The sequence below is a fragment of the Cryptosporangium phraense genome, assembly GCF_006912135.1.
Lineage (GTDB): Bacteria > Actinomycetota > Actinomycetes > Mycobacteriales > Cryptosporangiaceae > Cryptosporangium > Cryptosporangium phraense.
In genome coordinates this window covers 287191-342149 of the sequence record NZ_VIRS01000002.1, presented here as the reverse complement: position 1 = coordinate 342149, position 54959 = coordinate 287191, and the positions used below count along the sequence as shown (strand labels likewise).

60 protein-coding genes and 1 pseudogene (1 of these 61 running past the window's edge) are annotated in these 54959 nt (G+C 70.7%); 34 read left to right on the top strand and 27 right to left on the bottom strand.

Features of this window, described 5'->3' with window-relative positions:
• Positions 1 to 276, bottom strand: partial view of a hypothetical protein gene (locus FL583_RS03945; RefSeq protein ID WP_142703061.1) — the 5' portion only. 132 nt of this gene lie to the left of the window's left edge; 276 of the gene's 408 nt are visible here — the first part of the coding sequence; the start codon lies at positions 274 to 276; the stop codon falls past the left edge of the window.
• 107 nt (positions 277 to 383) lie between these two features.
• Here FL583_RS03945 and FL583_RS03940 point away from each other — a divergent pair, with 107 nt between their 5' ends.
• Positions 384 to 1019, top strand: coding sequence for a phosphatase PAP2 family protein (locus FL583_RS03940; protein ID WP_142703060.1), 636 nt, complete (start codon positions 384 to 386; stop codon positions 1017 to 1019).
• A gap of 29 nt (positions 1020 to 1048) precedes the next feature.
• On the top strand, positions 1049 to 1303 hold the full coding sequence (locus FL583_RS03935; protein ID WP_142703059.1) for a hypothetical protein: 255 nt from the start codon (positions 1049 to 1051) through the stop codon (positions 1301 to 1303).
• Positions 1304 to 1312: 9 nt separating this feature from the next.
• Here FL583_RS03935 and FL583_RS03930 read toward each other — a convergent pair whose 3' ends face one another.
• On the bottom strand, positions 1313 to 2497 hold the full coding sequence (locus FL583_RS03930) for a 4-hydroxybenzoate 3-monooxygenase (protein WP_142703058.1): 1185 nt from the start codon (positions 2495 to 2497) through the stop codon (positions 1313 to 1315).
• A 107-nt stretch (positions 2498 to 2604) separates the two neighbouring features.
• Here FL583_RS03930 and FL583_RS03925 point away from each other — a divergent pair, with 107 nt between their 5' ends.
• Genes FL583_RS03925 through pcaC form a run of 6 tightly spaced genes read left to right on the top strand, consistent with a single transcriptional unit; the run spans position 2605 to position 7476 of the window.
• Entirely contained in the window at positions 2605 to 3780 is a 1176-nt protein-coding gene (locus FL583_RS03925; protein WP_142703209.1) for a thiolase family protein, read from the top strand.
• Positions 3777 to 4481 carry a protocatechuate 3,4-dioxygenase subunit beta gene (gene pcaH, locus FL583_RS03920; protein WP_142703057.1) on the top strand — a complete coding sequence of 235 codons (705 nt, stop codon included), beginning with the start codon at positions 3777 to 3779 and terminating at the stop codon, positions 4479 to 4481. Before FL583_RS03925 ends, pcaH begins: the two co-directional genes overlap by 4 nt.
• Positions 4478 to 5032: a protocatechuate 3,4-dioxygenase subunit alpha gene (pcaG, locus tag FL583_RS03915; protein WP_142703056.1), complete on the top strand. Its 555-nt coding sequence runs from the start codon at positions 4478 to 4480 to the stop codon at positions 5030 to 5032. The genes pcaH and pcaG overlap by 4 nt, the downstream gene beginning before the upstream one ends.
• The gene (gene pcaB / locus FL583_RS03910) at positions 5022 to 6335 is read left to right on the top strand and encodes a 3-carboxy-cis,cis-muconate cycloisomerase (RefSeq protein WP_205751817.1); all 1314 of its coding nucleotides are present in this window, start codon (positions 5022 to 5024) and stop codon (positions 6333 to 6335) included. Before pcaG ends, pcaB begins: the two co-directional genes overlap by 11 nt.
• Positions 6332 to 7114, top strand: a complete 783-nt coding sequence (gene pcaD / locus FL583_RS03905) for a 3-oxoadipate enol-lactonase (protein WP_205751816.1) — start codon at positions 6332 to 6334, stop codon at positions 7112 to 7114. The genes pcaB and pcaD overlap by 4 nt, the downstream gene beginning before the upstream one ends.
• Complete coding sequence (gene pcaC / locus FL583_RS03900; RefSeq protein WP_142703055.1) at positions 7111 to 7476, top strand: 4-carboxymuconolactone decarboxylase; 366 nt, start codon at positions 7111 to 7113, stop codon at positions 7474 to 7476. The genes pcaD and pcaC overlap by 4 nt, the downstream gene beginning before the upstream one ends.
• Here pcaC and FL583_RS03895 read toward each other — a convergent pair.
• Positions 7460 to 8254: an IclR family transcriptional regulator gene (locus tag FL583_RS03895; protein ID WP_142703054.1), complete on the bottom strand. Its 795-nt coding sequence runs from the start codon at positions 8252 to 8254 to the stop codon at positions 7460 to 7462. The genes pcaC and FL583_RS03895 overlap by 17 nt on opposite strands.
• Before the next feature lie 231 nt (positions 8255 to 8485).
• Between FL583_RS03895 and FL583_RS03890 the strand changes: the two genes are divergently transcribed.
• The gene (locus tag FL583_RS03890) at positions 8486 to 9052 is read left to right on the top strand and encodes an NADPH-dependent FMN reductase (RefSeq protein ID WP_142703053.1); all 567 of its coding nucleotides are present in this window, start codon (positions 8486 to 8488) and stop codon (positions 9050 to 9052) included.
• 59 nt (positions 9053 to 9111) lie between these two features.
• Positions 9112 to 10893 carry an MDR family MFS transporter gene (locus FL583_RS03885; RefSeq protein ID WP_240746567.1) on the top strand — a complete coding sequence of 594 codons (1782 nt, stop codon included), beginning with the start codon at positions 9112 to 9114 and terminating at the stop codon, positions 10891 to 10893.
• Here the strand turns inward: FL583_RS03885 and FL583_RS03880 are convergent.
• From FL583_RS03880 to mca, 4 genes are all read right to left on the bottom strand, one after another.
• Entirely contained in the window at positions 10883 to 12136 is a 1254-nt protein-coding gene (locus FL583_RS03880; protein WP_142703052.1) for a L,D-transpeptidase, read from the bottom strand. The genes FL583_RS03885 and FL583_RS03880 overlap by 11 nt on opposite strands.
• Before the next feature lie 223 nt (positions 12137 to 12359).
• The gene (locus FL583_RS03875) at positions 12360 to 14708 is read right to left on the bottom strand and encodes a putative bifunctional diguanylate cyclase/phosphodiesterase (RefSeq protein WP_170323469.1); all 2349 of its coding nucleotides are present in this window, start codon (positions 14706 to 14708) and stop codon (positions 12360 to 12362) included.
• Positions 14709 to 16133: 1425 nt separating this feature from the next.
• The gene (locus FL583_RS03870) at positions 16134 to 16430 is read right to left on the bottom strand and encodes a hypothetical protein (RefSeq protein ID WP_142703050.1); all 297 of its coding nucleotides are present in this window, start codon (positions 16428 to 16430) and stop codon (positions 16134 to 16136) included.
• On the bottom strand, positions 16427 to 17311 hold the full coding sequence (gene mca, locus FL583_RS03865; protein ID WP_142703049.1) for a mycothiol conjugate amidase Mca: 885 nt from the start codon (positions 17309 to 17311) through the stop codon (positions 16427 to 16429). Before mca ends, FL583_RS03870 begins: the two co-directional genes overlap by 4 nt.
• A 101-nt stretch (positions 17312 to 17412) precedes the next feature.
• On the opposite strand from mca, the gene FL583_RS03860 reads away from it, so the two are divergent.
• The 3 genes from FL583_RS03860 (at position 17413) to greA (ending at position 19947) form a co-directional block, all read left to right on the top strand.
• A complete protein-coding gene (locus tag FL583_RS03860; protein WP_142703048.1) occupies positions 17413 to 17814 on the top strand; it encodes a DUF4307 domain-containing protein in 402 nt (133 codons plus the stop codon).
• Positions 17815 to 18020: 206 nt separating this feature from the next.
• Positions 18021 to 19088: a hypothetical protein gene (locus tag FL583_RS03855; RefSeq protein WP_142703047.1), complete on the top strand. Its 1068-nt coding sequence runs from the start codon at positions 18021 to 18023 to the stop codon at positions 19086 to 19088.
• A gap of 358 nt (positions 19089 to 19446) precedes the next feature.
• On the top strand, positions 19447 to 19947 hold the full coding sequence (gene greA / locus FL583_RS03850) for a transcription elongation factor GreA (RefSeq protein ID WP_142703046.1): 501 nt from the start codon (positions 19447 to 19449) through the stop codon (positions 19945 to 19947).
• A gap of 3 nt (positions 19948 to 19950) precedes the next feature.
• Here the strand turns inward: greA and ilvA are convergent, their stop codons facing one another.
• Entirely contained in the window at positions 19951 to 21153 is a 1203-nt protein-coding gene (ilvA, locus tag FL583_RS03845; protein WP_142703045.1) for a threonine ammonia-lyase, read from the bottom strand.
• Positions 21154 to 21402: 249 nt separating this feature from the next.
• On the opposite strand from ilvA, the gene FL583_RS03840 reads away from it, so the two are divergent.
• From FL583_RS03840 to FL583_RS03830, 3 genes are read left to right on the top strand one after another with little or no spacing between them, the layout of a single operon-like run.
• Positions 21403 to 22317, top strand: a complete 915-nt coding sequence (locus FL583_RS03840; RefSeq protein WP_142703044.1) for an anti-sigma factor RsbA family regulatory protein — start codon at positions 21403 to 21405, stop codon at positions 22315 to 22317.
• 40 nt (positions 22318 to 22357) lie between these two features.
• Positions 22358 to 23812, top strand: coding sequence for a sigma 54-interacting transcriptional regulator (locus tag FL583_RS03835; RefSeq protein WP_142703043.1), 1455 nt, complete (start codon positions 22358 to 22360; stop codon positions 23810 to 23812).
• A 12-nt stretch (positions 23813 to 23824) separates the two neighbouring features.
• Positions 23825 to 25828 (top strand): vWA domain-containing protein, encoded by a 2004-nt coding sequence (locus FL583_RS03830; protein WP_142703042.1) that lies wholly within the window; start codon positions 23825 to 23827, stop codon positions 25826 to 25828.
• A 3-nt stretch (positions 25829 to 25831) separates the two neighbouring features.
• On the opposite strand, the gene FL583_RS03825 is transcribed toward FL583_RS03830, so the two are convergent.
• A complete protein-coding gene (locus tag FL583_RS03825) occupies positions 25832 to 26407 on the bottom strand; it encodes a hypothetical protein (protein ID WP_142703041.1) in 576 nt (191 codons plus the stop codon).
• 132 nt (positions 26408 to 26539) lie between these two features.
• Here FL583_RS03825 and FL583_RS03820 point away from each other — a divergent pair, with 132 nt between their 5' ends.
• Positions 26540 to 28453 (top strand): sensor histidine kinase, encoded by a 1914-nt coding sequence (locus FL583_RS03820; protein ID WP_142703040.1) that lies wholly within the window; start codon positions 26540 to 26542, stop codon positions 28451 to 28453.
• Between the two features lie 16 nt (positions 28454 to 28469).
• Positions 28470 to 29117: a response regulator gene (locus tag FL583_RS03815; RefSeq protein ID WP_142703039.1), complete on the top strand. Its 648-nt coding sequence runs from the start codon at positions 28470 to 28472 to the stop codon at positions 29115 to 29117.
• Here the strand turns inward: FL583_RS03815 and FL583_RS03810 are convergent.
• From FL583_RS03810 to FL583_RS41400, 3 genes are read right to left on the bottom strand one after another with little or no spacing between them, the layout of a single operon-like run.
• Entirely contained in the window at positions 29094 to 29975 is an 882-nt protein-coding gene (locus FL583_RS03810; RefSeq protein WP_142703038.1) for a hypothetical protein, read from the bottom strand. The two genes, FL583_RS03815 and FL583_RS03810, sit on opposite strands and share 24 nt — an antisense overlap.
• Entirely contained in the window at positions 29972 to 30241 is a 270-nt protein-coding gene (locus tag FL583_RS41405; RefSeq protein WP_142703037.1) for a PadR family transcriptional regulator, read from the bottom strand. The genes FL583_RS03810 and FL583_RS41405 overlap by 4 nt, the downstream gene beginning before the upstream one ends.
• Positions 30205 to 30729, bottom strand: a complete 525-nt coding sequence (locus FL583_RS41400; RefSeq protein WP_142703036.1) for a hypothetical protein — start codon at positions 30727 to 30729, stop codon at positions 30205 to 30207. The genes FL583_RS41405 and FL583_RS41400 overlap by 37 nt, the downstream gene beginning before the upstream one ends.
• A 126-nt stretch (positions 30730 to 30855) precedes the next feature.
• Here FL583_RS41400 and FL583_RS03795 point away from each other — a divergent pair, with 126 nt between their 5' ends.
• Positions 30856 to 31419 carry a DUF2269 family protein gene (locus FL583_RS03795; RefSeq protein ID WP_142703035.1) on the top strand — a complete coding sequence of 188 codons (564 nt, stop codon included), beginning with the start codon at positions 30856 to 30858 and terminating at the stop codon, positions 31417 to 31419.
• Here the strand turns inward: FL583_RS03795 and FL583_RS03790 are convergent.
• From FL583_RS03790 to yczE, 3 genes are read right to left on the bottom strand one after another with little or no spacing between them, the layout of a single operon-like run.
• On the bottom strand, positions 31412 to 32770 hold the full coding sequence (locus FL583_RS03790) for an amidase (protein WP_142703034.1): 1359 nt from the start codon (positions 32768 to 32770) through the stop codon (positions 31412 to 31414). The genes FL583_RS03795 and FL583_RS03790 overlap by 8 nt on opposite strands.
• Positions 32767 to 33903 carry a cystathionine gamma-synthase gene (locus FL583_RS03785; RefSeq protein ID WP_142703033.1) on the bottom strand — a complete coding sequence of 379 codons (1137 nt, stop codon included), beginning with the start codon at positions 33901 to 33903 and terminating at the stop codon, positions 32767 to 32769. The genes FL583_RS03790 and FL583_RS03785 overlap by 4 nt, the downstream gene beginning before the upstream one ends.
• 11 nt (positions 33904 to 33914) lie before the next feature.
• Positions 33915 to 34559 (bottom strand): membrane protein YczE, encoded by a 645-nt coding sequence (yczE, locus tag FL583_RS03780; protein WP_142703032.1) that lies wholly within the window; start codon positions 34557 to 34559, stop codon positions 33915 to 33917.
• Positions 34560 to 34619: 60 nt separating this feature from the next.
• Here yczE and yczR point away from each other — a divergent pair, with 60 nt between their 5' ends.
• From yczR to FL583_RS03745, 6 genes are all read left to right on the top strand, one after another.
• Positions 34620 to 36029 (top strand): MocR-like transcription factor YczR, encoded by a 1410-nt coding sequence (yczR, locus tag FL583_RS03775; RefSeq protein ID WP_205751814.1) that lies wholly within the window; start codon positions 34620 to 34622, stop codon positions 36027 to 36029.
• Positions 36030 to 36127: 98 nt separating this feature from the next.
• Entirely contained in the window at positions 36128 to 36823 is a 696-nt protein-coding gene (gene msrA, locus FL583_RS03770) for a peptide-methionine (S)-S-oxide reductase MsrA (RefSeq protein ID WP_142703031.1), read from the top strand.
• Between the two features lie 169 nt (positions 36824 to 36992).
• Entirely contained in the window at positions 36993 to 37202 is a 210-nt protein-coding gene (locus tag FL583_RS03765) for a hypothetical protein (RefSeq protein ID WP_142703030.1), read from the top strand.
• Complete coding sequence (locus tag FL583_RS03760; RefSeq protein WP_205751813.1) at positions 37199 to 37537, top strand: type II toxin-antitoxin system VapC family toxin; 339 nt, start codon at positions 37199 to 37201, stop codon at positions 37535 to 37537. The genes FL583_RS03765 and FL583_RS03760 overlap by 4 nt, the downstream gene beginning before the upstream one ends.
• Positions 37538 to 37864: 327 nt before the next feature.
• On the top strand, positions 37865 to 38389 hold the full coding sequence (locus FL583_RS03750; protein ID WP_142703029.1) for a hypothetical protein: 525 nt from the start codon (positions 37865 to 37867) through the stop codon (positions 38387 to 38389).
• 5 nt (positions 38390 to 38394) lie between these two features.
• The gene (locus FL583_RS03745) at positions 38395 to 38940 is read left to right on the top strand and encodes a hypothetical protein (RefSeq protein ID WP_142703028.1); all 546 of its coding nucleotides are present in this window, start codon (positions 38395 to 38397) and stop codon (positions 38938 to 38940) included.
• A gap of 479 nt (positions 38941 to 39419) precedes the next feature.
• Here the strand turns inward: FL583_RS03745 and FL583_RS03740 are convergent, their stop codons facing one another.
• The 4 genes from FL583_RS03740 to FL583_RS03725 all read right to left on the bottom strand — a co-directional run bounded on the left by FL583_RS03740 (position 39420) and on the right by FL583_RS03725 (position 41710).
• Positions 39420 to 39728 carry a hypothetical protein gene (locus FL583_RS03740; protein WP_142703027.1) on the bottom strand — a complete coding sequence of 103 codons (309 nt, stop codon included), beginning with the start codon at positions 39726 to 39728 and terminating at the stop codon, positions 39420 to 39422.
• Between the two features lie 551 nt (positions 39729 to 40279).
• Positions 40280 to 40657, bottom strand: a complete 378-nt coding sequence (locus FL583_RS03735; RefSeq protein ID WP_142703026.1) for a type II toxin-antitoxin system death-on-curing family toxin — start codon at positions 40655 to 40657, stop codon at positions 40280 to 40282.
• Entirely contained in the window at positions 40654 to 40851 is a 198-nt protein-coding gene (locus FL583_RS03730) for a ribbon-helix-helix protein, CopG family (RefSeq protein ID WP_142703025.1), read from the bottom strand. Before FL583_RS03730 ends, FL583_RS03735 begins: the two co-directional genes overlap by 4 nt.
• 481 nt (positions 40852 to 41332) lie before the next feature.
• Entirely contained in the window at positions 41333 to 41710 is a 378-nt protein-coding gene (locus FL583_RS03725; protein WP_142703024.1) for a DUF6188 family protein, read from the bottom strand.
• 221 nt (positions 41711 to 41931) lie between these two features.
• Between FL583_RS03725 and FL583_RS03720 the strand changes: the two genes are divergently transcribed.
• A complete protein-coding gene (locus FL583_RS03720) occupies positions 41932 to 43356 on the top strand; it encodes an ATP-binding protein (protein ID WP_142703023.1) in 1425 nt (474 codons plus the stop codon).
• A gap of 464 nt (positions 43357 to 43820) precedes the next feature.
• Here FL583_RS03720 and FL583_RS03715 read toward each other — a convergent pair whose 3' ends face one another.
• From FL583_RS03715 to FL583_RS03705, 3 genes are all read right to left on the bottom strand, one after another.
• Positions 43821 to 44639, bottom strand: a complete 819-nt coding sequence (locus FL583_RS03715; protein WP_142703022.1) for an SDR family oxidoreductase — start codon at positions 44637 to 44639, stop codon at positions 43821 to 43823.
• A 69-nt stretch (positions 44640 to 44708) separates the two neighbouring features.
• Positions 44709 to 45224: a hypothetical protein gene (locus FL583_RS03710; protein ID WP_142703021.1), complete on the bottom strand. Its 516-nt coding sequence runs from the start codon at positions 45222 to 45224 to the stop codon at positions 44709 to 44711.
• A 34-nt stretch (positions 45225 to 45258) separates the two neighbouring features.
• On the bottom strand, positions 45259 to 45633 hold the full coding sequence (locus FL583_RS03705; RefSeq protein WP_142703020.1) for a MerR family transcriptional regulator: 375 nt from the start codon (positions 45631 to 45633) through the stop codon (positions 45259 to 45261).
• A gap of 79 nt (positions 45634 to 45712) precedes the next feature.
• On the opposite strand from FL583_RS03705, the gene FL583_RS03700 reads away from it, so the two are divergent.
• From FL583_RS03700 to FL583_RS03690, 3 genes are read left to right on the top strand one after another with little or no spacing between them, the layout of a single operon-like run.
• Complete coding sequence (locus FL583_RS03700) at positions 45713 to 46702, top strand: aldo/keto reductase (protein WP_142703019.1); 990 nt, start codon at positions 45713 to 45715, stop codon at positions 46700 to 46702.
• Between the two features lie 44 nt (positions 46703 to 46746).
• Complete coding sequence (locus FL583_RS03695) at positions 46747 to 47076, top strand: ArsR/SmtB family transcription factor (protein ID WP_142703018.1); 330 nt, start codon at positions 46747 to 46749, stop codon at positions 47074 to 47076.
• Positions 47069 to 47503 (top strand): SRPBCC family protein, encoded by a 435-nt coding sequence (locus FL583_RS03690; RefSeq protein ID WP_142703017.1) that lies wholly within the window; start codon positions 47069 to 47071, stop codon positions 47501 to 47503. Before FL583_RS03695 ends, FL583_RS03690 begins: the two co-directional genes overlap by 8 nt.
• Here the strand turns inward: FL583_RS03690 and FL583_RS03685 are convergent.
• Together FL583_RS03685 and FL583_RS03680 are read right to left on the bottom strand one after the other, a co-directional pair.
• Complete coding sequence (locus FL583_RS03685; protein ID WP_142703016.1) at positions 47490 to 48167, bottom strand: hypothetical protein; 678 nt, start codon at positions 48165 to 48167, stop codon at positions 47490 to 47492. The genes FL583_RS03690 and FL583_RS03685 overlap by 14 nt on opposite strands.
• A 1-nt stretch (position 48168) precedes the next feature.
• Positions 48169 to 48648 (bottom strand): SigE family RNA polymerase sigma factor, encoded by a 480-nt coding sequence (locus FL583_RS03680; RefSeq protein WP_142703015.1) that lies wholly within the window; start codon positions 48646 to 48648, stop codon positions 48169 to 48171.
• A gap of 90 nt (positions 48649 to 48738) precedes the next feature.
• Between FL583_RS03680 and sepF the strand changes: the two genes are divergently transcribed.
• The 3 genes and pseudogenes from sepF (at position 48739) to FL583_RS03665 (ending at position 50541) form a co-directional block, all read left to right on the top strand.
• Positions 48739 to 48996 (top strand): cell division protein SepF, encoded by a 258-nt coding sequence (sepF, locus tag FL583_RS03675; RefSeq protein ID WP_170323468.1) that lies wholly within the window; start codon positions 48739 to 48741, stop codon positions 48994 to 48996.
• A gap of 25 nt (positions 48997 to 49021) precedes the next feature.
• Positions 49022 to 49930: pseudogene (locus tag FL583_RS03670) on the top strand (cation diffusion facilitator family transporter); the annotation flags it as partial.
• A 38-nt stretch (positions 49931 to 49968) separates the two neighbouring features.
• Complete coding sequence (locus FL583_RS03665) at positions 49969 to 50541, top strand: cadmium resistance transporter (protein WP_142703012.1); 573 nt, start codon at positions 49969 to 49971, stop codon at positions 50539 to 50541.
• A gap of 6 nt (positions 50542 to 50547) precedes the next feature.
• On the opposite strand, the gene FL583_RS03660 is transcribed toward FL583_RS03665, so the two are convergent.
• Together FL583_RS03660 and FL583_RS03655 are read right to left on the bottom strand one after the other, a co-directional pair.
• On the bottom strand, positions 50548 to 51669 hold the full coding sequence (locus FL583_RS03660) for an FAD-dependent oxidoreductase (protein WP_240746566.1): 1122 nt from the start codon (positions 51667 to 51669) through the stop codon (positions 50548 to 50550).
• Positions 51670 to 51694: 25 nt separating this feature from the next.
• Positions 51695 to 52288 carry a TetR/AcrR family transcriptional regulator gene (locus FL583_RS03655; RefSeq protein WP_142703010.1) on the bottom strand — a complete coding sequence of 198 codons (594 nt, stop codon included), beginning with the start codon at positions 52286 to 52288 and terminating at the stop codon, positions 51695 to 51697.
• A 71-nt stretch (positions 52289 to 52359) separates the two neighbouring features.
• Here FL583_RS03655 and FL583_RS03650 point away from each other — a divergent pair, with 71 nt between their 5' ends.
• Positions 52360 to 53217, top strand: coding sequence for an SDR family NAD(P)-dependent oxidoreductase (locus tag FL583_RS03650; protein ID WP_142703009.1), 858 nt, complete (start codon positions 52360 to 52362; stop codon positions 53215 to 53217).
• Between the two features lie 360 nt (positions 53218 to 53577).
• On the opposite strand, the gene FL583_RS03645 is transcribed toward FL583_RS03650, so the two are convergent.
• Positions 53578 to 54066, bottom strand: coding sequence for a MarR family winged helix-turn-helix transcriptional regulator (locus tag FL583_RS03645; RefSeq protein WP_142703008.1), 489 nt, complete (start codon positions 54064 to 54066; stop codon positions 53578 to 53580).
• Between the two features lie 89 nt (positions 54067 to 54155).
• On the opposite strand from FL583_RS03645, the gene FL583_RS03640 reads away from it, so the two are divergent.
• Positions 54156 to 54527, top strand: coding sequence for a DoxX family protein (locus tag FL583_RS03640; protein ID WP_142703007.1), 372 nt, complete (start codon positions 54156 to 54158; stop codon positions 54525 to 54527).
• The last annotated feature ends 432 nt before the right edge of the window (positions 54528 to 54959 follow it).

Below are 54959 nucleotides of genomic sequence, written 5' to 3'. Positions count from 1 at the left end.
CGGCCGCGGCCGCAACCTGTTCCACAGCAGCGCCACCCCGACCGCGATACCGACGATCTCGAAGTGAAAGACGTGCGGCCCCTCGGTCACATGGAGAAGCAGGTAGTAGCCACCACACACCAGTGCGACCAACCCGACGATCCAGCCGTACGGCGCGGCCGCGCGCGAGGCCAGCCCGAGGTCCGAGCCGACCCGCGGTAGCCGCTCGAGCAGCACCGAGGCCAGCAGCAGCCCGCCGGCGATGTTCGCAAAGTCCAGGAGAAGCGCCAGAATCATGATCCGGTCCTTCCGGTGCACCCGGTCCGTCCCCACTGGAAAGAACGCACGTCGACGCGCCCTCGCCCAATCCCGGCCAGGATTCGCGAAAAGTTAGCCTTCTGGGCATGTCTCCGACCTCGGCCGCCCGGAAATCGGCGGCTGTCGGATTGGCAGCCTTCGTCGCCCTCACGATCGGCGTCGCGACCGACGTGCTGACGGGTCTGGACCAGTCGATCGCCGACGCCGGCCTGAGCGGTGACCGCTCGTCGGTGCTGTACTGGCCGGCCCGGGTGGGTTTCTCGCTCGGTCAGAACTGGGTGTTCCCGCTGGCCTCGGCCGTGGTCGCGGTGATCCTGGCCGGCCGCCGCCGGAGCGCCAGGCCGATCGGGGGCCTGCTCGGCGTCTGGCTCGTCCACCTCGTCGTCATCGGGGCGGTCAAGCTCTGGGCCGACCGGCCGCCGCCGGCCAACGGGAACCCTCACCTGCACGCGGGCGGCCTGAGCTTCCCGTCCGGTCACGCCGCGAACATCCTCGTGTTCTCGGCGACGCTCGGCGTCCTGCTGGTCGCGTTGACCGGCGATCAGCGCTGGTTCCGCCGGACGACGCTGCTCGGGGTCGGCGCGGCGACGATCTGCGTCGTCAGCATGGTCGGCCTCGGCTTCCACTGGGCCACCGACGCGGCCGCCGGCCTCGCGCTCGGGACCGCACTGCGTGCACTCATGACGCCACTCTTCGCGTCGTTCGCGTGCAACACTAGGTAGTACATCCGTTCGGACGCGAGGTACTGCCCATGAGGGGTGACCGAGTAGAGATCGTCGTCGACGCCGGCGACACCACCCGCACCTACGAAGTCGTCGCGACGCGAGCCGGCCGCCGCGTCGACGTGACCCACGGCCGGGGCATCGTCGAGGTCACCGAGGTGACGCGCGGGGGCACCCCGGTGCGCACGGCCCGGTTCATGTCGTCCCGGGTACTCGCGCTGGTGGAGCACCCGGCCCCCCGAGGAGCGCAGCCCGACGAGAAGCCCCGGGTCTCCGCAGCGTAGAGAAGCGGCCTAGGGCAACGGCCAGCCGGCGTAGTTCTCGGCCAGGTTCCGCGCGGCGGCCTCGGACGAGGTCACCTGGCGGAGCTGGGCGATCTGCAGGTGCTCCTGGAAGTCGGCCTCGGCCGGATCGCTGAACGAGCTGACCGGGAACCGGTGCAGCATCGAGGTCATGTACCAGGAGAACCACGTGCTGCGCCACACCCGGGTCAGGCACGTCTCCGAGTACGCGTCGGCCAGGTCGGACTTCCCCTCGACCAGTAGCCGCACCAGCGCGTCGGCCAGCACCTTGACGTCGGCCACGGCCAGGTTGAGCCCCTTCGCTCCGGTCGGCGGCACGATGTGGGCCGCGTCGCCGGCCAGGAACAACCGCCCCGACCGCATCGGCTCCGCCACGAAGCTGCGCATCGGCGTGATGCCCTTCTCGGTGATCGGGCCCTCGTTCAGCGTCCAGCCGGGATGACCCAGCCGGATCTGGAGCTGCTCCCAGATGCGCGCGTCGGACCAGTCGTCGATCTTCTCGTCCGGATCGACCTGGATGTAGAGACGGCTGACCTCGGGCGACCGCATGCTGTGCATGGCGAAGCCATGCGGCGAGTGCGCGTAGATCAGCTCGTCGGTCGACGGCGGGACGGTCGCGAGGATGCCGAGCCAGCCGAACGGATACGTCCGCTCGGACACCCGCAGCGAGGGCATCGACGGACGGGACACCCCGTGGAAGCCGTCGCACCCGGCGATCGCGTCGCACTCGACCTCGTGCGCGACCCCGTCGGCGTCGGTGAACGACAGCACCGGGCGCTCGGTGTCGATGTCCCGCACGGCGGTGTCGCTGACCTCGAAGAAGATCGGATGGCCGGCCGCAATCGCGTCCTTGACCACCTCGGTCTGCGCATAGACGGTCAGCGTCCGGCCGCCGGTCAGCGACGGGAAGTCGAGGTGGTGCCGCTCCCCGGCGAACTGCAGGTAGATCCCGCTGTGGAGCAGGCCCTCCCGCATCATGCGGTCGCCGAGGCCGATCTCCTTCAGCAGTTCGACGGTCCCGTGTTCGAGGACGCCGGCCCGCTGACGTTTCTCGCAGTACTCCCGGCTCCGGTTCTCGACGAGCACGGAGTCGACGCCGTGGCGGGCGAGCATGTGCTGGAGCAGGAGCCCGGCCGGCCCGGCGCCGATGATGCCTACCTGGGTGCGGGTGCGCATCGGTCCAGATTGCCGAACGATTGCGGGCCGATGACGGCGCCTTCCGCTGGCCGGAAGCCGGAGCCCGCGGCCTCCCGGCGGCGCCCTAGCGTGTGTCCATGGCCGAGCTGCAGGACGCATTCGTGATCGACGCCGTTCGGACCCCGTTCGGCCGGTACGCCGGCGCGCTGTCCGGCGTCCGGCCCGACGACCTGGCCGCGCACGTCGTCCGGTCGCTGGTCGGGAGATCGCCCGACCTCGACCCGGCGACGATCGACGACGTGCTGTTCGGCGACGCCAACGGCGCCGGCGAGGACAACCGGGACGTGGCCCGGATGGCCGTGCTGCTGGCCGGGCTCCCGACCTCGGTGCCGGGCGCGACCGTCAACCGGCTCTGCGGCTCCGGGTTAGAGGCCGCGATCGAGGCCGGCCGGGCGGTCGAGACCGGTGACGCGGACCTGCTGATCGCCGGCGGGGTCGAGTCGATGAGCCGGGCCCCGTGGGTGCTGCTCAAGCCGTCCCGCCCGTTCCCCACCGCCCCCGAGACGCTGCACTCGACGACGCTCGGCTGGCGGATGGTGAACCCGCTGATGAACGACGCGTGGACCGTGTCGCTCGGCGAAGCCACCGAGCAGCTCGCGGAGAAGTACGGCATCACCCGCGAAGCCCAGGACGCGTTCGCGGTGCGGAGCCACCAGCGCGCCGCCGCGGCCTGGGACGCCGGGGTGTTCGCCGACGAGGTCGTCGGAGTGGCCGAGCTCGAGCGGGACGAGGGCATCCGGCCGGACTCGTCGATCGAGAAGCTGGCCCGGCTCAAGCCGGCCTTCCGTCCGGACGGGACGATCACCGCCGGGAACGCGTCGCCGTTGAACGACGGAGCGGCCGCGACGCTGATCGGCTCGGCCGAGGCGGCGGAGAGGCTCGGCCGGGCGCCGCTGGCCCGGATCGCCGGGCGCGGGGTCGCGGCGGTCGAGCCGCAGTACTTCGGGATCGGACCGGTGCAGGCGGCCGAGCGCGCGCTGCGCCGGGCCGGGATCGGCTGGGGCGACCTGAGCGTCGTCGAGCTGAACGAGGCGTTCGCGGCCCAGTCGCTGGCCTGCTTCGCCGACTGGCCCGAGCTCGACCCGGAGATCGTCAACGTGAACGGCGGCGCGATCGCGATCGGGCACCCGCTCGGCGCGTCCGGGGTGCGCGTCCTCGGCAGCCTCGCGCACGAGTTGCGCCGCCGCGGCGGCGGCTGGGGGCTCGCGGCGATCTGTATCGGTGTCGGCCAGGGCCTGGCCGTGGTGTTGGAGGCAGCGTGACCTACCGGCAGGATTTCGACGTCCATCCGCCCCTGGACTACGAGGGCTACAAATCCACCGCGCTGCGCCATCCGAAACAGCCGCTGATCGCCCTGCCCCACGCGTTCACCGAGATCACCGGGCCGCTGCTCGGCGAGGGGCGGCTGGGCCGGCTCGACCACGACCTCACCCGCCAGCACGACGCCGAGCCGCTGGGCCAGCGGATCATCGTCCACGGGCGCGTCCTCGACAGCGACGGCCGGCCGGTGCCGCAGACGCTGCTGGAGATCTGGCAGGCGAACGCGTCCGGGCGCTACCAGCACGTGGTCGACAACTGGCCGGCGCCGCTCGACCCGAACTTCACCGGGCTGGGCCGCACGCTCACGGATTCCGACGGTAGGTACCGCTTCACGACGATCAAGCCCGGCGCCTACCCGTGGAAGAACCACTACAACGCCTGGCGTCCGGCCCACATCCACTTCTCGCTGTTCGGGCGGGCGTTCACCCAGCGCCTGGTCACGCAGATGTACTTCCCGGACGACCCGCTGTTCCCGTACGACCCGATCTTCAACTCGGTGCCCGACGAGAAGGCCCGGCAGCGGATGATCTCCCGGTTCGATCTGGAGTCGACGCAGCCGGACTGGGCCCTGGCGTTCGAGTTCGACATCGTGCTGCGCGGACGGGAAGCAACCCCGTTCGAGTCGGAGGTGGACGACGAATGACGACTCCTTCGCAGACCGTGGGTCCGTACCTCGCGATCGGCCTGACCTGGGCCGACGGCGCTTTCGTCGCTCCGGCCGGCACGCCCGGTGGGTTCTGGATCCGCGGCCGGCTCACCGACGGCAACGGCGACGCCGTCCCCGACGGTCTGATCGAGACCTGGCAGGCCGACCCGTCCGGTCGCTTCGACCATCCGGACGACCCCCGGGGCGCGGCCGCGCCGTCGATCGACGGCTTCCGCGGATTCGGACGTTCGGCGACGGACGCCGACGGCGAGTGGGGCGTCTACACGTTCAAGCCCGGCCGGGTGCCCGGCGTCGACGGCGATCTGCAAGCCCCTCATATCGACGTTTCGGTGTTCGCCCGTGGGATGCTCCAGCGCGTGGTGACCCGGATCTACTTCGCCGACGAACCGTCGAACGAGTCGGACGCCGTGCTGGCGTCGGTGCCGTCGGCGGCCCGGGCCACGCTGCTGGCCCAGCCGTCCGACGACGGGTACCGGTTCGACATCCGCCTCCAGGGCGACGGGGAGACCGCGTTCTTTGCGCTCTGACCTGTTCGATCCGCTCTTCGCCGACGAATCGGTCTCGGCGCGGATCGACGACCGTGCGGTGGTCCGGGCGATGCTCGACGTCGAGGCGGCGCTGGCCCAGGCCGAGGCGTCGGTCGGGGTCATCCCGGCCGGGGCGGCGGCGGCGATCACCGAGGCCTGCGCGGCCGAGTTCGACGTCGCCGCGGTGGGCCGGGCCGCGGAGTCGTCCGGGAACCCGGTGGTGCCGCTGGTCCGGGCGATCGAGAAGCTGCTCCCGGACGACGCCAGGCCCTGGGTGCACCACGGCGCCACCAGCCAGGACGTCCTCGACACCGCGCTGATGCTGTGCGCCGCGCGGGCCCGCGTCCGCCTGGTGGAGGCGCTGCACAGCGCGACCGGAACGCTGGCGACGGCGGCCCGGGAGCACCGCCGGACCCTGATGGTCGGCCGCACGCTGGGCCAGCAGGCCCTGCCGACGACGTTCGGCCTGAAGGCCGCGGGCTGGCTGACCGCGCTGGACGCCGCGGCCGGCCGGCTGCGGGCGGCCGAGCTGGCCGTGCAGTTCGGCGGGGCGGCGGGCACGCTGGCCGCGCTGGGCTCGGCGGGCCTTTCGGTGGGCGCGGCGCTGGCGCGCGAACTCGGGCTCGCAGAACCCGCCCTGCCCTGGCACACCGACCGTCAGCGGATCCTCGAGCTCGGCTCGGCCCTGGCCGCGGTCTCGGCCGCGCTGGGCAAGATCGCGCTCGACGTCACGCTGCTCGCGCAGTCCGAGGTCGGCGAGGTGGCCGAGGGCGGCGGAGGCGGCGGGTCGTCGGCGATGCCGCACAAGCGCAACCCGGCCAACGCGATCCTGACCCGCTCGGCCTCGATCCGGACGCCCGGCCTGCTCGCGACGCTCTTCTCCGCGGCCGCCCAGCAGGAACACGAACGGGCGACCGGCGGCTGGCACGCCGAGTGGGAGCCGCTGCGCGAGCTGTTCGCGGTCGCCGGCGGCGCGGCCGGCCGGGCCGCCCGCTTCCTGCCCGTCCTGCAGGTCGACGCCCCGGCGATGCGCCGGACGCTGGACGCCACCGGCGGCGTCCTGCTCAGCGAACACGTCAGCGGGGTGCTGGCCGGGTCACTCGGGCGGAGTGCGGCGCATGATCTGGTCAAGAATGCGGTAGCCAGTGGGCAGCCGCTCCGCGACGTGCTGCTCCGGGCCGGGGTCGACGCCGACCGCGTCGACGCCGCTCTCGACCCGGCCGGATACCTGGGCAGCGCCGATGCGTTGATCGACCGTGCACTGGCCGCACACGCCGACGCTTGGAAGGGATCGTTCCCGTGACCGCTCGACTGGCCACCACCTGGTACGGCGTCGACGAAGCCCCGGTCGACGCCCCGGTACTCGTCCTCGGCAACTCGGTCGGCACGACCCAGGGAATGTGGACGCCGCTGATCCCGGCGCTGGCCGGCCGGTTCCGGGTGCTGGCGGTGGAGACCCGCGGGCACGACGGGTCCGAGGTCCCGCCCGGCCCGTACTCGCTCGACGAGCTCGGCGCCGACTTCCTCGCCGTGCTCGACGAGCTGAGGCTGGAGAGCGTCTACTTCGCCGGGCTCTCGCTCGGCGGGATGATCGGGATGTGGCTGGCGTCGACCGCTCCGGAGCGGATCGAGCGGCTGGCGCTGGTCTGCACGTCGGCGTACATGCCGCCGGCCACTGGCTGGATCGAGCGGGCCGAGACGGTTCGCGCGCGAGGAACCGGAGCGATCGCCGAGGCGGCCGCCGGACGCTGGTTCACCGCGGGCTTCCGCGAGCGCGAGCCGGACGCGGTGAAGGCCGCGCTGATGATGCTGGTGTCCACTCCGGACGAGGGCTACGCGGGCTGCTGCGAGGCGATCGCGGGCATGGATCTACGGGCCGGGCTGCGCCGGGTCACCGCCGACACCCTGGTGATCGCGGGCGCGGACGATCCCTCGGCTCCGCCGTCGCACGCCGAGGTGATCGCCTCGGAGATCCCCGGGGCGCGCCTGCAGATCGTCCCGGACGCGGCCCACCTGGCGACGCTGGAGCAGCCCGAGGCGATCGAGGCGCTGATCGTCGCTCACCTGGAGGGGTCCCGATGACCTACGAGGACGGGATGAAGGTGCGCCGCGAGGTGCTCGGCGACGCCCACGTCGACCGGGCCACCGCGAACGCCACCGAGTTCACCGCCGACTTCCAGGACTTCATCACCCGGTACGCCTGGGGCGAGATCTGGACCCGCGAGGGACTCGGCCGCAAGACCCGCAGCTGCATCACGCTGGCGCTGCTCACCGCGCTGCGGGCCGAGAACGAGATCCCGATGCACGTCCGGGCGGCCCGCCGCAACGGCCTGACCCCGGACGAGATCAAGGAAGTGCTGCTGCACTCCGCGGTCTACGCCGGCGTCCCGGCGGCGAACTCCGCGTTCGCGATCGCCCAGAAAGTCCTCAGCGAGGAGGACTGACTCCCCCGAGCACGCGGGTTATGCCCCGGGCGGCGGCCCGCACGGCGGGGACCAGGCCCAGGCGGTCGGCGCCGTCGGACGGGACCACCACCGACAGCGCGGCGACGACCGTGGCCCCGACCGAGACGCGGGCGGCGACCGCGTCCGCGCCGTCGGGCGGGCCGAACACCGGGGCGGCCACCGAGAGCGAGTCCGGGTCCACCATCCGGTCGCAGACCGCGATCCCGGCCCGACGGACCTCGGCCAGCACCTGCCGCAGCCGCTTCGGGTCGGTGAGCGTGTACTTCGTGAACGCCTTCAGCGGCTGCTCGAGGACGCGGTCCTGCAGCTCCGGCGTCGAGTACGCGAGCAGCACCTGGCCGACGCCGGTCGCGTGCAGCGGCAGCCGTCCACCGACCCGGGACACGACGCCGATCGCCTGCCGTCCGGAGATCCGTTCGACGTACACGGCCTCGTGGCCGTCCCGCACCGCGAGCTGGACGTTCTCGTGCGTGACCTCGTAGAGGTCCTCGAGGAACGGCATCGCCCGCTCCCGGAGGCCGAGGCTGCGCGGCGCCAGCGACGCGACCTCCCAGAGCCGCAGCCCGATCCGGTACCGGCCGGTCTCGTCGCGTTCGAGCGCACCCCACTCGGCCAGCTCGCCGACCAGGCGGTGGGCGGTGGTGAGCGGCAGGCCGGCCCGGCGGGCGATCTCGGACAGCGTCAGCCGGGGCGCGTCGGCGCTGAACGCGGCCAGGATGCCGAGCGCCTTGCTGGTGACCGAAGCTGCCGTGTCCACGCTGCCAGGATGGCAGCCTTGTTCACATGCGCGAACTCGACCGGGCCGCTGGTCCCGCCCCGGCCTCGGAGCGTCCGCCACGGGCCGCCCGAGGTGAGACGCGTACGCGCTCGTCTGAGTGTGATGGTCGCCTCGGCCCGGAATTGGGGGCGGTCCGGAATTAGCTCCGGCCCGGCTCGGTTCGGCCGAGTAGTTGAGAGGGTAAACAGTTACGAACTCGTAGGGAGCCGCATGTCCAGGCTGCAGATCATCGTCGCCAGCACCCGTCCGGGGCGGGTCGGGCTACCCGTCGGACAGTGGGTGGAGACGGCGGCCGCCAAGCACGGCGGCTTCGACGAGGTCGACCTCGTCGACCTGGCCGAGCTCGACCTCCCGCTGATGGACGAGCCGAACCACCCCCGGCTGTCGAAGTACACCAAGGACCACACCAAGGAGTGGGCCGCCCGGGTCGGCGCGGCCGACGCGTTCGTGTTCGTGCTCGCCGAGTACAACCACAGCTACACCGCCGCGGTGAAGAACGCCGTCGACTACCTGCACAACGAGTGGCAGTACAAGCCGGCCGGGCTGGTCAGCTACGGCGGCGTCTCGGCCGGCCTCCGCTCGGCCCAGGCGTTCAAGCCGGTCCTCCAGTCGCTCAAGGTCGTGACGCTGGTCGAGGCCGTGACGATCCCGTTCGTCCAGCAGTTCCTCGACGACGACGGCGTGTTCGTGCCGAACGAGCTGATCGAGACGTCCGGCAACGCGATGCTCGACGAGCTCGGCCGCTGGAGCGAGGCCCTCAAGGCCCTTCGCCCCTGAGAAGTACCGAGCGTTCCGGGCGCCAGTTGACGCCCGGAACGCACCTTTTACACTAAATTGTGGCTAATCACGGAACGCAGACTCCCGGCGCCGCTCTGACCCACCGGCAGATCACCGCGATCATCGTCGGGTTGATGCTCGGAATGTTCCTGAGCGCGCTCGACCAGACCGTGGTGGCGACCGCGATCCGCACGATCGCCGACGACCTCGACGGCTTCGACCTCCAGGCCTGGGCGACGACCGCGTTCCTGATCACGTCCACGATCGTGACGCCGCTCTACGGCAAGCTCTCCGACATCTTCGGGCGCAAGCCGCTGTTCCTCACCGCGATCGGCATCTTCCTGCTCGGCTCGCTGCTGTGCGGGATCTCCTCGTCGATGTACGAGCTGGCCGCGTTCCGGGCGATCCAGGGCCTCGGCGCCGGCGGCCTGATGTCGCTGGCGTTCGCGATCATCGGAGACATCGTCCCGCCGAGGGAGCGCTCGAAGTACCAGGGTTACTTCATGGCGGTATTCGGCACCTCGAGCGTCCTGGGCCCGGTCATCGGCGGGTTCTTCGCCGGGGCCGAAACGATCCTGGGCACGGCCGGCTGGCGCTGGATCTTCTGGGTGAACCTGCCGGTCGGGGCGGTGGCGCTGGTCGTCGTCTCCCGGGTGCTCAACGTGGCCCACACCCCGCGTGAGCACCGGATCGACTGGCCCGGCGCGCTCGCGCTCGTCCTCGGCCTGGTCCCGCTGCTCACGGTGGCCGAGCAGGGCCGCGACTGGGGCTGGGGCTCCGGCCGGTCGATCGCCTGCTTCGTCGTCGGGATCATCGGCATCGGGCTGTTCCTGCTGGCCGAACGCCTGTACGGCGACGAGGCGCTGCTGCCGCTCCGGATGTTCCGCGGCCGCACGTTCGCGGTGGGCTCGGCCGGCAGCCTGATCATCGGCATGGGGATGTTCGGGGCGATGGCGCTGCTCCCCCAGTACCTGCAGATCGTCAAAGGGTCGTCGCCGACCGTCGGCGGCCTGCAGATGCTGCCGCTGGTGCTCGGGATCATGTCGGCGGCCGCGGTCTCCGGCACGGTCATCACCCGCACCGGCCGCTACCGGATCTTCCCACTGATCGGTGGCGTGCTGATGGCGGTCGCGCTGCTGCTGTTCTCGCGCATCGGCGCCGACACCCCGCTCTGGTCGACGATGCTGGTCATGGCCATGTTCGGCGCCGGGCTCGGCGTCAACATGCAGCCGGTCATCCTCGCGGTGCAGAACGCGGTCGACCCCCGGGACATGGGGGTCGCGACCGCCGCGGTCACGTTCTTCCGGCAGATGGGCGGGACGCTGGGCACCGCGGTGTTCCTGTCGGTGCTGTTCTCCGGGCTCACGTCGTCGATCTCGTCGGCGGTGCGCTCGGCCGCGACGACCCCGGAGTACCGGGCCGCGCTGGCCGCTCACCCCGATCAGGCGGCGAGCCTCCAGAACAGCAGCGGCTCGCTCTCCGACACGTCGTTCATCACGCACCTGGACGACACGCTGGCCCACCCGTTCAAGGTCGGGTTCTCCGACGCGATGAGTACGGTGTTCCTGCTCGCCGCCGTCATCATGGCGCTCGGCGTCGTCATCCTGTGGATGCTGCCCGAGCTGCCGCTGCGGACGCAGTCGGGCCTGCAGGCCCGCGAGGAGGCCGCGGCCGACGCGGCCGCGACGGCGGCCAGCCACGCGGCCGAGACCGCGGTCAAGGCCACCGGGACGCTCGCCGGGGTCGCCACCGCGGCCGCGGCCGAGACCGCACCCACGTTCGCGCCCCCGGGCGTCGTCGAGGACCTCGACACCTCCGACCGGGAGCCGGTCACGCAGTAGTGACGACGCCGCTCTGCGAGTGCGTGAGCCAATCGGTGAAGCTCAGCGACCAGTCGGTGTAGCCGTTGCCGAGCTGGACCTGGGTCTCGGTGTTCTTCACGGTGACCGGGTCACCGACCTGGACCCGGTTGAACAGCCAGATCGCCATGTCGGGGGCGACGTTGATGCACCCGTGCGAGACGTTGGTGTTCCCCTGCTGCGCGACCGACCACGGCGCCGAGTGGATGAACTCGCCACCCCAGGTGAGGCGCATCGGGTACTCGACCTTGGTGCGGTAGCCGTCGGGCGAGTCGACCGCGAGACCGTAGGTCGACGAGTCGAACATCGCCTCGCGCCGCTTGTCGATGATCAGCATCGTGCCGCTGCTCGACGGGTACTTCGGCTTGCCCAGGCTGACCGGCATCGACTTGACGACCTCACCGCCCTCGCTGACCGTCATCGTGTGGGTCGACGAGTCGGCGACCAGCCGGCGGTTGGTGCCGATCTTGAAGTCGACGGTCATGTCGGTGCGGCCCCAGACGCCGTCGGCGATCTCGCGGCCGGCCGTGTCGACCGACACGTGCACGGTGCTGCCCGACTTCCAGTACTCGGACGGGCGGAAGTGCAGCTCGGTCGAGCTGATCCAGCCCCAGGCGCCGGTGGTCGACGGGTTCGACGTGACCTTCAGCATCTTCTCGTACTTGGCCCGGGCCGCGTCGCTCTTCACCGAGTGGCTCAGCTTGAGGATGATCGGCATCCCGACGCCGTAGGTCTTGCCGTCGCCGAGGATGCTCGAGGCCCGCACCGAGCTGTCGCCCGACGGCGTCGGCACGGTCGAGAACTTCGAGGTGAGCGGCGTCGGCGAGCCGCTGGTGGTGACCGAGACCGTGTAGGTCGCGCCGAACGCGAGCTTGCCCTCGTTGCTCTGCCAGCTGCGCTGGTCGGCGCCGACCTTGCCCTCGATCGCGTCGCCGTCGGCGGCCTTCACGGTGACCGCGGTGATCGTGTCCTTGTCGATCGAGAGCTTGATCGGCGATGTCGGCGCCACCGCGGTCGCGTTCGCGGCCGGCTCGACCGTCAGCTTCGGCCCGTCCGGCGAGGGGGACGCCGACGGCGCCGAGCCGCTGCTGCCGCCCTTGCCGTCGTTGCCGGAGGAGGAGCAGCCGGTCACGAGCACCGCGGCGGTCGCGAGCAGCGCCACCAGGAAGACCAGACGACTCCGGACGCCGCGGGGGCCGGCGTTCAGAGCAACGGGGGAGGTCACGAGCAGCTCCGGGGAGAGACGGTGCGCCGCAGGACGGTGGGGCGCGATCAGCCGCTCTATCGTGCCTCAAGAAATCAAGTACGCCGATCGAGCGACTGACGGTGCTGGATAAGGTCGCGTTAACGCTATTTGTGGTCCAGGCTAAGGCACCGCTCGGCCGCCCTTTGTCCGGTGTACCCCTCAACCGATCAGCCGGAAGGTCTGCCCGGACCGGCGACAACCGTTACTGCGGAGGCCCGTCGGGGCCACCGCGGGCGGCCAGGACGGTCTTGGCGTCGTCCGGGTCGAGCGGCGGGTAGAAGTAGAAGCCCTGAGCACCGTGGCAGCCCAGTTTCACCAGCTCAGCGCGTTGCTGCGCGGTCTCGACGCCCTCCGCGATCGCCCGCAGGCCGAGCGTCTGGGCCAGCCCGACCGTCATCCGGACGACGGCCTCGGCCTGCCGGGAGCTGCCCATCGCGATGACGAACTGGCGGTCGATCTTGATCTCGTCGACCGTGACCCGCGCGACCGACTGGAGCGACGAGAACCCGGTGCCGAAGTCGTCGAGCGAGAGCCGGACGCCCAGCTCGCGCAGCGCGGTGAGCACCTCGTCGACGATCTCGAGCTCGCTCATCATCGCGGTCTCGGTGATCTCGAGCACGAGCCGGTCGGGCGGGACGTCGAACTCGGCCAGCAGCCGGCCGACCTCCTCGGGCAGCTCGCGGTCGAGCAGCGAGCGGGCGGAGAGGTTGACCGCGACCGGAGCGTCGATGCCGTCGTCGAGCCAGGTCCGGTAGGTGCCGAGCGCGAGCTCGAACACCCGCCGGGTGAGCGGCGCGATCAGGTCGGTGTGCTCGAGGTCGGGGATGAACGAGGCCGGGCTCAGCAGCCCGCGGCGGGGATGCTTCCAGCGGACCAGCACCTCGGCGCCGAGCGGAGCCCCACCCACGAGGTCGACGCTCGGCTGCAGCTGGATGACGATCTGGTCGTCGGCGGCCAGCGCGGCCTGCATCTCCGACGCCAGCGCCAGCCGGTCGACGCTGGCCGTGTCGCGCTCGGCGTCGAACTCGACCAGCTCGACCCCGCGCGCCTTGGCCCGGTACATCGCCGAGTCGGCCCGGCGGAGCAGCTCGACCATGTCGCAGCTGCCGGTCTCGGCCGCGACGACGCCCGCGCTGGCCTCGACCGAGAGCTCGACGCCGTCGACGACCAGCGGGCCACCCAGCGCTCCGAGCAGCGTGCGGGCCCGGTCGCGGGCGTGCCCCGAGGCGCCCTTCAGGTCGGCCTGACCAGGCATGAGGAGCGCGAACTCGTCGCCGCCGAGGCGGGCCAGCGTCTCCCCCGGCGTCACCCGGGCGCGCAGCCGGTCGGCGACCACCCGGAGCAGGTCGTCGCCGGCCTCGTGCCCGAGCGTGTCGTTGACCTGGCGGAAGTGGTCGAGGTCGAGCAGCATCAGCGCGACCGTGCCGTGGCCGCTGGTCAGCACCGCGTTGCCCTCGGCCATCAGGCAGGGCCGGTTGGCCAGGCCGGTCAGCGAGTCCTGAGTGGCCAGGTCGTGCAGTTGCTGGTGCACATAGGCGTTCTGCATGGTGCCGGCCAGCGCGGAGCCCAATGTCGACAGCGCCAGCTGCTCGCGCTCCGGGAGGCGGACCTGTGACCGGAAGCAGAGGCGGAGCTCGCCGAACGAGGGGCCGGAGCCGTTCACCAGCGAGACCGGATAGGCGGTCTGCTCCGGACGGTAGATGCCCGGCTTGCCCTGCCAGATCTTGCCGGCGGCGTCACCGCGGGTGAGCACCGCGTCGCCGTTGGCCCGTTTCCATTCGACTTCGACGACGTCCGCGGAGAACAACTTCGCCGATTCCAGGATCGCGGTCCGCAACACTGCGTCGATGTCGAGGTGACCCATCTCCCGGGTCGCCACGGTCAGTCGCTGCCACATGCGACGTTCGATCCGCGTCCGAACCCGGCCGGCGAATCCCTCGATCAGCAACCAGAGAACGGGCGGCAGCACGACGAGGAGGTAGGGCGCGTATCGCGCGACCGCGAGAATCATCGCGCCGATCGCGAAATTCATCACGAGGCCCAGCGCCCGGGTGCCGACGCCCTCGAACAGAACGGTGCGGAATGTGTCGCCCCGGGAGAACGCGACCGCGGCCGCGCACGCCAACTCGCTCACGAGGGCCGAAATCGTGGCCATCACCGCGAGCGCCAGGGCGCCGCGCCAGCTGATCGGATCGGGCTGGGCTCCGGCGATCGCCACCATGACCAGTGCGGCGATGCTGACGCCGACGATCGTGGTGGCCACGTTGAACCAGGCCTTGACCGGGTCGAACCGTTTCCAGGCCATCGCGACGGCGGTGCCGAGCGCGGCCGTGAGCACGGTCCAGGCCGGAGAGATCAGTACCAGGCCGACGATGAGGACGGCCTCACCCCAGTCGACCAGGATGCCGCTGCCGCCGATGTAGCGGCGCACGATCCACAGCCGGCTGATCGCGACCATGACGGTCACCAGCGGGATGGCCCACCAGTCTTCACCCGGCGGCCGGAGCGTCAGAGCGACGCCGGCGATACAGACCGCCGCCAATACGGTCATACCTGTAATCAAGGCGCGAAGACGACTGGGAAGCGACAGTCGCTGGGCGCCGATAACCGCGTCCACGCTGCCTCCCTCGGTGCCGACAACGCGACCGATACGGCCACGCATCGACGATCCTCTCCGACGGAGGGCGGGTGCGTCACGGGTTACGAGGCGATAAGTGAGTGAGCTTTAACGACTCACGTCCGAACGGCGGCCAGAACCGCCATTTCCGGAGCCGTGAATGACGAGCTGACTACGCTGCGCTATCTGACAGGGCGGCCGCTTCGCCGCGGACGTGGCGATCAGTGCCGAGCCGGAGACATTCGTTCCGGGTGGGCACGATCGGCCCTCGGGTGGGCAGTTCAGCCCCAGGTTGCACCGCGCATCGCGCAACTCCCTTCCTGCTGCAATTCCCAACGGGCCATCGATGTCATCCCCAGGTCGCGCCACGCATGCCGAATCCCTCCATTCCCAGAAGTCACGAATTGCTACTAAGCCACAAACGGTGCACTCAGCCCCACGTCGCGCCACGCATCTCGGGCACCTCCTCCGGCGATTTGAAGTACTCGGAAACTGTCGGTTCGGTTCAGCCCCACGTCGCGCCGCGCATCTGGCCACCTCCTGTCGATCTCGCCACCCCAGTACCGGCTCGGCCGGCCTCAGCCCCACGTCGCTCCACGCATGTCCACACCTCCGCTCGCCTGCTGTTCTGTACAGATCGGGTCAACTCAGCCCCAAGTCGCGCCACGCATCGCCAACCACCTCCTGCCCCTCTCGTCCCGCGATTCACAGCGTTCACTCAAGTCGATTTCAGCCCCACGTCGCGCCGCGCATGGTCACCACCTCTCGTCGCGGATCTGCCGATCCGTACACGCTCGGTCACTCAGCAGGGATAGCCGTTGTCGGTCCGGATCACCCATCCGAACGCGTAAGAACGTAAGTAGAAATATCCGGGCGCAAATTCGGTCCGCGTTCTGCGATTCGTTTCCTACGCTTGAACGTTGAATCACTTCCGGATTGCCGTTCCGGATAGGAACAACGCCGACAGTAGTATCGCTATCGCGGACGGTGAAGTCGCATCAATGGTCACCGATCAATGTGCGATCGCCCGCTGGTCGAGAATGGAGTCGAACGGTAAAGAGGTCGACTCTACGGCCTGTGATCTATTGATATGCGAAGCGTTACCGTTCCGCCTTCTGTAGAAGAACGACAACAACGATTGGTACGAGAATCGAATGGAGCGATCCGCGCGGAAGCGACGTTACTCTCCGTGCCGAGAGAAGGGAAGTCGGGGCCCTTTCTCGTAAGCCGCAGATAAGGAATGGCCACGTGAACCGACCACTACGCGCGGTTACTGAATCCGCGAAAGCTCGGACACGAAAAGAGCCGCCCACCTTTCGGTGGACGGCTCCCCGGCCGGGTCTGGACCCGGCCGTCGGTTCAGCGGTCGTTCTGGCCGGCGTCGTCGGCGGACTTCACCGGGCCGTCGTCGGTAGCCCCGGGCTTCGCGGTCGCGACCGACTCGGCCGTCGTGGCCCCGGCCTCGGCCGATCGGTGGCCGTGCTCCGCCGGCTGGGCCGGGAACTCGGCCGGGAGGCGCTTGATGCGGGCGGTCATGTTGCGCCAGAGCAACACGGTCACGATCGCCAGCACCGCGATGACCGCGAGCGCGAGCGGACCCGCCGACGCGCCCTCTCGGGTGTCGCCGAAGTTGTTCACCGCTTCGATGACCGTCATGGGGTCTTCACCGCCTCCTGTACGCCTGCGAACAAATCATCCTCCGGAAGATCGCTCGCCACCGCGGACCGGGCCAGCTCGTAATCCTCGGTCGGCCAGACCTTCTCCTGGATCTCCAGCGGAACGCCGAACCAGCGTCCGTTGGGATCCACCTGGGTGGCGTGCGCCCGCAGCGCATCGTCCCGCAGACCGAAATACTCGCCGCACGCGACCCGCGTGGTGATCCGGTCACCCGGATCCGGACGGTCGTCCGGCCAGTTGTCCAGCCACTCCTGATACGGCGACTCCAGCCCAGCCTCTTTCATCGCCGCGTCCAGCGCGAGGACCCGGGCCTTCGAGAAACTCATGTGGTAGTAGAGCTTCAGCGGCTGCCAGGGCTCGCCCAGCTCGACGTAGCGCTCGGGGTCACCGGCGGCCTCGTACGCCTCGACCGAGACGTTGTGGCACATGATGTGGTCGGGATGCGGGTAGCCGCCCTTCTCGTCGTACGTGAGGATCACGTGCGGACGGAACTCCCGGACCAGCTTCACCAGCGGCGCCGCGGCCACCTCGAGCGGTTGCAGCGCGAAGCACCCCTCGGGCAGCGGCGGCAGCGGGTCGCCCTCGGGCAGCCCCGAGTCGACGAACCCCAGCCAGGCCTGGTCGACGCCGAGGATCTCGCGGGCGTGACGCATCTCCTCCCGGCGCAGGTCGCTCAGGTTGGCCCAGACGTCGGGCCGGTCCATCTGCGGGTTGAGAACCGAGCCCCGCTCGCCGCCCGTGCAGGTCGCCACGAGCACCGAGACGCCTTCCCGGACGTACCGGACCATCGTCGCGGCGCCCTTGCTGGACTCGTCGTCCGGATGGGCGTGCACGGCCATTAGACGCAAGCGCTCCGACACGCGCCGGGCCTCCCTCACCTCGGTACTGCTACTACTGAAAGTGTCCCTGACGGCCGGGGACGCCATGACAGTGGCTCGCCGACCCCACTACCGGAGCACCCGTGACCGCACCTGTATTTCCGCCCGGCCGGTACGGACGACGCCGAGCCGTGCGTGCCTACCCGCGCTGGCTGGTTCCGGCGCTGATCGCGGTGGTGGTCGTGGTGGGCCTGGGCATCGCCGGGAGGCTCTACTCGACCTACGGCGATGACGGCGTCGACGCCCGGGTGCTGCGGTACTCGGTCGCGTCCGACCGGGAGGTCCGGATCGAGCTCGAGGTCTCCGGCCGGCGCGAGACGCCGCTCAAGTGCGAGGTCCGGTCCCGGGCGGCCGACGGCACCGAGGTCGGGCGGGCCGAGGTGACGATCCCGTCCGGCGAGTCGGTCATCACCCGCACGGTGACCGTCACCACGACCCAGCGCGCGGTGAGCGGCGAATCCGCGGGCTGTTCCGCGGCCGGGTGAACCGATCGGACCGTCCGGCCGTGACTCCGTGAGGGAGGGGAGCAGTGTGCCCGGAGGGCGATCCCTTCCTCCGAACGTCGGAGCATGAGGTCGGATAGCGGGGTCGCATCCGGACAGGAGCCTCGCCGCGGCTGATTTCCCGGGGTTACCTGGCGAGGGCGGAACACCGGGTTCCGCGCGTTGACACCGCCAGGAGTCGCTCCCCCATGGCCGCTCGGCACGACCCCTCCACCCCCCGTCGCGGGGGCGGTTCGGCGCGCCGCTCGCGTCATTCGGTCGCGCAGACCGACCCGCTCTACTGGGCCCGGGCCCGCGCCGCCGAGCAGGATCCCGACGACGCGGTCACCGAGGAATTCCCTCCGGTCGAGGTCGACCCGCCGACCGCGGTGTGGTCCGGACGCCTCCCGCTGCCGTCCTGGTCGCCGGAACTGCGGGCGATCGAGAAGGGCCCGCTCGACAGCACGACCGACTCGCTGCCGGTCGTCCGCGACGACGACGCCACGACCGTCGACCTGCCGGCGATCCGGGACTCGACCGAGACCGTCGACCACCGGGACCGCCCGCTCGCACTGGTCCCCCGATCCGACAACCTGCCGGCCCTCCGACGCGGTGAACGCTCGACGATCGCCCGGCGCGGCTACACCGGCCGGCACCGACCGCCGGAGCCGGCCGCCTCCCCCACCCGGCTCGGGCTCTCCACCGCCGGGATGACGCTCGCGGTCGGCGTCCTCGGCGTCACGCTGGCCATGCTGCACGCGCAGCCGGACAGCACGTCCGACCGCAGCGTGCCGCCGCTCTCGGCGGTGTCGCCGAGCGCCACGATCGGCCCGGACGGCCAGCCGGTCGACGATCCGCCGACGACCCCCGGCCCGGGGCGCCGCACCGACGTCGAGCGCCCGGCCGCCACGCCCACCGCGGGCGCGCCCGCCGCCCCGACCCGCACGCCCGGCGTCGTCCGGCCGCCGGCCGCCGGCGCGCCCGACACGAACGACGACGAAGACCCCGACGAAATCGGCCCGGGCAACGTCGACAACAACCCGCGCCCCGGGCGGCCGACCCGTCCGACGCGACCGACCCGGCCCACCCGGCCGGCCGGCCAGGCCCCCCGCCCGCCCACGCCCTGCGCGGCCACCAACCTGCTGGCCGACGACGCCGGCGGCGTCGCGTCGGCCACCACCCAGGCCGATCCGACCGCCGAGCCGGAAGAGCCGGACGAGACCGGCACCGACGAGCCGGAGCAGGAGCCCAGCCCGAGTGCAACAGGGTGTTCTTGAGCGGTTACGCCCGGTTCAGGGGCGGGGAATCGGGTACCAGGGACATCCGGCGGGCACTTCCCGACGCGCCAGTCGTTGAATCGAGTGGCAGCGGGATGTCATCCTGAACGAACCCGTACGTGAGGAGCAGTCGGAGAGTGGTGAGAAAGAAGACCGGCGATCACGCCAGGCAGCGACTGAAAATGTCGTTGTTCCTGGCGGCGATGAGCGCGGTCTGTCTACCGGTCGACTAGTTCGGCTGCGTAACCACCCGACTGCACTGGGCTTTCCCGAGCCAGGCCCGCAGAACCCGTGCCGGGCTATCCTGTGAGTTTCTGTTTCATCCCCCCACCTATCCATTGACCCCCGAGGAGCACCCGTGTCTACGACCGATGAGGCGCGCGCGACCTGGCTCACCCAGGAGGCGTTCGACCGGCTGAAGGCCGAGCTCGAGGAGCTCAAAGACAACCGCCCGGTGATCGCGGCGGAGATCAACGCGCGGCGCGAAGAGGGCGACCTGCGCGAGAACGGCGGCTACCACGCCGCCAAGGAGGAGCAGGGCAAGCAGGAGGGCCGGATCCGGCAGCTCGAAGACCTGCTCCGCAGTGCGCGTGTCGGCGAGGCGCCCACCACGGCGACCGTCGTCGCGCCCGGCACGGTGATCACCGTGCACTTCGACGACGACCCGGACGACGCCGAGACGTTCCTGCTCGGCTCCCGCGAGATCAAGTCGACGACCGACCTCACCGTGTACTCCCCCGAGTCCGCGCTCGGGGCCGCGATCCTCGACCACAAGCCCGGCGACAAGGTGTCGTACGAGGCGCCGAACGGCCGCACGGTCAACGTCACGATCGCGAACCTCGAGCCGTTCGCGGGCTGAGCCTCACTCGACCGAGTAACCGGCGGCCCGGAGCGCGCTCTTCGCGCGATGCGAATGGTCCGGGCCGTCGGTCTCGACGGTCAGCGACACCTCGACGTCCCCCATCCGCAGCGCCGCGTCGTGGCGCACATGGGCGATGTCGAGGACGTTGGCCCGCTCCCGGGCCAGCACGCCGAGCAGACCGGCGAGCATGCCCGGGCGGTCCTCGAACCGGACGGTGAGGTCGAGGTAGCGCCCGGCCGACGCCATGCCGTGCTCGATCACCCGGAGCAGCAGCAACGGGTCGATGTTGCCGCCGGAGAGCACGACCACCACCGGGGGTTCGAACGCCGTCGGGTCGGCCAGCACCGCGGCCAGCGCGGCGGCTCCGGCCGGTTCGACGACCATCTTCGCCCGCTCCAGGCAGAAGAGCAGGGCCCGCGAGATCTGCTCCTCGCTGACCGTCCGCACCTCGTCGACCTGGGCCTGGATGTGCGCGAGCGGGAGGTCGCCGGGGCGGCCGACCGCGATGCCGTCGGCCATCGTCCGCAGGTCGGCCAGCGAGACCGGGTGGCCGGCGGCCAGCGAGAGCGGCACCGCCGCCGCCCCGGCGGCCTGCACCGCGACCAGCCGGGCCGACGGACGCTCGGCGGCGAGCACGGTCGCGACCCCGGCCACCAGCCCACCGCCACCGGCCGCGACGACCACCGTGCCGACGTCCGGGCACTGCTCCAGGATCTCCAGCCCGACCGTGCCCTGCCCGGCAACGACGTCGGGGTGATCGAACGGGTGGATGTAGACGGCGTTGCGCGCCTCCGAGAACGCGACCGCGGCGGCCATCGCCTCGCTCAGGTCGTTGCCGACCAGCTCGACCGTGGCCCCGTAGCCCCGGGTGGCTGCCACCTTGGGCAGCGACGCCCCGACCGGCATGAACACGGTGGCGTGGGTCCCGACCAGACGGGCGGCGAGCGCGACGCCCTGCGCGTGGTTGCCCGCGCTCGCGGCGACGACCCCGTTGGCCCGCTCGGCCGGGGTGAGCCGCACCAGGCGCAGGTAGGCCCCGCGGGGCTTGAACGAGCCCGCGTACTGCAGGTTCTCGCACTTCAGGAACGCCGGGCCACCGACCAGCCCGGAGAGCGGCCGGCACTCCTCGAGCGGCGTCTTCCGCACCACTCCGGCCAGGACTTTCTGCGCCGACAACACGTCCTCGAGCGATACCAGCGGCATGCCCTGATCGTGCCAGCAACGACACCCGTGCTGCGATCGCGGGCGAACGGTGGTTACCCTGGCCCGCGCCAGGTGTGGTTGAGAATTCGGTACGCGGGTAGTGCCGGTGCATCTGGGAAACGACGGGCGGGAGAAGACTGTGCGGTCAGCGGGAGAAGCCGTTCCGCCGGTTCACGTGCCCATGACCCCCTCGGGCCGGCCTTGACTGCGACCCAGATCGACGGCGGTCCCCACCCTGGCGCAGGTCCGATGCTCGGCCACTCCGCTCTCGTCTACTCCTCCCCGGACGAGTTCCTGACCTGCGCGACGGACTACGTCCGCCAGGGTCTCGTCGCCGGTGACTCGGTCGTGTTGGCGACCGCACAGGCGCCCGGCATCCTCACCGCGCTGGGCCCGCTGGCCGAGCGCGTCGAGGTCGTCGACGAGCAGAGCTGGCACCGCATCCCGGCCTGGACGATCGGCGCCTACGCCCGCCGGGCCGAGCGCGCCGCCCGGGGCGGTCACCGGCTCCGGGCGCTGGTGGAGCTGCGCTGGGAGAACGCGGCCGTCACGGGCGACTGGGAACGCTACGAGTCCGTGCTCAACTCGGCGCTGGCCGCGCTGTCGGTGGATCTGTGCTGCGCCTACGACACGCGCACGGTCCCGGCCGACGTCCTGGCCGCGGCCCGGCACACGCACCCCTCGACGCGGAACGCGGCCGGTCTGCAGGACTCCACCGCGTACATGACCACCGGCGACTTCCTGGCCGCGAACCCGCACCCCGACCGCCTGCCGGTGCCGGCCTGGGCGGCGACGATCGAGTTCGGCGCGGCCGAGATCCCGGCCGTGCGCAAGACCGCGCTGGCCTGGGCGCTCGACGCGGGCATGGTCGAGGACGAGGCGCACGAGTTCCTGATCGCGATCTACGAGATCGCCAGCAACGCGGTCGAGCACGGGGGCGGGCGGGGCGTCGGGCGCTTCTGGGCCGATGGCGACCTGCTGTTCTGCGAGGTCCGCAGCGCGCTGCCGATCGTCGACCCGTTGATCGCCGGGTACCGCCCGCCGGGCACGGCCCAGGAGCGGGGACGGGGCCTGTGGCTCGCCCGGCAGATCTGCGAGCGGGTGACGATCCACAACAATGGTGGCGCGACGGTGCAATTGGTTCGCTCGGTCTCGTCGGCCTGATCGTCTCGCCACCCAACGGATTCCGACGTAGCGTCGGACTGTGACGCGTGATGCCTCGGCGGCCGAGGCGGAAGCCCGGCCCGAACCCACCACTCTCGGCGCCCTTCGGGACGCCGGGACCCCGTACCGCGGCGTGAAGGCCGAGATCCGGCACAACCTGCTGGCCCGCCTGCGCGCCGGCGAACCTTCTGTTCCCGGAATCCTCGGATTCGACGAAACGGTCCTTCCCGAACTCGAGCGTGCGCTGCTGGCCGGCCACGACCTGGTGCTGCTCGGCGAGCGCGGCCAGGGCAAGACGCGCCTGATCCGGGCGCTGGTCTCGCTGCTCGACGAATGGACTCCGGTGATCGCCGGGTCCGAACTCAACGACCACCCGTTCGCGCCGATCAGCGTGTACGGACAGAACCTCGTCGCCGAGCTGGGCGACGCGACCCCGGTCGAGTGGTTGCACCGCTCGTTCCGGTTCGGCGAGAAGCTCGCCACCCCCGACACCTCCGTCGGCGACCTGATCGGCGACGTCGACCCGATCAAGGTCGCCGAGGGCCGGACGCTCGGCGATCCGGAGACCATCCACTACGGACTCATCCCCCGCACCAACCGCGGCATCATCGCGGTGAACGAGCTCCCCGACCTGGCCGAACGCATCCAGGTCGCGCTGCTCAACGTGCTCGAGGAGCGCGACATCCAGGTCCGCGGCTACACGCTACGGCTGCCACTCGACCTCCTCGTGGTGGCCAGCGCCAACCCGGAGGACTACACCAACCGCGGTCGCATCATCACCCCGCTGAAGGACCGCTTCGGCGCGGAGATCCGCACCCACTACCCGCTCGACCTGGCCGGCGAACTGGCCGTCATCGAGCAGGAAGCGCTGGTCAGCTGGCCGGACGAGCCCCTGGGCGAGCCGGTCGTGCCCGAGCACCTGCGTGAGATCGTCGGCCGATTCACCCGCGAGGTCCGTGAGGCCCCGCAGGTCGATCAGCGGTCGGGCGTCTCGGCCCGGTTCGCGATCGCAGCGCTCGAGACCGTGGCCGCCTCGGCCGTGCGACGGGCCGCGAAGACCGGCGAGACGCCGGTGGCCCGGGTGTGCGACCTGCCGTCGGTGGTCCCGGCCAGCCGCGGGAAGGTCGAGTTCGCCGACCTCTCCGGTGACCTGGAAGACGGCCGCGAGATCGAGGTCCTCGACCACCTGCTCCGCCGGGCCGTGGCCCGCACGTTCCGCCGGTACCTGGCGGGCGTGGACCTCTCCGGTCTGCAGGCCAAGTTCGAGGGCGGCAGCACGGTGATGGCTGGCGAGAACGTCGCCGCGGCCGACCTGCTGCACCAGCTGGGGACCGTCCCCGGCCTGGCCCAGATCCTGGAGCGGCTCGGGGTGCCGGACGGCGCCGAGTCCCCCGGTCAGGCCGCCGCCGCGATCGAGTTCGCGATGGAGGGCCTGCACCTCAACCGCCGGTTGGCCAAGGACGTCGCCGAAGGTCAGACCCTGTATGGCTCCTGACGGGGGCAACTCATGAGCGCTGAACCGTTGGAACCCACCAACCCCCGTCGTCGGCCCGGCTACCGCTACGGTCGCTGGGCCGGCGGCGCCGACCCGTTGGCGCCTCCGTTCGACGTCCGCGAAGCCTTGGACGGGATCGGCGACGACATCCTCGCCGGTTCCACTCCGACCGACGCTCTGCGTCGGTTGCTGCAACGCGGCCGGGACGGCCTGCAGGGCCTCGACGACCTGCGACGGCAGCTGCGCCGCCGTCGCGAGCAGCTGCGCCGCTCCGGGCGCCTGGACGGCACCCTGGAGCAGGTCCGGGAGCTGCTCGACCAGGCCCTCGAGGCCGAGAAGCGTGCGTTGTTCGCTGATCCGGGCGACATGGCTCGCTTCGAAGAAGCCGAGTTGGACGCTCTGCCGAGCGAAACGGCGAGTGCGGTCCGCGCGCTGGCTGATCGGCAGTGGAAGTCGCCCGAGGCCGCGCAGAAGTACCAGGAGATCCAGGACCTCCTGCGCCGGGAGGTACTGGATTCGCAGTTCGCCGGCATGAAGAACGCGCTGCAGAACGCGTCCCCGGAGGACATGGCGCGGGTCCGGGACATGATGGCGGACCTGAACGAACTGCTCTCCAAGCACGCACGCGGGGAAGCGGGCCAACAGGACCTCGACCAGTTCCTCGACAAGCACGGCGAGTTCTTCCCGGACCGGCCGAACAGCATCGACGAGCTGATCGACCAGCTGGCCCGGCGAGCCGCCGCGGCCCAGCGGATGATGGACGGCCTCACCGCCGATCAGCGGGCCGAACTCGGCGACCTGATGGACCAGATGCTGGGCGGCGACATCGGGCTCTCGGCCGAGATGGAGCGGCTCAACCAGCAGCTGCGCGCGGCCCGGCCCGACCTGCGGTGGGGCGGCGACCCCCGGATGCAGGGCCAGGAGGGCATGGGCATGGGCGACGCCACCAGTGCGGTCGCCGAGCTCTCGGACGTCGAATCGTTGGACCGTCAGCTCGGGCAGCAGTACGCCGGGGCCGGGCTCGACGACGTCGACGAAGAGCTGGTGCAGCGGGCCCTGGGGCGGGAAGCCGTCGACGACCTGAACAACCTCCGCCGGATCGAACGCGAGCTGTCCCGCCAGGGGTGGCTGCAGAACCGGAACGGTCAGCTGGAGCTGGCGCCGAAGGCGCTGCGCCGGCTGGGCGCGACGGCGCTGAAGCGGGTGTTCGCACAGTTGCACGACGGTCCGCGGGGTGACCACGACATTCCGGACGCGGGAGCGGCGGGTGAGCTGACGGGTTCTAGCCGTGCGTGGCAGTTCGGGGACACCCAACCGCTGGACGTGGTCCGGACGGTGCGGAACGCGGTGTTGCGGACCGGGCCGTCGTCTACCGGCGTCCGGCTCACCGTGGACGACTTCGAGGTCGTGGAGACCGAGCGACGGTCGCGGGCCGCGGTCGCGCTGCTGGTCGACCTGTCGTACTCGATGGAGCTGAACGGCACCTGGGGTTCGGCGAAGTCGACCGCGCTGGCGCTGCACCACCTGGTGACGACCCGGTACCCGCAGGACTCGATCGAGCTGATCGGGTTCAGCCAGTACGCCCGCACGCTGCGCCCGGCCGAACTGGCCGGACTGGACTTCGACCCGGTTCAGGGCACGAACCTGCAGCACGCGCTGATGCTGGCCCGCCGGCATCTGTCCCGGCACAGCGACGCCGAGCCGATCCTGCTGGTGGTGACCGACGGCGAACCGACCGCGCACCTGGAGCGGGACGGCGAGGCCGTGTTCATGTGGCCGCCGATGCCCGAGACGCTCGCGCTGACGCTGGCCGAGGTCGACCGGGCGACCCGGGCCGGGGTCGCGATCAACGTGTTCATGCTGGGCGAGGACCCGCGGTTGATCGAGTTCATGACCGAGGTGGCCCGGCGGAACGGGGGCCGGATCTTCACGTCCGACGCCGAGAATCTCGGCGAGTACGTGGTGAGCGACTTCTTGAAGCGCCGGACGGCGATAGCGAGCGGCCGGCGTCGCTGAATCTCATCGAGGCGGCCGTCGTGCACTTACGACGGCCGCCTCCCGGTTCGGTCCGGCCTCGGCCGGCGTGAACCGCCTCACGGCGACGGCCGCCACCAGGGCCCAGAGCACGTCCCATCCGGCGATCGTCCAGACCGCGGCCGGCGCGGGCGGCCCGCCGGTACCAATGAGCACCGGCGTCATGACGACAAACACGTAGAGGCCCAGGATCAGCGGCCACACCGTCCGGTCCGGGCCGCGGACCAGCACGGACCCGGCGACGATCAGCCCCACCCCGGTCAGCATCGGGCCGATACCGAACAGCACGTCGCCCAGCCCCGGGCTACCGGGGTAGACGACCTCGGCGATCGCGAGCAGGGCCTGCCCGACGACGGCCGCGGCGAGACCGCCCCGGGCCACCCGGTTGGCCACGGTCAGCCCGAGCGCGAGGGCGGCCAACAGTTCGCCGACGTGGATGACCGCCTGCACGAGCCAGCCCAGCGAGGGCTCCCACTGCGTGCTGGCGACGATCGCGGCGTAGAGGGCACCGGCGGCGGTGATCAGCAGGGCGGCCACCGCGGTGGCACGTGGTCGGGTCATGGCTGGCTCCTTCGTTGTGGTCTCGTCCACGTTGCCGCTGCTCAGTGGCGTCGGGCATCCGCGCGGCCACGCGCTCGGAGGCAGGTGCTGGCACGGTTGCCCGGCAGCGGGTGGCGCTGTCACGATCCCGGCATGCGAAGAATCGGCGCCACGGTGTGCTTCGTGCTCACCTGCGCGCTGGCCGCGGCTTCGATCCCGATTTCGGTGGGTCGGGAACCGATCTACGACGCCGTCCTGTATCCGGTGAACGCGGTGGCGCTGGGCCTGTCCGGCGCTCTGATCCTGACCCACCGGCGGGCGCAGCCCATCGGCTGGCTGCTGACCGTGATGGGCCTCGACGCAGCGTTCGTCGAGTTCACCGAGGGGTACGGGTACCACCCGGCGTGGGCCGCCGCGGCCACCGCCGAGTGGCTGACCAACTGGACGAATTACTTCGGTATCGGCGGCACGGCGATCGTGGTGCTGTTGTTTCCGCACGTCAGCCGGATTCGGCGCTTCGCTGTCGGCGTCGCGTCCGTCGCCGTGGTCCTGCTGATGGTCGGGGCGGCGTTCGGGCACGCGTCCGATCCGGCTTTCGGGTCCGGGGTCAATCCGTACGCGGTCGACGGGCTGGAGCCGGTGTATCTGGCCGGGCAGGTGTTGTTCCTGGCGTGTCTGCTCGCGGCGATCGGGTCGGTGATCGTCCGGTTCCGCCGGTCGAGCGGCGTCGAGCATCAGCAGCTGAAGTGGGTCGCGTACGCGCTCTTCCTGCTCGCGCTGGCCGCGGTGCCGGCCATTTTCTGGTTCAACGACAGCGCGCTGGTGCAGATCGCGATCGCGCTCGTGGTTCCGCTGCTTCCGGCCGCGATCTGCGTCGCGATCCTGCGTTACCGGCTCTACGACATCGACCTGATCATCAACCGCACGCTCGTCTACGGCGTGCTGACCGTGCTGCTGACCGCGGCCTACCTGGGGACCGTGCTCGTCGTCGGCGCCGTCGTCGGCCGCGGCTCGTCGTGGGCGACCGCCGGTGCGACCCTGGCGGTCGCGGTCACGTTCCGGCCGCTGCGGGCCCGCGTCCAGGACCTGGTCGATCGCCGTTTCCGGCGCGCCCGCTTCGAGGCCCTGGCCCGGGTAGACGCGTTCGTGGACGCTCTGCGAGCGGGCGAGGCGGACCCGGAGGATCTGGAGGAGCTACTCCGGGACGTCCTGGCGCAGCCGGGGTTGGAGGTGCGGTACCTGCCGCCCGGGGCCGGTTACGTGGCCGGAGAGAACGAGCTCCTGGTGGAACGGGCCGGCGTGCCGCTGGCGATCGTCGGCGGACCGCAGGGCCGCGGGCCGGAGGGGCGCGAGCCGGAGGGTCGCGGGACGGGGGGCGGGTCTCGGTTGCGGGAGGAGGTCGTGGCTCGGGCGGGGTTGGCGATCGAGATCGCCCGGCTCCGGGCCGAGGTGAGGCGTCAACTCGCGGAGGTCGAGGCGTCGCGCGCCCGGATCGTCGCGGCCGGGTACGAGGAGCGGCGCCGGCTGGAACGCGACCTGCACGACGGCGCCCAGCAACGCCTCGTCAGCATCGGCCTGACGCTCCGGAACGCCCAGTTCGAGCTCGGCGGCAACCCGGCCATCGACGCGGCCGTCGAACAACTCGGCGTCGCCATCGCCGAGCTGCGCGAACTGGCGAACGGCATCCGTCCGGCGTATCTCGACGACGGTCTCGACGTCGCCCTGCGCGAGCTCGCCGAGCGCACCCCGCTCCGCGTCGACGTGCACGTCGGAGCCGAGCGCTACCCCTCCGACGTCGAGTCGACCGCGTACTTCGTCGCCTGCGAAGCCCTGGCGAACACCGTCAAACACGCGGGCGCGACCGGCGTCGCGGTCCGGGCCGAACGCCGGGACGGCCACCTCGTGCTGACCGTCCGCGACGACGGAGCCGGAGGCGCGCGCCCGGCCGAGGGAACCGGGTTGCGTGGTCTCGCCGATCGGATAGCGGCCCAGGGAGGCCGGATGCGCGTCGAGAGCGAGCCGTCGGCCGGCACGACGGTGGTAGCGGAGCTGCCGTGCGCGTCGTGATCGCGGAGGAGTGGCCGTGCGCGTCGTGATCGCGGAGGACCAGGTGTTGCTGAGGGAGGGTCTGGTTCGGCTGTTCGAAGCCCGGGGCCATCACGTCGTCGCGGCTCTGAGCGACGCCCGACCGCTCCTGCCGACCGTTGGCGAAGAGCACCCCGACCTCGTCGTGATCGACGTCCGGATGCCACCGACGTTCACCGACGAGGGGACGCGCGCCGCCCGCGACCTGAAGCAGGCCCACCCCGAGGTCGGGGTCCTCGTCCTCTCCCAGCACATCGACACGACCCACGCCGCGAGCCTGGTCAGCCTGGGCGGGTTCGGCTATCTCCTGAAGGATCGCGTCCTCGACGTGGAGGACTTCCTGGCCGCCGCCCAGCGCATAGCCGACGGCGGGTCGGCGCTGGACCCGCACGTCGTCGGAGCCCTGCTGGCGGCCCGCTCCCGGGAAGACCCGCTGTCGGCGCTGTCCGACCGGGAGCGGGAGGTGCTGGAACTGATGGCCGAGGGCCTCAACAACCCGGCGATCGCCCGGCGCCTGGTCGTCAGCGAACGCACGGTCGAGGGTCACGTCCGCCACGTGCTCCTGAAACTGGGCCTGTCCGAGTCCGACGACGGCCACCGCCGGGTACTCGCGGTACTCGCCCTACTCCGCTCCCCGAGCCGCTGAATCACCACCACGACCGCCGAGGACGGCCCGATACCCGCCCGCGGCGCAGGCGCCCGCGAGCACCCCCACCGAAACCACCGTCAGCCCGATGCTGACCGTCGCCCGTTCGTACCAGAACGGCACGTCCCACGGCCGACCTCTCCCCAGCGCAACCATCACCCCGATCACCGGATCCACCGCCAACAGCGCCAGCGGGGTCAACAACACCAGCGGCACCCACCGCACGAACCGGCCCGGACGGCTCGGCACGGCCAGCGCCACGACGCCGAGCGCGGCCATCGGTGCGAGCGCCAGGCCCGACGGAATGGCCGGATCCGTCAAGAGCACGGACCTGCCCCAATTCTCGACCGCGGCCTGCGCGTACATGCTCCAGTCACCGACCGCCAGCCACGCCACCGGCTTCGCGACGACCGTCAGCAGGAGGCCGAGGACGAGCAGCCGGCGGCACCACCGGCCCGACCCGGCGGCGAAGAGCACCGCGGCGGCCAGCCAGGCCAGCCAGACGTACGCGGACGACGACCGGAACGGGGCGAACGGGTCACTGCCCTCGTAGGTCGCCCGCATCGGCGCGAGCTCGATCACCACCAGCCACGAGACGGCCAGCATCGCTCCGGCCGCGAGCGCCAGCACGGCGGCGATCGCGGCGCCGCCCGGCAGGCCGGACGACCCCCGCGCCCGCAGGTGCTGCCGGACGCCACCGCCCAGCACGTCGGCGACATCGCGCAGATCCGGCCACCGCCGGTCGGGGTCGGCAGTGTCCAGATAGGTGGCGACCAGTTCGTCGCCTCGCGACGACCGGTACGCCGACGGATAGGCCCGGAGCAACCGCCGGTATCGACGTTCCAGATCCCCGGTCACGCCAGACCACCGGCGACCCGCCCGGACGCCCTCAACCGATCGGTCGCGGCCTTCACGTTGCGCCGCATGCGTTCGGTCTCGGCCCCGAGCACGTCCAGGCCCTGGTCGGTGAGCCGGTAGTAACGCCGGAGCCGTCCGTCGACGACTTCCTCGTGATCGTGGGCCACCAGACCGTCGTCGGTCAGCCGGTCGAGCGCGCCGTAGAGCGTTCCCGGCCGCAGCGTGATGCCTACAACGTCAAGATCTCGATGTTGCAGACGTACCAGCCGCGGTCCTGCAGCGTCTGCAGGCGCATCGGGAACGGTCGGTTCTCCCGTTTCTTCGTCCCCTTCTCCAGGGTGACGAGCGTGACGTCGACGTCGAGCGAGACCTCGTCCCGGCTCACCGGCGTCTGTTTGGTGACGCGCCAGGTGATGCCGTCGAGCGTCTGGCCGTACTGCACCAGCCCGCTGTTGAACTCACGCAGGATCGCGCCGGCCTGGCTCCTCTTGGCCTCGCACAGCGAGCCCTCGAACTCGTTGATGCTGTTCTCGCCCATGCTGCGCAGCATCTGGTCGGCGGCGGCCCGCGGGGTGGGCGGCCCCTCCGTGCCGGTGCGGTAGAAGAACACGACCGTGACCGCGCAGACGACCAGCGCGGCCACGACCGCGAACCCGCTGTAGAGCGCGACCCGGCGACGACGTCTTCGCAGCCGCCGTTCCTGGCTCCGGCTCGGACGGCTCGTCAGCTCGGGCGGCGGCGGTGCGGCACGCATCGATCGCCCCTCCGGGGTCGTGAGTGAACGGCGCTCACAGTAATACCGGCGAGTACCTTCCGTCGGGAGAATTCACCGGGCCCGCCACACGCTTTACGACTACCGGACGTGGGTACGGTGTCGGCCATGACGAAGTTCGTGTTGACGCTGCACGTGATCGCCGCGGTCTTCCTGATCGGGCCGATGGTCATCGCCCCGATGATGGGCATGCGGGCGATTCGTCGGCACGATGCCCGGGGCGTCCACGAGGCCGCCCGTACGACCACGCTGTACACGCTGCTGTCGCTGATCGTCGCCGCGCTCGGCTTCATCCTCACCGCGGTCGGCAGCGACAAGTGGTCCTACGGCGACACCTGGATCGTCATCTCGACCACGCTCTACGTCATCGCGCTGCTGCTCGGCATCGCGGTCGTCGCTCCCGGTCTGACCGCTGCGGCCCGGCTGCTGGACGCCAGCACCTCGGTGCCCGCGACCCCGCTCACCGCGCCCACGCTCCCGGACGTCACCGACCCGACGAACCCGGCCACCCCGGAGCCGCTCGAGCCGGCCGGTACCGACACCGCGACGATCGACGTCGAGGCGCGCCGGAAGCTCGACGCGACCTACGGCCGGGTCGCGGCCTCCAGCGGCATCGTCGCCCTGCTCCTGCTGATCATCGTCATCTTCATGGTGACCCGCCCGTTCAGTTAGGGCTGAGCTCCGGATGGCGCGGCCACGGCAGCGCCTCCGCCAGCTGCGCGGCTACGCCGAGCAGCAACCCTTCGCTGCCGGGTGGCCCGACCAGCTGCACCGACCCCGGAAGACCATCACTACGGACGCCGGCCGGCACGGCGAGCGCGGGTAGTCCGGCCAGATTCCACAGCCCCGGGAAGGGCGCGAGCCGGCTCGAGAGCTGCGCGTTCGCCCACCACGACTTCGTCGACCAGGCCAGCGCGTCCAGCGGTGCGCGCGCCAGCACCGGCGTGACCAGCACGTCGACGTCCTCGAAGAACGCAACGGCGCGCTGACGCCACCGGTCGCGGGCGTTCTCGTCGACGAGTCCGGCCCGTAGGGCCTTCCGGCCCACCGCGACGTGCGTGCGCGTGCGCGCCTGGAGCTTCGTCTCGTCGAGGTTCGCGGGGACGTCGGACGCGGCGGCGCCGGTCCAGTAGGCGCCGGCGAGCGTCTGCAACGTGACCGGGATCCGGGGACCCCGGCCCACCGTGTCGTGCCCGGCCACGGCGAGCGCGCGTCCGACCCGGTGCAGCGCCCGCACGGTCTCGGCGTCGGGCTGGGCGAACACGACCGGGCTGCGTGACGAGACCGCGATCGTCAGCTTCTCCGGGCGCTGCACGGTGATCGGCCGGTCGGCCATCGCGCCGAGCCCGAGTGCCACGTCGTCGATCGTCGTGCCCAGCACGCCGTGTTCGGACAGGCCGAGCCAGCCCTCGCCGTCGACGTGCGGGGTGACCCCCGGACCCGGCTTGAGGCCGAGCAGCCCGCAGCACGCGGCCGGGATGCGGATCGATCCCATGCCGTCGCTGCCGTGGGCCAGCGGCACCATCCGGGCCGACACCGCCGCGGCCGCACCGCCGGACGAGCCGCCCGCGCTGTAGCGGGTGTCCCACGGGGTGCGGGCGATGCCCTCGGGGTCGTCGCTGGTCGGGAAGATGCACAGTTCGGGCACCCGGGTGAGCCCGACGACGACCGCCCCGGCCGCGCGCCAGCGCGCGACCAGCGGGTGGTCTTCGCGCGCCGGTTCGCGGGAGGTGGCGAGCGATCCGTCGGCCCGGACTTCTCCGGTGACGTCCACATGGTCCTTGATCGCGACCGGGACCCCGGCCAGCGGGCCCTTGTCCGCGCGCCGGTCGACCTCGTCGGCCTCGGCGAGCGCCTCCGCCGCGCGGACGCGGCGGAAGGCGCCGTAGGTCGGGTCGACGCGGTCGATGTGGGCGAGGTGCTGTTCGACGACCTCCCGGGCCGTGGTGCGGCCCTCGCGGACGGCCGCGGCGATCTCGACGGCGGTCGAGCCGACGCCGGGCCCGGCGGACGAGTCGGTCATCCCAGGGCCTGGAGCAGGTCACCGATCAGGTCGTCGACGTTCTCGATGCCGACCGAGAGGCGGATCAGGTCCTCCGGGACCTCGAGCGGCGAGCCGGCCACGCTCTGGTGGGTCATCTGGCCCGGGTGCTCGATCAGCGACTCGACCCCACCGAGCGACTCGGCCAGCGTGAAGATCTGCGTCTTGGCGACGACGGCCAGCGCATGCTCGAGCCCACCACCGAGCTGGAGCGCGATCATGCCGCCGAAGCGGCGCATCTGCTTGGCCGCGGTCTCGTGGCCGGGGTGCTCGGGCAGGCCCGGGTAGCGCACGGTGGTGACCGCCCGGTGGCTGGTGAGGACCTCGACGATGCGCTCGGCGTTCGTGCAGTGCTGCTCCATGCGGACGGCGAGCGTCTTGATGCCCCGGAGGGTGAGCCAGGAGTCGAACGGTCCGGCGACCGCGCCGACCGCGTTCTGGTGGTACTTCACCTTCTCGGCCAGCTCCTGATCGTTGACGATCAAGGCCCCGCCGACGACGTCCGAGTGGCCGCCGAGGTACTTCGTGGTCGAGTGGACGACCGCGTCCGCGCCGAGCGTCAGCGGCTGCTGCAGGTACGGCGAGGCGAACGTGTTGTCGACGACGAGCAGCGCGCCCGCGTCGTGGGCGATACCGGCCAGCGCGGCGATGTCGGCGATGCCGAGCAGCGGGTTCGTCGGCGTCTCGCACCAGACGACCGCCGTTTCCGGGCGGATCGCCGCGCGGACGGCGTCCGGATCGCTGAGGTCGGCGCTCGTGTGGCTGATGCCCCAGTTCGACAGCACACCCGCGATCAGGCGGTAGCTGCCGCCGTAGGCGTCGTTCGGCAGCACGACGTGCGCGCCGGGCCGGGCGACGCTGCGCAGCAGCGTGTCTTCCGCCGCCAGACCGGACGCGAACGCGAACGCGTGCGAACCGCCCTCGAGAGCCGCGAGGCATTCCTCCAGCGCCGTGCGGGTCGGGTTGCCGCTCCGCGCGTACTCGTAGCCGCCGCGCAGGCCGCCGACCCCGTCCTGCTTGAACGTCGACGACAGGTGCAGCGGAGGGACGACGGCTCCGGTCGTCGGGTCGGGTTCCTGCCCGGCGTGGATCGCGAGCGTCTCGAAAGCGGTCATGGTTGGAGAGCCTAGGCCGCCGCGGGTAACCCGCCGTCATCGGCCGTCCTGGTGGTTTCCGGGTTGGACGATACGGTGAGTAACGGAAGCGTCACGTGTACGACCGGGCCGATGAACAGCGCGTAGGCGATCGTGCCGATGCCGACGCTGCCGCCGAGCAGGAAGCCGATCGCCAGCACGGTCAGCTCGATGCCGGTGCGGATCAGCCGGATGGAGCCGCCGGTCTTGGCGACCAGACCGGTCATCAGCCCGTCGCGTGGCCCGGGGCCGAGACCGGCGCCGATGTAGCAGCCTCCGGCGACGCCGTTCAGGAGGATTCCGGCGACCAGGAACGTCCAGCGGCCGGGCGTCCACGTCATCGTCGGGAGCAACCAGAGGGAGGCGTCGACCGCCACGCCGATCACCACGACGTTGCTGATCGTGCCCAAGCCCGGGCGCTGCCGCAGCGGGATCCAGAGCAGCAGTACCGCGGCGCCGACGACGATCGTCACCGTGCCGAAGCTCCACGGGACGTGCTCGGCGATGCCCTGGTGGAAGGCGTCCCAGGGGTCCAGGCCGAGGTTGGCGCGGATCATCAGGGCCATCGAGAAGCCGTAGAGGGCCAGTCCGACATACAGCTGGACGAGCCGGCGGAGCCGGTGATCGGGCGGAAGCATGGCCCTACGTTCTCCCGGATTGGCCTTCTATCCAATAGCCAATTCGGGGATAGTGGACTGGTGCCTACCGATCGGCGGATGAATGGCCCGCACCTCGTCCGGCTGCTGGGCGACTGGCGGACGCGGTCGACGGCCTACTCGGGGCTGGCCGACCGGCTCCGTCTGCTGATTCTCGACGGGCGGGTGCCGCTGCACACCCGCATTCCCGCGGAGCGGGATCTGGCAGACGCGCTCGGGGTGTCGCGGACCACGGTCGCGGGCGCGTACGCGCAGCTGCGGTCGTCGGGGTTCCTGATCAGCAGGCAGGGCGCGGGGACGTGGACCGACCTGCCGGCCGGGGGCGTGTCCGCGGCCGGGCCGGTCGCGACGCTCGACGACGACGATCTGATCGACCTGGCCCACGCCGCACCGGCCGCGCCGGAGGAGTTCCTGCACGCCGCGGCCGAGTCCGCGGTCACTCAGCTGACCCGGTTCCTGCCGACGCACGGGTACGACCCGTTGGGGTTGCTGGTGTTGCGGGAAGCGGTGGCGGCTCGATTTTCGGCGCGGGGTGCTGTTTCCTCTCCGGACCAGGTTCTGGTGACGGGTGGCGCCCAGCACGCGTTCGCGTTGACGTTGCGGGCGCTGACCGTGCCGGGTGATCGGGTCGTGGTGGAGCACCCGACGTACCCGAACGCGTTGGAGGCGATCCGGGGCGCCGGGTGCCGTCCGGTGCCGGTGTCGTTCGGGCCGGACGGCTGGGACCTGGAGATGCTGGCGGCGACGATCCGGCAGGTGGCGCCGTCGCTGGTGTACCTGATGCCGGACTTCCAGAACCCCTCGGGCTTCGCCATGTCGGCCGACGATCGCGCCGCGGTCGTCGCGCTGGCCGCACGGGCCGGTACGACGCTGGTTTTCGACGAGACCGTGGCCGAGCTGTGGCTGGACGGCGGACCGGTGTCGCCGGTGTACTCGGACTCGGTGCTGGTCACCGGGTCGACCAAGATGTTCTGGGGCGGGCTGCGGATCGGCTGGCTGCGCGGGACGCCGGGGCTGATCCGGCGGGTGGCCTCGGCGCGGGCGTCTCTCGACCTGTCGAGCCCGATCCTGGAGCAGCTGATGGCCGCGGAACTGGTGCCGCAGACGTCGGCGGTGGCCGCGGTGCGCCGAACGGCGTTGCTCTCATCGCGGGCCGAGTTGCGGTCGCTGGTGGCGTCGCAGTTGCCGGAGTGGGGGGTGAACGAGCCGGCGGGTGGGTTGGGGTTCTGGGTGGATCTGGGCGCGCCGGTGTCGTCGGCGTTGGCCATCGCGGCGGAGCGTCACGGGGTGGCGTTGGCGGCTGGGCCTCGGTTCGGGGTGGACGGGGCTTTCGAACGGTTCGTGCGGTTGCCGTACACGCTGGATTCGTTGACGTTGTCTTCGGCAGTGGAGCGGTTGGCGGCGGCTTTCTCGGCGGTGGGACGGGAGCTACCGTTGCGGGGGGTGACGTAGCCCCCTCGGGGCCTTCGGGAACAGGAGACGGGGTCTCCGTGTTGGGCTGGACGTGGGTCGGTACGACCCGGCCCCGCTGAATCGCAGGAGGCGAAACCATGCTGTTCGGCCGCAGCAAGTCCGAGCTGATTTCCGCGGAGAACGCGCTCCCCGGCCGGGCGCAGCCGCTGCCGGTCGCCGCCCGCCATACTGTCCTCGACACCCCGCTCACCGGCCCGTGGCCGGAGGGCTACGAGACCGCCGTCTTCGGAATGGGCTGTTTCTGGGGTGCGGAGCGCATCTTCTGGCGGATTCCCGGCGTCTACTCCACCGCTGTCGGATACTCCGGCGGCTACACGCCGAACGCCACGTACGAGGAGGTCTGCTCGGGTCTGACCGGGCACACCGAGGCCGTGCTGGTCGTGTACGACCCGGCGAAGGTCTCGTACGAGACCCTGTTGAAGGCGTTCTGGGAGAACCACGACCCGACGACGCTCAACCGCCAGGGCAACGACCGCGGTACCCAGTACCGCTCGGCGATCTACACGACGACCCCCGAGCAGGCGAAGGTCGCCGAGCACAGCCGAGAGGTCTTCCAGCCGGTGGTGACGGCCGCGGGCAAGGGCGAGATCACGACGGAGATCAAGCCGCTGGGCGACTTCTTCTACGCGGAGAACTACCACCAGCAGTATCTTTCCGACGCCAAGAACCCGTACGGATACTGCAACCACGGTCCGAACGGGCTGAGCTGCCCGATCGGGATCGGGAACATGCCGGCGCAGACCGAGGTAGAGGCTCCGGGCGCTGCGCACTGACGCTCTTTGTTCGACGCGGGCGGTCCGGCATCAGCCGGGCCGCCCTCATTGAATTCTGAGCAAGTTACGTCCACGCCTAGGGGTATCAGGACGGGAAGGCTCCGTCCGCTATGTCTTCCGGGACGTGGAACTATCTCCCGGAAGAAAGCGCGAAGGTAACCTCATGGCTATGAGCGCCGAGCGCGACGAGCTTCGTCGGATCGTCGAGGAGTTGCCCGAGGAGGAAGTCGTTCCTGCTCTCGATGAGCTACGCCGCCATCTGCGCCCGGCCGGTCAGCGCCCCTGGCCACCCGCCTTCTTCGGTGCCGGAACATCGCGCCGGCCCGGCGTGGCTCGGAGGGTCGACGAGATCCTCTCGGAACGCTTCGGACGTTCGTGATCCTGTGCGATACCGGCCCGCTCGTAGCCGCCTCGCTCTCCGACGATCCTGACCACCATGCCTGCACCGAACTGTTCACCGGCATGCACCTTGCCGGTCGTCGGCTTCTCGTGCCGGCAACGGTGGTCGCCGAAGTCGGCCACCTCCTAGCGCGGGAGTCGGGACCGCAGGTCGAGGCGGTATTTCTCCGATCGATGGCGGAGGGCGACTTTCAAATCGTCGACCTCACGCCGACGGACTACGGCCGCATGGCCGGTCATCGCGCTCGCCGAGCGCTTGAAGGTCACGGAGATCGCGACGCTCGACAAACGGCACTTCACGATCGTCCGGCCTAAGCATGTCGAGGCGTTAACACTGCTGCCTTAGCCGCGGGAATCGCACGTCATCGGGTTCCATCGACCATCGCGAATATGCACCTGTTCAAGATCGCTAGCACCAGCATTACCTGTCGGACGCCAAGAACCCGTAGGGGTACTGCAACCACAGACCCAACGGGCTGTCGTGCCCGATCGGTGTCGGGGCGATGCCGGCGCAGACCGAGGTAGAGGTTCCGGGCGCGACGCACTGACGCACCGGCCGTTGACGACAGGTGGTCTGACTCTGGTCGGGCCACCTGTTTCGTTTTGTTAAGCGAGGCTGCTGTCTCGGTCGATCTGACAGGTATGGACCTGATGGAGGTCGCCGGTCGGATGCTCGGCGCGCACCCTGCGGCCGTCACCGCCGAGTATGCCGATCAGGATATCGACGGCTCATCGCACTCTGGCCGGTTCGTGCTCATGGACGCCGGCCAGGTCTGGCTCAACTCCCGAACCGATGGGTTCCAGCAGATGAGCGGGCCGGGTGGCAGCGAGACCCGGAGCGGCCGGAAGCTCATCGATCGCAGCGAGCACGGCATCCCGTTCCTCGGGATGCGGAACCCCGGGACGATGCTGGTGCCCCGGCTCGCCTACCTCTGGGCCTATTCCGCTCCCTATCGGCTCGCTGACCCGGTTCGGGTTACCGGGTCCATCGCCGAGGTGCCGCTGGTCAGTCTCGAACATCCCGGTCTCGGCGGTCGGTTGCGGGTCGATCTAGCCCACGGACACATTCTCGACTTCGCGGACATCCACGGCCACACCACCCTGACTGACGTCCGCTTCCAGGTCAGCGGTCCCGACCTCGCGCTACTCCAGCGCGTCCGAGGCTGATCGCCGTGGAACCGATCGAGGTCGCCGGCTATCTGCTGGGTCAGCGCACGAAACAACTCACCGCTTCCTATGTTCGGCACGACGACCGGTCCGGGCGGCAGACCGGCCGGATCGTCTGGACCGACCGCGGGCTGTGGCTCGTCGAACAAGACGACGACTACGTGATGATCAGCGGGCCAGAAGCGAGCGAGATCCGGGTCGGGCGCGGACGCTGGCAGCGCGGGCCGTCGATCCCGCTGAGCCTGCCCGACAATCCCGCCGCATTCCTCCGTCCCCGGCACCTCCCGATCTGGGGACGCCCTCAGCACGACTGGCGCCTGGCCGGCCCGGTGACCGTCGAACGCCGGACCGCGACGCTCCGACTCATTCACGCCGACGATCCCGACGCCGATGGTCAACTCACCGCCGACCTCGACCTGTGCATCGTCCTGGAACTGCGGCTACCCGGAACCCGCACGACGCTGACCGAGGTCGACTATGCGATATCTCCCGAGCAGCAGCGCCTTCTCGCACGGGCAGAACCCACGCCGCAGACGGAGCCTCTCCGGTGATGGACCCGTCCGAACGCCCTAGACGGCTCGCCCCGCAGCCACCGTCCCGGCGCCAACCGCAGCTGAGAATCTTCCTGCCGGGCCGCCATCGGCTACGCCTGGACTTCTCCGGGGACGTAGACCAGTGGTCAGGGCCACTTCTCGCGGCGGCGGTGAGCGCTGCCGAGGCAGCTCCGCGTTCCGACATTCTCATCGACCTGGGTGACGTCACCACCCTTCACGACACGGCGTTGACGTCCTTCTCTGACATTCGCCGAAACGCTGCGCACCACAGCAGGTCGCTCACCTTCATCCGGCTCAGCGACGCCGCAGTGCGTACCTTCGATTTGCACAGGCACCCGTATTGAGCGTCGCCGGCTACCGCCTCATCCTTGCCAGTTCTGTCGGCGACCGCGATGGCATGGCTCTTGAGCTGACCGGCCCCGACGGCGAGCAGGTCGCCGAAGTTTTCGAGGACGGGACCACAGGTGCGCGGACCTTCAGGATGTCCGGAGACCGACAGGCCCCGGTGGCCGCAATCGAGTGGCTCGTAGCTGAAGCGCGCGCTCGACTCTGAGAACTGGAAGGACCTGAGCCCAGATCAGGTCCGCCAGCTCGGCGCGCAGGCGACGAGCATCAGCCTTCTCCGCGCCCAATCGTGTCGAGAACTCCCAATCCTCGACCGCCTCCATCGCCTCGTTCACGCAGTTGGCCAAGAGCGGCAGCTGATCGCGCCACACCGTCAGCGCGACCCGGTCACCGCGGATCACCGACAACTCCCGCTCGTACTGGGCCTCGGCCTCCGGCACGCGATCGAAGAAGTCCTCCCAGAACCCTCGTCTGAGCCAGGCACGCGGACCGAGCCTGAGAGTGCCGTCGAAATCGAGTTAGCCCCCAGTTCGCCGGCACCGCTTCATCGGTGGTCTCGAGCATCTCGGCCGGCCAATAGCCTGGCGTTCCGTCCTCCGCGAGAACTCGAACCTCGATGCGGCCGCCGGCAGGGATGAGCACCGTGGGTACCACGTACTCCGCACCAACCCGAAGCCAGGCACTCTCCGCGAGACTTGACCCATCGACCGGGCTGACGATCTTCCGGCAGCGAACCTTCATCTCAACTCCCACGGAACAACTCGCGCGATCGAGCCGTCTGAGGTGGGGTCCCGAAAGGGACATCTACCACCAGAAGTATCTTTCCGACGCAAGAACCCGTACGGATACTGCAACCATGGTCCGAATGGGCTTTCGTGCCCGATCGGTGTCGGGCGATGCCGGCGCAGACCGAGGTAGAGGTTCCGGGCGCGGCGCACTGACGCTCTAACGCGTGATCACGGGCGGTCCGGCATCAGCCGGGCCGCCCAGTTCATGTCCGAACGAAGGTCTTCAAACGGTCGGCGATCTCGGCGACGTCGCTCAGTTCGCCGGAAGCCACGTCTACGACGAAGTCATACGCGTCATCGTCGGCCGGATCGAGTAGGACACCGTTCTTCGCGCAGAATACGTACGTCGCGAGCCACGCCAGGCGCTTGTTGCCGTCTACCAGCGGGTGGTTCGCCGCCAGAGAATGCAGCAGCGCCGCTGCTTTCGTGAACACGTCGGGATAGGCCTCCTGGCCGTACATCCCTGCCCGCGGACGATGCACCGCCGCGTCCAGCAAGCCGAAATCGCGAATTTGGACATCGCCGCCAACGGCGTACCGCGCGATGACGAGCGCCTGCTCGGTGGTGAGGAAGCGGGTCACTCGCCGAGGCGACGCAGTAGATCGGCAAAGCGCTCGGCGCCCTGAGCCGCCAACTGCTCAGTGAGCGCATCGTCGTCGGCCCGCATCAGGTAGTCGTTGATAGCCGCCGACGCCACCTGCTCCATGCTGCGGCCCTCGACCTCCGCCCGACGGCGAAGCGCCTCGGTCTGCGCGTCATCCAGACGAAGAGTCATGGCCATGTCCTCCAAGATAGCGTTTTGCTCTCGCGCGGGAGATAAGCAAACCTCGGCTCCGCCCGGACCGCTCAGCACACCGACGAGCGCACTGAGATGGCGGGGCAGCGCTCGCACAGCGGCATCGCGATGAGGGACCGTCATGTCGGCAAAGGCTCGGTCTTCGCGGTCAGTGACCGGCAGACCCAGAAGCAAGTTGTGAATACTCCGAGGTATTCGCGATGCCGAAAATGCACATGATCGCGACTGCTACCACCAGCAGTACCTGTTGGACGCGAAGGACCCGTACGGGTACTGCAACCACGGGTCCAACGGGCTGTCGTGCCCGATCGGTGTCGGCGCGATGCCGGCGCAGACCGACGTCGAGGTCCCGGGCCCCGCGCACTGACGCTTTAGCGGTCCGCACGACTCTGGGCGGTCCGAGACACAGTCGGGCCGCCCGTTGCGTGCCCGGCGCCCTCCTCGTGCTCAACTCCCGCCACTAACCCGCAGGCCATGAAGTGACTTCCCCGCCCGGCCCGCAGATCACCTTCACGCCGCCCGGTCCAGCCACCGTCCACGATTCATATTCGTCATCCGGCCCGACGGTGAGCGCCGGGCCACGATCGAAGGTGATCGCGAGAAGCCCGGACCGACTCACCTCGGCCGCCTCGACCGCGCGCCCGACCAGCGCGGCAAGGGCCGGCGATGCGATCTCGCGTCCGTAATACGTGGCCGGGTCGACCATCACGCCCGCGTGCGGTGTGCGTAGGCCGAAGCGGCCTTCGATACGCACCTCCCACCCCGCCGAGAAGGCGAGATTCACAGAGAAGCCCCACTCGAACGAGTCCAACGTGCATCCGGCCAGCGCGATCTCCATCGTGACCACCTCAGCCTGAACACCGGACGCAACCGGCCACGCTTTGACTGGGCTGCAACCCTACGACCCGCCCCAGGCGAGCCTGACCGAGGCCGCTCAGCGCGGCGCCGCCAAATTGCCGCGCGGTCGCGACAGGTAGCTACCACGCATGAAACTTTCGCTCGGGAAACTTTCGCTCATGATAGCTATGTGGGTATCGATCGATCGGTGAGGGGGCAACGGTGGCCGGATTTGTGGGACGGGCACGTGAGCTGAAGCTGCTGTCCGACCTGGTAACCGGCGTGGCCTCTGGCAGCCGGACCGGAAGGCCGGGCAAGGCGCTGCTGATCCGCGGGCGGCGACGGGTCGGAAAATCGCGCCTGGTCGAGGAGTTCATAGAACGATCTGGCCTGCCCAGCGTGTATTTCACCGCAGTGGGTGGGTCTCGCTCCCAAGATTTGGCCGGCTTCACCGCTGCGATTGCGGAGTCGGACCTGCCGCACGCAGAGCTTGTGGCCGACTTCGGCACACCACAGACCTGGGACGCTGCTCTAGGCGTGCTCGGCCAGACTCTTCCGACCGACACCCCGAGCGTCGTCATTCTGGACGAGCTACCGTACCTGGTCCGCGAGGATGTGACCTTCGAAGGCTCTCTCCAGAAGGCGTTCGACCGCACCCTCTCCCGCTTGCCGGTCCTGCTCATCTTGATCGGATCGGACATCGGCATGATGCAGGAGCTGAATACCTACGGCCGACCGTTCTATCAGCGCGGCACCGACCTCGTCGTGCCGTCCCTCAACCCCGCCGAAGTAGGCGAGATGCTGGGACTGCGCGCTGCGGACGCGTTCGATGCCTTCCTCGTAACCGGTGGGCTGCCGCTCATTCTGGAGGAATGGCCTGAAGGCGCGAACCTCTGGATCTACCTGGCAGCTGCTCTCGGCCGCCCCACGTCGCCGCTGCTGGTCAGCGGCGAACGAGTGCTTGCGGCAGAGTTTCCCACCGAGGCACTGGCGCAGCAGGTACTTGCTGCGATCGGCAATGGCGAGCGCACTTTTACGCTGATCGCCAGGGAGGCCGGCGGAATGTCACCGGCCACGCTGACCAGGGCGTTGGACGTCCTTGTCTCACGCCAGATGGTGACATCAGAACTTCCGTTGTCGACGCAGGCCAGCAAGCTGACGCGCTATCGGATCAGCGATCCCTATCTGCGGTTCTGGCTCGCCTTCGTCCGAGCCGGAATCCCCACGATCGAGCGCGGTCGGGGAGACCTGGTCCTGCAGGGCATTCGCTCACGCTGGACCGATTGGCGAGGCCGCGCGATCGAGCCGGTAGTCCGCGACGGCCTTTGGCGTCTCGCTGACGACCAGCTTCCGGACGGCAGCGACGTGGTCGGGAGCTACTGGACCCGGAACAACGATCCTGAGATCGACATCGTCGCGGCAGACCGCAGTCCGGTAGCAAAACGCATCACCGCAGTCGGATCGATCAAATGGCACGACCGCGCCGCCTTCGACGTGAGAGATCTGGCTCGACTGGCTCAGCACCGAGACCGCCTACCCGGCGCATCCGCGGACACCGCGCTGATCGCCATCAGTCGGACTGGCTCCAGCGTCGACGGCCTGAAGACCCTTCGGCCGGACGAGCTGATCTCTGCTTGGCCGCTCTGACCGGAGCCCACATCAACGAGCGGTTCGGCGATCCGTCGGGCCGCTCGCTTGCTTTGCGCCGTCGCTAGCGAGCGCCGGGCAGCGCTCGACGTGTGGAGACCCGACTGCCTGACCCGAGGTGTGCCGGTTACTGTCGTGACGCGGCCGGAGTGCGATTCATGGACGCCGACGAGGCTAGGGCTTCGCGCCCGACCGGGCGAGGCATCGTCCGGGTACCGGGTTACCTCCCTCCGGCCGCCTCACGGTGAACCGTCCCCGGACGACGGCGATTGCACCGTCCTCACGTGGGACCCGTCGGCCGAGGTTCGCGGGCTGGCCGGCGTCGAAGTCCGGCGGAACGCCCGCGAGATCCGGGTGGCGCGGCCCGCCGACCTCGTCCGACGTCAGGACCGGGCAGCCGGAAGCGTCGTGGGTGACGTCGGAAAAGACTCGCCCCACCGGGCGAGGATCCCAGGGCGGGCCGGTTACCGGACGTCGGTGCTGGCCGCGAGGTCGCGCTGGGCCTCCAGGTCGGCCAGGCGCCGGGCGAGGACGGCGCGCGTCCGGGAGAAGGCGTCCGACCCCAGCAGCAGGCGCAGCGGCGCCGGGTCGACGTCGACGCTGGCGATCATCGCCGCCGCCATCTTGGCCGGGTCGCCGATCGCCGGGGTGCGCAGTGCCCCGCGGTACGCGTGCGCCGGACCGCCGTCGTACGCGTCGATCGCCGGCGCGAGACGCGCGCTCCCGGACCGGAACTCGGTCCGGGCGCCGCCGGGCTCGACGATCGTGACGCCGATGCCGAACGGCGCGACCTCGGCCGCGACGGCCTCGGCGAAGCCCTCGATGCCCCACTTGGTGGCGTGGTACAGCGACGTGGCCGGGAACGCGACCTGGCCGCCGTAGCTCGACACCTGAAGGATGCGCCCGGAGCCCTGCGCCCGCAGGTGCGGCAGCGCGGCCCGGATGAGCTGGATCGACCCGATCAGGTTCGTGTCGACGATCGAGCGGATCTGCTCGTCGGTGTACTCCTCGCCCGCGCCGAACAGGCCGAACCCCGCGTTGCTGACGACGACGTCGATGCGTCCGAGGTCGGCGAACGAGCGGTCGACGACCTCGCGCAGGGCGGCGGTGTCGGTGACGTCGAGCAGTTCGGCCCGGAACGCGCCGGGGTGGGCGTCGACCAGATCGTCGACCGCGTCGGATTTACGGACCGTACCGACGACGCGGTCGCCGCGGTCGAGCAGTTGTACGGCGAGCTCGCGGCCGAAGCCGCTGCTGACGCCGGTGATCAGCCAGGTGCGCATGAGCTCAGCAAACGCCGACGGCGGCGCTCCCGGGAGGGCCTGAGCATCGGGGTAACCCCGGCCCCTCCCTCAGGTTCCGGCCGGGCCCTGGGCGCGGTAGATCGCGGCCTCGTCGCGATCGGCCGCGGCGTCTTCGCGGTCCTGGGTCGCCGCGGACCGGTCGAACGCGGCCGCGTGGCGGTCGTCGGCCGCGGCGCGCCGATCGGCCGCCGCGCGGCCGCGCGCCTGCCGGAGTTCGTGCAGCTCGAGCCGGATCTGCTGGCGGTCGCGCAGGTTCTGCTCGCGGTCCGCCGTCGCCATCTCCCGGTCCAGCACGGCCTGCTCGTACCCGCCGCTGTTCGACCCGGCCGCGTCGTCGCGCGCCTCCGCGGCCCGGTCACGGCCGGCCGCGGCGGTCAGAAGGTTCTCGATGCGACGCCCGGCGACGACGTCGAGGTCGTCGGCGGCCTCAGCGACGGCGTCGCGGTCGATCGCGGCGTCGTCTCGGGCGGACGCGACCTCGTCGCGCCGGGAGGCCTGCGAGTCGCGCTCCAGCGCGGCGCGGTCGCCCGCATCGGCTCGGTCGTCCCGGCGGTTCTGGCTCATCGCGGCTCGCCGCCTCTCGTCGGCGGAAACCATCCTAGTCGTCGGTCCAGGCCGTGCCGGACTCGTAGGTGTGGATCTTGGCGCGGATCTGGTTCAGGTGATCGTGCAGCCGTTCGATCTGGGCTTCGACCCGGCGTTCGTGGACCCGGAGAACGTCCAGGCGGGCGTCGGTGTCGGTCGCGTCGGTGCGCATCAGGCGGCTGAAGTGGTCGATCTCGGCGATCGGCATGCCGGCCTCGCGCAGGCAGTGCACGAGCGACAGCCAGCGCAGGTCGACGTCCGTGTAGCGGCGGCGCCCGGCCGCCGTGCGCTGCACCGGCGGCACCAGGCCGACGCGCTCGTAGTAGCGGATCGTGTCCGCGCTCAGGCCGGACCGGCGAACCGCCTCGGCCCGGGTGTAGGACTCCACGACTCCAGATTGCCACTTGAGGTGGAGCGCGCTCCATGAACGACGGTGACCGGGTCGATCCACGACCCAGGGAGCATCCGTGCGCTACCACCTCCTCGGCCGTACCGGCCTCCGCGTCTCCGCGCTCGGCCTCGGCACGATGACGTTCGGCTCGGCCGCCTGGCACGCCGACCCCGGCCAGGCCCGCCAGATCTTCCGCCGCTACCTCGACCTCGGCGGCAACTTCGTCGACACCGCGAACATCTACGGGGGCGGCGCCAGCGAGGAGCTCGTCGGCCGCTTCGTCGAGGAGACCGGCGCCCGCGACCGGCTGGTCCTGGCCACGAAGTTCGGTGGCCCGGTCGACGCGACCGACCCGAACGGCCGCGGCAACGGCCGCAAACACATCCTGTCCGCCTTGGAGGCGTCCCTCCGTCGCCTCCGGACCGACTACGTCGACCTCTACTGGCTGCACCTCTGGGACCGGATGACGCCTCCCGAGGAGGTCATGTCCACGTTCGACGCTCTGGTCCGCGACGGTCGGGTGCGCGCGGTCGGGCTCAGCGACGTACCGGCCTGGTGGACGACGAAAGCCCAGCTCGTCGCCGATCACCGGGGCTGGGAACCGGTCGCCGCCCTGCAGCTCGAGTACTCGCTGCTGCAGCGCACGATCGAGTGGGAGCTCGTCCCGGCGGCCCGCGACCTCGGGATGAGCGTCGTCGCCTGGTCGCCGCTGGCCAACGGCCTGCTCACCGGGAAGTACTCGCCGGACGGAGGAGAGGGCCGGCTGACCCGCGGGTGGCCGGGCCGGGAACCCGCGCCGACCGAGCGGGACTGGGCCGTCGTCGAGGCGCTGCGGGAGGCCGCCGAGGCGATCGGGTGCCACCCGGCGCAGCTGGCGCTGAAGTGGGTGACGGGACGGGACGGGGTGGCCGGCACGCTGATCGGCGCCACGACCGTCGAACAGCTCGAGGCGAACGTCGGCGCGCTGGACGTCGAGGTTCCGAGCTCGGTCGGGCGGACGCTGGACGAGGTGAGCTACCAGGTGCCGACGGTCTTCCCGCACAACGTCTACGCACGGTTTAGTTAAGTATCTGCTTTACCATTGCCGTCGTCCGGGCTATGGTTAAGCACATGGTTAACCATCTCGACCGGGCGTTCCAGGCGCTGGCCGACGGCACCCGGCGGGCGATCGTCGAGAGGCTGGTGCAGGGACCGACGTCGGTGAGCGACCTGGCGCGGCCGTTCGACATGTCGTTGCCCGGGGTGTTGCAGCACCTGCAGGTGCTGATCGACGCCGGGTTGGTGGCCACGGAGAAGACCGGGCGGGTGCGGACCTGCCGCATCGAGCCGGCCGCCCTCCGCGCCGCGGAGGGCTGGATCACTACTCAACGGACCGGCTGGGAGCGGAGCTTCGACCGCCTCGGTGACGTACTCGAGAAGTCTGGAGACAGCGATGACTGACCGTTCGGTGATGACGTCCACGTTCACCCTGGAGCGCACGTACTCGGCGCCGCCGTCGATCGTGTTCGGCGCCTGGGCCGACCCGGAGACCAAGCGGTCGTGGTTCGCGCCGACCGCGGACGCCCACGACCTCGATTTCCGCGTCGGCGGCCAGGAGGTCAACACGGCCGGCGACATGCGCTTCACGTCGACCTATCACGACATCGTCGACGGCGAGCGGATCGTCTACACGTCGACGCTGGCCAACCGGGACGAGACCGTCACCGTCTCGCTGACGTCGGTGCAGTTCGTCGCCGACGGCGACGGAACCCGGCTGGAGCTCACCGAGCAGAACAGTTTTCTCGACGGTCACGAGCAACCGTCCTGGCGCGAACAGGGGACGGCCACCTGGCTCGACGCGCTGGGCGCGGCGGTCAGCGGGTCGTAGAGACGCCCTGGGCGACCCTCGTGATCTGGTCGACGGTCGAGTTGGTGGTGATCGCGACCACTGCGCCATCCTTCGCCGTGATCACGGCGGTGTAGATCGTCACCTCGGAACCGTCTTCCCGCAGGATCCGGGCCCGGCCGGCCGGCACCCCGAACTCGTCGATCCGACGTGCGCCGCCGGCCTGCCAGGCGATCAACCGCCGGGTGATGTCGGTCCGCTCGGCCGCCGACTTCGTGGCCAGCGGCCGGCACACCGTGACCCACAGCCAGTTCGCTCCGCCGTCGTCGAACCGGCGGGCGGAGATGATGGCCGCCGGATCGGCTTGATCCACGCAGTCGGTACCGGCCGCGACGAACCCGCAGACGCTGGAGATGGTCTGCCGGCCCGGGCGCACACCGGGTGGCAGCTGTCCGACCGAGAACCCGTCTATCAGCGGTGACACGTCCGGTGCCATCGAGATCCGGCTCGTCGCCACCCGATCGCCCGGACGATCGACGGCGAGGATCAATCCGGCGAAAACGACGAACATGACCATCGCGCCGGCCATCAGGCCACGGACAGCGCGTCGGCGCTTGACGCCCTGCCGCACGCTGTCGACGAGGTCGTCGGTCAGCGGGATGTCCCACGCGGCGCCGACCAGCAGGTCTTCCTCGGGTGACGGCATCTCACCTCTCCTGCGCTAGCTGCTGGCGCAACGCTGCGAGCCCGCGTGACACCTGCGACCGCACGGTCTGTGGCGTGCACCCGAGCAGGCGGCCGATCTCGTCGTCGGGCAGGTCGGCGAAGTACCGCAGCGCGATCGCCGCCCGCTGCTTGGGCGGCAGCCCGGCGAGCACGTGCCGGACCGCGTCGGCCGAGTCGACCGCGGACAGCGCCGCGTCCTCGTGTGCCTTTTCAGGAACCTGCTCGACCGGGACGTCACTCACGCGCCGGCGCCGGTTGAGGAACAGGTTGACCATGGTCCGCTGCGCGTACCCGACCGGGTTCCCGTCCCGCCGGATCCGCGGCCAGGCCAGCCCGACCCGGATCAGCGCTTCCTGGACGAGATCCTCCGCGGCCGCCCGGTCGAGCGTCAGGACGTGTCCGAAGCGGAGCAGTCCGGCGCCGTGCGCGCGGACGTACGCCTCGAAGTCGGTGGCCCTCACACTCTGACTACACGCCGAGCGGTGCGAAACGTTGCATCCCCCGGCGCGCGTCTCCTTTGAGCCCCGACGCTCGTGCAGCACACTGATTCGGTGGTCAAGACACTCCGTCCGCAGAACTACAACGAAGTCTTCTACGTCGGCGACTGGTTCCGGTGCGGTACGCCGGTCGTGATGGACCTGAACGAGTACGAGGAAGACGACGCGACGCCGCTGGTCGACTTCGCGACCGGCCTGGTGATCGGATGCGGAGGGGCGATAGAGCGCATAGCGCCGCGCTTGTTCCTGCTGCTACCGGCGTCGATGGTGGAGGCCTACGAGGAGTCGCGGACACCGACCCTGGTGCCCTGAGCAGGGGTGTTGTTGCAGGTCAGTGGCGATGGAGTCCTCCCGCGAGGGCTTGCGGGCACTGTGGATCTCCCTGGTGGTTCTCGGGCTCACGGCGGCGGCCCAGGCGGCGATCGTGGTGCTCTCGGGATCGGTTGCGCTGCTCGGCGACACCCTGCACAACGTCGCCGACGCACTGACCGCGGTGCCGCTGGGCATCGCGTTTCTCGTCGGGCGGCGGGCCGCCACCCGACGGTTCACCTACGGCTTCGGCCGGGCGGAGGATCTGGCCGGACTCGCGGTGGTACTGACGATCGCCGGATCGGCGGTCCTCGCCGGCTGGACCGCGGTCGATCGGCTCCTGCATCCGGCGTCGATGACGCACGTCGGTGCGGTTGCGGTCGCCGGGCTCATCGGATTCGTCGGCAACGAGGCCGTGGCCCGGTACCGCATCCGGGTCGGACGGAAGATCGGCTCCGCGGCGCTGGTCGCGGACGGCCTGCACGCCCGCACGGACGGGTTCACGTCCCTGGCCGTCATCGCGGCCGCTGGCGGCGCGGCGGTGGGGTGGAGTTGGGCCGACCCGGTCGTCGGGCTCGCGATCACGGTGGCCATCGTTGTCGTGCTGAAGGACGCGGCCGCCGAGGTGCTGGCGCGACTGTTGGATGCGGTCGATCCGGTGCTGGTGGACGCGGCCGAGAGCGCGATCCGCGCGACCCCCGGCGTCGACGCCGTCGGCGCCGTCCGACTCCGCTGGATCGGTCACCGGATGCACGCCGAGGCGGACGTCGTCGCCGATGCCGATCTCACGCTGGTGGCCGCACACGAGCTCGCGGCCCGGGTCGAACATCAGCTGTCGCATGCGATCCCTCAGCTGGGCGGCGCGACCGTGCACGTCGACCCGGCCAGCCATCCGGGCGCGGCCCACCACGACGAACTGGCCCACGCCCCGAGCTGAGCGGGAAGCCCGGATTGCCGAGAACCGAAAGACGACCCATGAGCCTCGGCATCATCGGGCAGGCCATCGGCCTGTTCGCCGTCACGAACATCGACGACATCCTGATCCTCGCGCTCTTCTTCGCCCAGGGCGCCGGGCACCGCCACACGCTCCGGAACATCGCGCTCGGCCAGTACCTCGGCTTCGCCGGGATCCTGGTCGCCGCCGGGCTGGCCGCGTTCGGCGCGACGTTCCTCCCCGACGCGGCCATCCCCTACCTCGGCCTGCTCCCGATCGCGCTGGGGATCAAGGCCGCCGTGCAGGCGTTCCGGCACTCCGGCGACGACGACGGCCCGCAACCGGCCACGAGCGCCCTGACCGTCGCCGCGGTCACGTTCGCGAACGGCGGCGACAACATCGGCGTCTACGTGCCGGTCTTCGCGACGGCCGGCGCCGGCGGCACGAGCGTCTACGTCGTCGTGTTCCTGGTGCTGGTCGCGGTCTGGGTGGCGGCCGGTCGCTTCTTCGCCACCCGTCCGGCGGTGGCCGGGGTGCTCTCCCGCTGGGGGCACGTGCTCCTGCCGGTCGTCCTGATCGGCATCGGTCTGTTCATCCTGTCGGACGCCTGGTAGCCGGACTCAGGCCGACGTCAGGAAGTCGATCAGGCCGTAGGGCGCGCGGTCGCCGAGGCAGAGGTCGAGGATGACGTGCGTGTCGACGGCCTCGGCCTCGCTGCGCGGGAACATCGCCGCCTCGTAGGCGGCGAGCGCGGCCTCGACGTCGTCGGGGTGCGCGACGATCGCCTGCGCGAGCTCGGCCCCGTCGAGCATCGCCAGGTTGGCGCCCTCGCCGTTCGGCGCCATCAGGTGGGCGGCGTCGCCGACGAGCGTGACGCCGGGCACGCGGTCCCAGCGGTGACCGTCGGGCAGCGCGTAGATCATCCGCAGCGTCGGCCCGACCTCGATGTCGGTGATCAGCGCGGTGAGCTCGGGCGCCCACCCGTCGAACTCGGCCGCGACCCGGGCGGCGGCGCCGGCCGGATCGCCGAAGTCGATCCCGGCGGCCCACTCGGCCGGGCGCGTCAGCTGCACGTAGGTGTGGATGACGTCGCCGGCCTCGCGGTGCGCGGTGATCCCCTGGCCCGGGACGAGCGCGGCCATCGAACCGGCGCCGACGGCTTCCGCGGACGGGGCGTGCCGCTCGTCGACGTCGTACTGGTAGGTCTCGACGTACGTGATCCCGACGTACTCGGGCTTCGCGTCGGACAGCAGCGGACGGACCTTCGACCAGGCACCGTCGGCACCGACCAGCAGGTCGGTCGTCACGGTCTCGCCGTCGGTGAAGGTCAGCTCGTGGCGGCCGCGGCCACGGTCGCGCGACGCGGCCGAGGCGAGCTTCTTCCCCCAGCGGATGGTGTCGGCGGGAAGCGACTCGATGAGGATCCGGCGCAGATCTCCCCGGAGGACCTCCGGACGCGCGTCGTCGCCGGTGTCCGGCTCGTCGAGCAGCGCTTTTCCCTGCGGGTCGAGGATGCGGTTGGCCCCACCCCCCTCGTGGATGATCGCGCGGAACTCCGCGGTGAGCCCGGCCGCCCGGAGGGCGGGCTGACCGTTGTGCTGGTGGATGTCGAGCTGCCCGCCCTGCGTGCGGGCCCCGGCCGAGGCTTCCGCCTCGTAGATCACCACGGGGACGTGGTGGACGTGGAGGACGCGGGCGAGCACGAGCCCGCCCAGGCCCGCACCGATGATCGTGACAGTCATGGCCACTCCCTGGAACGTTGATCCATCAATCATGGAACGGCGTTCCACGCCGGTCAAGAACGAGCGCGGCGAGCAGGGCGACCAGCTCGTCGGGGTTCGTGTGCCACTTCTCGACCGTGAGGTGGCCGCTCACCTCCATGCCCGTGATGCCGTGGGCGCTCGTCATCAGGAGGGCCCCGTAGCGGTAGGCGTCGGCCTCGCCGACGAGTTCGGCGACGATCGCGAGGAACTCGTCCTGGCTGCGGCCGGCCGCGTTCGCGATCGCCGACGGGTCGCCGGACGGGGTCGTGAACATCAGCTGGTAGAGGCGCGGTTGGCGGCGGCCGAGCTCGATGAGGCCGGTCAGGGCGCTCTTCAGTTTGTCGGCCGGTTCGAGGTCGGGGTCGGCGCGCAGCGCCTGGACAGCGTCGCCGATGCGCTCCCAGGCCTCGGTCGCGATGGCCGTGAGCAGGCTCTCCTTGTCGGCGAAGTGCCGGTAGGGCGCGCCCCGGCTGACGCCTGCCCTGGCTCCGACCTCGCGCAGGGTGACCGCCTCGGGGCCGCCGGCGTCGAGCAGTTCGCGCGCGGCCTCCAGGAGAGCTTGACGGGTGGCGGCGGCTGATTCGACCCGGGTGACCATGCCTCCAGCTTACTGTTGACAATGTCATCTCAGTCGCTAACGTAGGTGAGGTGACAACGTCAACTGAAACTATGATCGTCGTGACCGGCGCTTCGACCGGTATGGGTGCGGCCAGTGCGCGCGAGCTGGCTGGGCGCGGTTTCCATGTGCTGGCCGGGGTTCGCCGGGAACGCGACGGGGAGGCGCTTCGGGCCGACGGCGTCGAGCCGGTGCTCCTCGACATCACCGATTCGGCGCAGATCGCCGCGCTGGCCGCCCGGGTCGACGCCGACCCGCGGCCGCTGCTGGCGCTGGTGAACAACGCCGGGATCGCGGTGAACGCGCCGGTCGAGGCGTTACCGATGGACGAATGGAGGCGCCAGTTCGACGTCAACCTGTTCGGGCACATCGAGGTGACCCAGGCGCTGCTGCCCGCCCTGCTGCGGAGCCGGGGCCGGGTCGTCAACATCAGCTCGATCGGCGGGAAGGTCGCGCTGGCGACGTACGGCGCGTACGCGGGGACGAAGTTCGCGCTGGAAGCGGTCAGCGATGCACTGCGCCGGGAGTTGGCCCCGCACGGGGTGCAGGTGGTCGTGGTCGAGCCGGGTGGGGTGCAGACCGAGATGGCAGCGCGGGGTGTCGAGACGGCGACTCGATTGGCGTCGGGGATGAGCGCGGCTCAGAGGGAGCGGTACGGGGCGTTGATGCAGGCGGTGATGTCGCATGCGGCGGCATTTACGGCGGGAGGGGTGTCGGCCGGGGCGGCGGCGCGGGTGATCGCGCGGGCGGTGACTGATCGGCGTCCGCGGACCAGGTACACGATCGGGCGGGATGCGGCGGTGATGACGCGGTTGACTCGGGTGTTGCCGGATCGGGTGCTGGATCGGGTGGTGGCGGCTGATTTGCGGAAGCACTTTCCGAGTTCGGAGGGGGTGCCGAGTCGGGGGTGAGGTCGCTGTTCTGGGCTTGGAGCTCGCCGCGGAGGGGGTCGTCCCGGGGGCGGGGCCCCGTTCGGAGGGGCGGGGGCTGGGCCCGGAGGGCGGGGGCGCGGCCCGGAGGGCGGGGGCTGGGCCCGGAGGGCGGGGACTGGGCCCGGAGGGCGGGGGCTGGGCCCGGAGGGCGGGGGCTGGGCCCGGAGGGCCGGGCTCGGACCGGAACGCCGGGGCCCGGACCGGAACGCCGGGGCCCGGACCGGAACGCCGGGGCCCGGACCGGAACGCCGGGGCCCGGACCGGAACGCCGGGGCCCGGACCGGAACGCGGGGCGCGGGCGGGCTGGTGTGGCTGGCTGGGACCGGGGGCGGGCGGGATTTAGTAGGGGCGGGCGCCTGGGTAGGGGCCGTCCGGGTCGATCGTGCGCATGATGCGGCCGCAGATGTCGTGGAGCTGCCTGGGCTGGGCCTTGGACAGCGGATCGAGGACCAGACGCCGAACCTCGGCGACGTGGCTCGGCGCGGTCTCGGAGACCTTGGCCTGGCCCTCGTCGGTGAGGATCGCGAGCGTGTAGCGGCCGTCCTCGGGATCGGGGGTGCGGCGCACCCAGCCGCGCTTCTCGAGGCGGCCGATGGCCTGGGAGAGGCGCGGGAGCGAGCCCTCGGAGATGTGCGCGAGCAAGCTCATCCGGAGCCGGCGGTCGGGCGCGTCGGAGAGCCCGGCGAGCAGCATGTACTCGAAGAGGTTGATGCCGGCGTCGCGCTGGAGCTGGGCGTCGAGCGAGCCCGGTAGGCGGACCAGTACGGAGAACAGCGCCAGCCAGGTCCGGAGTTCGTCGGGGTCGAGCCAGCGAGGTTCGTCGGTCACGTCGAGATCCTAGCAGTGACTTGCATGTTTAACTCATAGCGGCCTAGGTTGACTTCACTGTTTAAGTCATCGCTGGGATGTGGAGAGTCGTGAACGTTGTTCTGTGGGTCGTTGCTGGGCTGGTCGCGGCCGCGTTTCTGTTTTCCGGTTCGTTCAAGCTGGCGCTGACGCACGAGAAGTACGTCGCCGCCCAGGCGTGGGCCGCGGATGCGCCGAGCTGGGCGCCGAGGGCCATCGGCGTGCTCGAGGTGCTGGGCGCGATCGGCGTCGTGCTGCCGGCGGCGGTGGACGTGGCGCCGGCTTTGGTGCCGGTGGCGGCGGCCGGCCTGGCCGTGGTGATGCTCGGCGCGGTCGCGATGCATGTGGTGCGTCGTGAGTACGCGGCGCTGGTGCCGAGCGGTGTGCTGCTGGTGCTGGCCCTGGTAGTGGCCTGGGGACGCTTCGGCCCGTACGCGTTCTGACGTCCGCTCAGTTGCTGGGGGTGGGCGTCGGGCGGGCGGGCGGGCGGGCTGGCTGGCTGGAGCGGGGCTTCGTGTGACGGCCCGGCGCGCTGTGCTCGGCTGGCCGGCGGGCTGGCCGGCTGGCCGCCTGGAGCGGGGCGCCGTGTGGCGGCCGGGCGCGCATCTTCGCTGGCCGTGCCCAACGGATCGTGCGGCTTTGCGGGCGACAGCAGCCCGCCAACCGCGATCGGCGCCCGGCCCGGGACGCGGTCCGCGCCGTGCTGGTCGCGGCCGACCGCACGGCCGTGCCGGTGCGACCGGCCGCACTGCCGCGGACACTCCGACCGCGCCGCACCCCGACCGCGCCGCACCCCGACCGCGCCGCACCTCAACCGCGCCGCACTCCGACCGCCCCGCACTCCGACCGCACCGCACTCCGACCGCACCGCACTC

Bases quoted from the DNA above. Each gene is read 5' to 3' on its own strand.
- FL583_RS03840 (WP_142703044.1), top strand. From the start codon at position 21,403: ATGCTCGGCCACTCCGCTCTCGTCTACTCCTCCCCGGACGAGTTCCTG.
- FL583_RS03725 (WP_142703024.1), bottom strand. From the start codon at position 41,710: ATGGAGATCGCGCTGGCCGGATGCACGTTGGACTCGTTCGAGTGGGGC.
- FL583_RS03650 (WP_142703009.1), top strand. From the start codon at position 52,360: ATGATCGTCGTGACCGGCGCTTCGACCGGTATGGGTGCGGCCAGTGCG.
- FL583_RS03685 (WP_142703016.1), bottom strand. From the start codon at position 48,167: ATGCCGTCACCCGAGGAAGACCTGCTGGTCGGCGCCGCGTGGGACATC.
- FL583_RS03785 (WP_142703033.1), bottom strand. From the start codon at position 33,903: ATGACCGCTTTCGAGACGCTCGCGATCCACGCCGGGCAGGAACCCGAC.
- FL583_RS03855 (WP_142703047.1), top strand. From the start codon at position 18,021: ATGGCCGCTCGGCACGACCCCTCCACCCCCCGTCGCGGGGGCGGTTCG.
- FL583_RS03790 (WP_142703034.1), bottom strand. From the start codon at position 32,770: ATGACCGACTCGTCCGCCGGGCCCGGCGTCGGCTCGACCGCCGTCGAG.
- msrA (WP_142703031.1), top strand. From the start codon at position 36,128: ATGCTGTTCGGCCGCAGCAAGTCCGAGCTGATTTCCGCGGAGAACGCG.
- FL583_RS03935 (WP_142703059.1), top strand. From the start codon at position 1,049: ATGAGGGGTGACCGAGTAGAGATCGTCGTCGACGCCGGCGACACCACC.
- FL583_RS03665 (WP_142703012.1), top strand. From the start codon at position 49,969: ATGAGCCTCGGCATCATCGGGCAGGCCATCGGCCTGTTCGCCGTCACG.
- FL583_RS03660 (WP_240746566.1), bottom strand. From the start codon at position 51,669: ATGACTGTCACGATCATCGGTGCGGGCCTGGGCGGGCTCGTGCTCGCC.
- FL583_RS03715 (WP_142703022.1), bottom strand. From the start codon at position 44,639: ATGCGCACCTGGCTGATCACCGGCGTCAGCAGCGGCTTCGGCCGCGAG.
- FL583_RS03795 (WP_142703035.1), top strand. From the start codon at position 30,856: ATGACGAAGTTCGTGTTGACGCTGCACGTGATCGCCGCGGTCTTCCTG.
- FL583_RS03830 (WP_142703042.1), top strand. From the start codon at position 23,825: ATGAGCGCTGAACCGTTGGAACCCACCAACCCCCGTCGTCGGCCCGGC.
- FL583_RS03875 (WP_170323469.1), bottom strand. From the start codon at position 14,708: ATGACCGTATTGGCGGCGGTCTGTATCGCCGGCGTCGCTCTGACGCTC.
- FL583_RS03710 (WP_142703021.1), bottom strand. From the start codon at position 45,224: ATGAGCCAGAACCGCCGGGACGACCGAGCCGATGCGGGCGACCGCGCC.
- FL583_RS03825 (WP_142703041.1), bottom strand. From the start codon at position 26,407: ATGACCCGACCACGTGCCACCGCGGTGGCCGCCCTGCTGATCACCGCC.
- FL583_RS03765 (WP_142703030.1), top strand. From the start codon at position 36,993: ATGAGCGCCGAGCGCGACGAGCTTCGTCGGATCGTCGAGGAGTTGCCC.
- FL583_RS03940 (WP_142703060.1), top strand. From the start codon at position 384: ATGTCTCCGACCTCGGCCGCCCGGAAATCGGCGGCTGTCGGATTGGCA.
- pcaG (WP_142703056.1), top strand. From the start codon at position 4,478: ATGACGACTCCTTCGCAGACCGTGGGTCCGTACCTCGCGATCGGCCTG.
- FL583_RS03890 (WP_142703053.1), top strand. From the start codon at position 8,486: ATGTCCAGGCTGCAGATCATCGTCGCCAGCACCCGTCCGGGGCGGGTC.
- FL583_RS03695 (WP_142703018.1), top strand. From the start codon at position 46,747: ATGGTTAACCATCTCGACCGGGCGTTCCAGGCGCTGGCCGACGGCACC.
- yczE (WP_142703032.1), bottom strand. From the start codon at position 34,559: ATGCTTCCGCCCGATCACCGGCTCCGCCGGCTCGTCCAGCTGTATGTC.
- FL583_RS03655 (WP_142703010.1), bottom strand. From the start codon at position 52,288: ATGGTCACCCGGGTCGAATCAGCCGCCGCCACCCGTCAAGCTCTCCTG.
- FL583_RS03930 (WP_142703058.1), bottom strand. From the start codon at position 2,497: ATGCGCACCCGCACCCAGGTAGGCATCATCGGCGCCGGGCCGGCCGGG.
- pcaC (WP_142703055.1), top strand. From the start codon at position 7,111: ATGACCTACGAGGACGGGATGAAGGTGCGCCGCGAGGTGCTCGGCGAC.
- ilvA (WP_142703045.1), bottom strand. From the start codon at position 21,153: ATGCCGCTGGTATCGCTCGAGGACGTGTTGTCGGCGCAGAAAGTCCTG.
- FL583_RS03750 (WP_142703029.1), top strand. From the start codon at position 37,865: ATGGACCTGATGGAGGTCGCCGGTCGGATGCTCGGCGCGCACCCTGCG.
- FL583_RS41400 (WP_142703036.1), bottom strand. From the start codon at position 30,729: ATGCGTGCCGCACCGCCGCCGCCCGAGCTGACGAGCCGTCCGAGCCGG.
- FL583_RS03690 (WP_142703017.1), top strand. From the start codon at position 47,069: ATGACTGACCGTTCGGTGATGACGTCCACGTTCACCCTGGAGCGCACG.
- FL583_RS03870 (WP_142703050.1), bottom strand. From the start codon at position 16,430: ATGACGGTCATCGAAGCGGTGAACAACTTCGGCGACACCCGAGAGGGC.
- FL583_RS03820 (WP_142703040.1), top strand. From the start codon at position 26,540: ATGCGAAGAATCGGCGCCACGGTGTGCTTCGTGCTCACCTGCGCGCTG.
- FL583_RS03730 (WP_142703025.1), bottom strand. From the start codon at position 40,851: ATGACTCTTCGTCTGGATGACGCGCAGACCGAGGCGCTTCGCCGTCGG.